General features: G+C 67.9%; 54 protein-coding genes (2 of these 54 running past the window's edge). 27 read left to right on the top strand and 27 right to left on the bottom strand.

The genetic code is table 11. The annotated features are described in order from the left end of the window. On the top strand, positions 1–102 hold the 3' portion of the coding sequence (locus ON22_RS06165; protein ID WP_231508691.1) for an NADH:flavin oxidoreductase. Its footprint begins 1077 nt before the window's first position; 102 of the gene's 1179 nt are visible here — the last part of the coding sequence; its start codon lies beyond the left edge, outside the window; its stop codon occupies positions 100–102. 48 nt (positions 103–150) lie between these two features. Further along, a complete protein-coding gene (locus ON22_RS06160; RefSeq protein ID WP_033245992.1) occupies positions 151–1323 on the top strand; it encodes an acyl-CoA dehydrogenase family protein in 1173 nt (390 codons plus the stop codon). 52 nt (positions 1324–1375) lie between these two features. On the opposite strand, the gene ctaD is transcribed toward ON22_RS06160, so the two are convergent. Continuing rightward, positions 1376–3109 carry an aa3-type cytochrome oxidase subunit I gene (ctaD, locus tag ON22_RS06155; protein WP_033245991.1) on the bottom strand — a complete coding sequence of 578 codons (1734 nt, stop codon included), beginning with the start codon at positions 3107–3109 and terminating at the stop codon, positions 1376–1378. A gap of 506 nt (positions 3110–3615) precedes the next feature. Between ctaD and ON22_RS06150 the strand changes: the two genes are divergently transcribed. The 4 genes from ON22_RS06150 to abc-f all read left to right on the top strand — a co-directional run bounded on the left by ON22_RS06150 (position 3616) and on the right by abc-f (position 7940). Then, complete coding sequence (locus tag ON22_RS06150) at positions 3616–4896, top strand: APC family permease (RefSeq protein ID WP_255218512.1); 1281 nt, start codon at positions 3616–3618, stop codon at positions 4894–4896. Between the two features lie 300 nt (positions 4897–5196). Continuing rightward, positions 5197–5355, top strand: coding sequence for a hypothetical protein (locus ON22_RS36565; protein WP_156052373.1), 159 nt, complete (start codon positions 5197–5199; stop codon positions 5353–5355). A gap of 191 nt (positions 5356–5546) precedes the next feature. After that, positions 5547–5981, top strand: a complete 435-nt coding sequence (locus tag ON22_RS06140) for a hypothetical protein (protein ID WP_033245989.1) — start codon at positions 5547–5549, stop codon at positions 5979–5981. Between the two features lie 318 nt (positions 5982–6299). Further along, positions 6300–7940: a ribosomal protection-like ABC-F family protein gene (abc-f, locus tag ON22_RS06135; RefSeq protein ID WP_033245988.1), complete on the top strand. Its 1641-nt coding sequence runs from the start codon at positions 6300–6302 to the stop codon at positions 7938–7940. A gap of 108 nt (positions 7941–8048) precedes the next feature. Here abc-f and ON22_RS06130 read toward each other — a convergent pair whose 3' ends face one another. Both ON22_RS06130 and ON22_RS06125 read right to left on the bottom strand, forming a co-directional pair. After that, positions 8049–8876 (bottom strand): Vgb family protein, encoded by an 828-nt coding sequence (locus ON22_RS06130; protein ID WP_033245987.1) that lies wholly within the window; start codon positions 8874–8876, stop codon positions 8049–8051. A gap of 385 nt (positions 8877–9261) precedes the next feature. Further along, positions 9262–9741 carry a Dps family protein gene (locus tag ON22_RS06125; protein WP_033245986.1) on the bottom strand — a complete coding sequence of 160 codons (480 nt, stop codon included), beginning with the start codon at positions 9739–9741 and terminating at the stop codon, positions 9262–9264. 215 nt (positions 9742–9956) lie between these two features. Between ON22_RS06125 and ON22_RS06120 the strand changes: the two genes are divergently transcribed. Beyond that, positions 9957–10547, top strand: coding sequence for a type 1 glutamine amidotransferase domain-containing protein (locus ON22_RS06120; protein WP_033245985.1), 591 nt, complete (start codon positions 9957–9959; stop codon positions 10545–10547). Positions 10548–10787: 240 nt separating this feature from the next. Here the strand turns inward: ON22_RS06120 and ON22_RS06115 are convergent, their stop codons facing one another. The 3 genes from ON22_RS06115 to ON22_RS06105 form a co-directional block, all read right to left on the bottom strand. Further along, a complete protein-coding gene (locus ON22_RS06115) occupies positions 10788–12254 on the bottom strand; it encodes an aldehyde dehydrogenase family protein (RefSeq protein WP_033245984.1) in 1467 nt (488 codons plus the stop codon). A gap of 106 nt (positions 12255–12360) precedes the next feature. Further along, a complete protein-coding gene (locus ON22_RS06110; RefSeq protein ID WP_033245983.1) occupies positions 12361–13542 on the bottom strand; it encodes a 4-hydroxybenzoate 3-monooxygenase in 1182 nt (393 codons plus the stop codon). Then, the gene (locus tag ON22_RS06105) at positions 13539–14774 is read right to left on the bottom strand and encodes an MFS transporter (protein ID WP_051157205.1); all 1236 of its coding nucleotides are present in this window, start codon (positions 14772–14774) and stop codon (positions 13539–13541) included. The genes ON22_RS06110 and ON22_RS06105 overlap by 4 nt, the downstream gene beginning before the upstream one ends. A gap of 122 nt (positions 14775–14896) precedes the next feature. On the opposite strand from ON22_RS06105, the gene ON22_RS06100 reads away from it, so the two are divergent. Further along, positions 14897–15802, top strand: a complete 906-nt coding sequence (locus ON22_RS06100; RefSeq protein ID WP_033245982.1) for a LysR family transcriptional regulator — start codon at positions 14897–14899, stop codon at positions 15800–15802. A gap of 9 nt (positions 15803–15811) precedes the next feature. On the opposite strand, the gene ON22_RS06095 is transcribed toward ON22_RS06100, so the two are convergent. Next, complete coding sequence (locus ON22_RS06095) at positions 15812–16468, bottom strand: CoA transferase subunit B (RefSeq protein WP_033245981.1); 657 nt, start codon at positions 16466–16468, stop codon at positions 15812–15814. After that, positions 16465–17211: a CoA transferase subunit A gene (locus tag ON22_RS06090; RefSeq protein WP_033245980.1), complete on the bottom strand. Its 747-nt coding sequence runs from the start codon at positions 17209–17211 to the stop codon at positions 16465–16467. Before ON22_RS06090 ends, ON22_RS06095 begins: the two co-directional genes overlap by 4 nt. A gap of 150 nt (positions 17212–17361) precedes the next feature. Between ON22_RS06090 and pcaH the strand changes: the two genes are divergently transcribed. The 7 genes from pcaH (at position 17362) to ON22_RS06055 (ending at position 24530) form a co-directional block, all read left to right on the top strand. Continuing rightward, entirely contained in the window at positions 17362–18084 is a 723-nt protein-coding gene (gene pcaH / locus ON22_RS06085) for a protocatechuate 3,4-dioxygenase subunit beta (protein WP_033245979.1), read from the top strand. Next, positions 18077–18703, top strand: coding sequence for a protocatechuate 3,4-dioxygenase subunit alpha (pcaG, locus tag ON22_RS06080; RefSeq protein ID WP_033245978.1), 627 nt, complete (start codon positions 18077–18079; stop codon positions 18701–18703). The genes pcaH and pcaG overlap by 8 nt, the downstream gene beginning before the upstream one ends. Positions 18704–18711: 8 nt before the next feature. Further along, on the top strand, positions 18712–20040 hold the full coding sequence (locus ON22_RS06075; protein ID WP_033245977.1) for a lyase family protein: 1329 nt from the start codon (positions 18712–18714) through the stop codon (positions 20038–20040). A gap of 612 nt (positions 20041–20652) precedes the next feature. Next, on the top strand, positions 20653–21846 hold the full coding sequence (gene pcaDC / locus ON22_RS06070; RefSeq protein WP_033246067.1) for a bifunctional 3-oxoadipate enol-lactonase/4-carboxymuconolactone decarboxylase PcaDC: 1194 nt from the start codon (positions 20653–20655) through the stop codon (positions 21844–21846). Further along, on the top strand, positions 21843–22622 hold the full coding sequence (locus ON22_RS06065) for an IclR family transcriptional regulator (protein WP_033245976.1): 780 nt from the start codon (positions 21843–21845) through the stop codon (positions 22620–22622). The genes pcaDC and ON22_RS06065 overlap by 4 nt, the downstream gene beginning before the upstream one ends. 17 nt (positions 22623–22639) lie before the next feature. Next, positions 22640–23851 carry an acetyl-CoA C-acetyltransferase gene (locus ON22_RS06060; RefSeq protein WP_033245975.1) on the top strand — a complete coding sequence of 404 codons (1212 nt, stop codon included), beginning with the start codon at positions 22640–22642 and terminating at the stop codon, positions 23849–23851. Between the two features lie 151 nt (positions 23852–24002). Next, entirely contained in the window at positions 24003–24530 is a 528-nt protein-coding gene (locus ON22_RS06055) for an HAD domain-containing protein (RefSeq protein WP_033245974.1), read from the top strand. Positions 24531–24624: 94 nt separating this feature from the next. Here ON22_RS06055 and ON22_RS06050 read toward each other — a convergent pair whose 3' ends face one another. From ON22_RS06050 to ON22_RS34420, 3 genes are read right to left on the bottom strand one after another with little or no spacing between them, the layout of a single operon-like run. Beyond that, positions 24625–25989 (bottom strand): DUF6297 family protein, encoded by a 1365-nt coding sequence (locus ON22_RS06050; protein ID WP_051157204.1) that lies wholly within the window; start codon positions 25987–25989, stop codon positions 24625–24627. Beyond that, the gene (locus tag ON22_RS06045) at positions 25980–26615 is read right to left on the bottom strand and encodes an ABC transporter ATP-binding protein (RefSeq protein ID WP_033245973.1); all 636 of its coding nucleotides are present in this window, start codon (positions 26613–26615) and stop codon (positions 25980–25982) included. The genes ON22_RS06050 and ON22_RS06045 overlap by 10 nt, the downstream gene beginning before the upstream one ends. Positions 26616–26671: 56 nt before the next feature. Further along, positions 26672–27001, bottom strand: coding sequence for a DUF6412 domain-containing protein (locus tag ON22_RS34420; RefSeq protein WP_051157203.1), 330 nt, complete (start codon positions 26999–27001; stop codon positions 26672–26674). A gap of 112 nt (positions 27002–27113) precedes the next feature. On the opposite strand from ON22_RS34420, the gene ON22_RS06035 reads away from it, so the two are divergent. Beyond that, entirely contained in the window at positions 27114–27653 is a 540-nt protein-coding gene (locus ON22_RS06035) for a hypothetical protein (RefSeq protein WP_033245972.1), read from the top strand. Between the two features lie 409 nt (positions 27654–28062). Here the strand turns inward: ON22_RS06035 and ON22_RS06030 are convergent, their stop codons facing one another. The 3 genes from ON22_RS06030 to ON22_RS06020 all read right to left on the bottom strand — a co-directional run bounded on the left by ON22_RS06030 (position 28063) and on the right by ON22_RS06020 (position 32318). After that, complete coding sequence (locus tag ON22_RS06030) at positions 28063–29277, bottom strand: SfnB family sulfur acquisition oxidoreductase (RefSeq protein ID WP_033245971.1); 1215 nt, start codon at positions 29275–29277, stop codon at positions 28063–28065. Continuing rightward, positions 29274–30392, bottom strand: a complete 1119-nt coding sequence (gene sfnG / locus ON22_RS06025) for a dimethylsulfone monooxygenase SfnG (RefSeq protein ID WP_033245970.1) — start codon at positions 30390–30392, stop codon at positions 29274–29276. The genes ON22_RS06030 and sfnG overlap by 4 nt, the downstream gene beginning before the upstream one ends. 552 nt (positions 30393–30944) lie before the next feature. Beyond that, on the bottom strand, positions 30945–32318 hold the full coding sequence (locus ON22_RS06020) for a styrene monooxygenase/indole monooxygenase family protein (protein WP_033245969.1): 1374 nt from the start codon (positions 32316–32318) through the stop codon (positions 30945–30947). A gap of 152 nt (positions 32319–32470) precedes the next feature. Here ON22_RS06020 and msrC point away from each other — a divergent pair, with 152 nt between their 5' ends. Continuing rightward, on the top strand, positions 32471–32962 hold the full coding sequence (gene msrC, locus ON22_RS06015) for a free L-methionine (R)-S-oxide reductase MsrC (RefSeq protein ID WP_033245968.1): 492 nt from the start codon (positions 32471–32473) through the stop codon (positions 32960–32962). 162 nt (positions 32963–33124) lie between these two features. On the opposite strand, the gene ON22_RS06010 is transcribed toward msrC, so the two are convergent. Continuing rightward, complete coding sequence (locus ON22_RS06010) at positions 33125–34555, bottom strand: LLM class flavin-dependent oxidoreductase (RefSeq protein WP_033245967.1); 1431 nt, start codon at positions 34553–34555, stop codon at positions 33125–33127. After that, positions 34552–35769 carry an acyl-CoA dehydrogenase family protein gene (locus ON22_RS06005; protein ID WP_033246064.1) on the bottom strand — a complete coding sequence of 406 codons (1218 nt, stop codon included), beginning with the start codon at positions 35767–35769 and terminating at the stop codon, positions 34552–34554. Before ON22_RS06005 ends, ON22_RS06010 begins: the two co-directional genes overlap by 4 nt. A gap of 222 nt (positions 35770–35991) precedes the next feature. Between ON22_RS06005 and ON22_RS06000 the strand changes: the two genes are divergently transcribed. After that, positions 35992–37137: an LLM class flavin-dependent oxidoreductase gene (locus tag ON22_RS06000; RefSeq protein ID WP_033245966.1), complete on the top strand. Its 1146-nt coding sequence runs from the start codon at positions 35992–35994 to the stop codon at positions 37135–37137. Positions 37138–37153: 16 nt separating this feature from the next. Beyond that, positions 37154–37873 (top strand): class I SAM-dependent methyltransferase, encoded by a 720-nt coding sequence (locus ON22_RS05995; RefSeq protein ID WP_081595375.1) that lies wholly within the window; start codon positions 37154–37156, stop codon positions 37871–37873. Between the two features lie 31 nt (positions 37874–37904). Here the strand turns inward: ON22_RS05995 and ON22_RS05990 are convergent, their stop codons facing one another. Beyond that, on the bottom strand, positions 37905–38270 hold the full coding sequence (locus ON22_RS05990; RefSeq protein WP_231508690.1) for a hypothetical protein: 366 nt from the start codon (positions 38268–38270) through the stop codon (positions 37905–37907). 268 nt (positions 38271–38538) lie between these two features. Between ON22_RS05990 and ON22_RS05985 the strand changes: the two genes are divergently transcribed. The 6 genes from ON22_RS05985 to ON22_RS05960 all read left to right on the top strand — a co-directional run bounded on the left by ON22_RS05985 (position 38539) and on the right by ON22_RS05960 (position 44393). Beyond that, positions 38539–39204 carry a GntR family transcriptional regulator gene (locus ON22_RS05985; protein WP_051157202.1) on the top strand — a complete coding sequence of 222 codons (666 nt, stop codon included), beginning with the start codon at positions 38539–38541 and terminating at the stop codon, positions 39202–39204. Positions 39205–39387: 183 nt separating this feature from the next. Further along, a complete protein-coding gene (locus ON22_RS05980) occupies positions 39388–40713 on the top strand; it encodes a nucleobase:cation symporter-2 family protein (RefSeq protein ID WP_033245965.1) in 1326 nt (441 codons plus the stop codon). Then, a complete protein-coding gene (gene atzD, locus ON22_RS05975; RefSeq protein ID WP_033245964.1) occupies positions 40710–41768 on the top strand; it encodes a cyanuric acid amidohydrolase in 1059 nt (352 codons plus the stop codon). Before ON22_RS05980 ends, atzD begins: the two co-directional genes overlap by 4 nt. Continuing rightward, entirely contained in the window at positions 41765–43078 is a 1314-nt protein-coding gene (locus ON22_RS05970) for a cytosine permease (protein ID WP_081595367.1), read from the top strand. The genes atzD and ON22_RS05970 overlap by 4 nt, the downstream gene beginning before the upstream one ends. Then, positions 43075–43776, top strand: a complete 702-nt coding sequence (gene biuH / locus ON22_RS05965; RefSeq protein WP_033245963.1) for a biuret amidohydrolase — start codon at positions 43075–43077, stop codon at positions 43774–43776. Before ON22_RS05970 ends, biuH begins: the two co-directional genes overlap by 4 nt. Further along, on the top strand, positions 43773–44393 hold the full coding sequence (locus ON22_RS05960) for an alpha/beta fold hydrolase (RefSeq protein ID WP_051157201.1): 621 nt from the start codon (positions 43773–43775) through the stop codon (positions 44391–44393). Before biuH ends, ON22_RS05960 begins: the two co-directional genes overlap by 4 nt. Positions 44394–44420: 27 nt before the next feature. Here ON22_RS05960 and ON22_RS05955 read toward each other — a convergent pair whose 3' ends face one another. The 6 genes from ON22_RS05955 to ON22_RS05930 all read right to left on the bottom strand — a co-directional run bounded on the left by ON22_RS05955 (position 44421) and on the right by ON22_RS05930 (position 51229). Beyond that, a complete protein-coding gene (locus tag ON22_RS05955; protein WP_033246058.1) occupies positions 44421–45965 on the bottom strand; it encodes an acyl-CoA synthetase in 1545 nt (514 codons plus the stop codon). A gap of 345 nt (positions 45966–46310) precedes the next feature. After that, positions 46311–47447, bottom strand: coding sequence for a hypothetical protein (locus ON22_RS05950; protein WP_033245962.1), 1137 nt, complete (start codon positions 47445–47447; stop codon positions 46311–46313). Between the two features lie 74 nt (positions 47448–47521). Beyond that, the gene (locus ON22_RS05945; RefSeq protein ID WP_033245961.1) at positions 47522–48376 is read right to left on the bottom strand and encodes an ABC transporter permease; all 855 of its coding nucleotides are present in this window, start codon (positions 48374–48376) and stop codon (positions 47522–47524) included. Then, a complete protein-coding gene (locus tag ON22_RS05940; RefSeq protein ID WP_081595366.1) occupies positions 48373–49179 on the bottom strand; it encodes an ABC transporter ATP-binding protein in 807 nt (268 codons plus the stop codon). Before ON22_RS05940 ends, ON22_RS05945 begins: the two co-directional genes overlap by 4 nt. 68 nt (positions 49180–49247) lie before the next feature. Continuing rightward, positions 49248–50462 carry an amidohydrolase gene (locus ON22_RS05935; protein WP_231508689.1) on the bottom strand — a complete coding sequence of 405 codons (1215 nt, stop codon included), beginning with the start codon at positions 50460–50462 and terminating at the stop codon, positions 49248–49250. Between the two features lie 23 nt (positions 50463–50485). Continuing rightward, positions 50486–51229: a sulfite exporter TauE/SafE family protein gene (locus tag ON22_RS05930; RefSeq protein ID WP_033245960.1), complete on the bottom strand. Its 744-nt coding sequence runs from the start codon at positions 51227–51229 to the stop codon at positions 50486–50488. A 176-nt stretch (positions 51230–51405) separates the two neighbouring features. Between ON22_RS05930 and ON22_RS05925 the strand changes: the two genes are divergently transcribed. Together ON22_RS05925 and ON22_RS05920 are read left to right on the top strand one after the other, a co-directional pair. Then, positions 51406–52053, top strand: coding sequence for a GntR family transcriptional regulator (locus ON22_RS05925; RefSeq protein ID WP_033246055.1), 648 nt, complete (start codon positions 51406–51408; stop codon positions 52051–52053). A gap of 84 nt (positions 52054–52137) precedes the next feature. Further along, positions 52138–53556, top strand: coding sequence for an amidohydrolase family protein (locus tag ON22_RS05920; RefSeq protein WP_081595365.1), 1419 nt, complete (start codon positions 52138–52140; stop codon positions 53554–53556). Positions 53557–53895: 339 nt separating this feature from the next. Here ON22_RS05920 and ON22_RS05915 read toward each other — a convergent pair whose 3' ends face one another. The 4 genes in view from ON22_RS05915 to ON22_RS05900 are tightly spaced (at most 25 nt apart) and all read right to left on the bottom strand, a layout consistent with a single transcriptional unit that may run on beyond the window. Next, positions 53896–54702 carry an ABC transporter ATP-binding protein gene (locus tag ON22_RS05915; RefSeq protein WP_033245959.1) on the bottom strand — a complete coding sequence of 269 codons (807 nt, stop codon included), beginning with the start codon at positions 54700–54702 and terminating at the stop codon, positions 53896–53898. Between the two features lie 25 nt (positions 54703–54727). Further along, positions 54728–55630, bottom strand: coding sequence for an ABC transporter permease (locus tag ON22_RS05910; protein WP_081595364.1), 903 nt, complete (start codon positions 55628–55630; stop codon positions 54728–54730). Then, the gene (locus ON22_RS05905; RefSeq protein ID WP_051157200.1) at positions 55630–56601 is read right to left on the bottom strand and encodes an ABC transporter substrate-binding protein; all 972 of its coding nucleotides are present in this window, start codon (positions 56599–56601) and stop codon (positions 55630–55632) included. Before ON22_RS05905 ends, ON22_RS05910 begins: the two co-directional genes overlap by 1 nt. Further along, positions 56598–56803, bottom strand: partial view of an amidase family protein gene (locus ON22_RS05900; protein ID WP_063820541.1) — the 3' end only. Its footprint extends 955 nt past the window's final position; only the last 206 of its 1161 coding nucleotides appear in the window; the start codon falls outside the window, past its right edge; the stop codon is at positions 56598–56600. Before ON22_RS05900 ends, ON22_RS05905 begins: the two co-directional genes overlap by 4 nt.

The raw sequence follows: 56803 nt of genomic DNA, 5'->3' as shown, positions 1-56803 counted from the left end.
GGACGCCTGCACCTGGCCGATCCCGCACTGGCGACAACCGTGCGTACCGGGGCACCACTGACACCGTTCGATCGCGCTGTCCACGAGGGCAGCCTGCACTGACCTGCGCCTCGCTTCGGCGAATCGACGCAATAACTGGAAGGCATCACCATGGGCCACGTACTGGACAAGATCATGCAGCACGCGGACGATATCCGCGCAGCAGCCGCCGAGGGCGAATCGCTGATGCGGCTTTCCGATACCACCGCGCAGCATCTGCGCGATTCTGGTGTCATCCGCATGCTCCAGCCGAAGGAGTACGGCGGGCTGGAGGCCCATCCCCGGGAGGCCGCCGAAACCACCATGGCCATCGCCGCGCTCGACGGCGCGGCGGGATGGGTCGCCGGGATCGTGGGCGTCCACCCGTGGGAACTCGCCTTCTTCGACACCAAGGCGCAGGAGGAGATCTGGGGCGCGGACAACGATATGTGGATGGCGTCGCCGTACGCACCGATGGGTATCGCGGTGCCGGTCGAGGGCGGCTACATTCTCAACGGGCGCTGGTCGTTCTCATCCGGCACCGATCACTGCGGCTGGATCATGATCGGTGCCGCGGTCGGCGACAAGGACGGTAAACGCACCGGCAAGGTGCTGCATGTGCTGCTGCCGCGGTCGGACTACGACATCGACCAGGACAGCTGGAACGTCATCGGCCTGCGCGGCACCGGATCGAAGGATCTGATCGTCAAGGATGCGTTCCTCCCCGAATACCGGACCCTCGACGCCGAGATCGTGATGAGCGGTAACGGCTGGCGCCATGCCGGACGCGACGAAACCCTGTACAAGTTCCCGTTCTCGTGCATCTTCCCGCTGGGTATCACCTCGGCGCTGATCGGCATGACCGAAGGCGCACTGGCCTGCTATATCGCGGCACAGAAGCAACGGGTCCAGGTCACCGGCGTCCCCATCAAAGAAGACCCCTACGTCCTGTACGCCATCAGCGAGGCGGCCGCGGAGATTTCCGCTGCCCGGGTATCGCTGCTGGAAACGGTGGACCGCTTCTGGGACAAAACCGAGCGCGGCGAGGAGGTCGGTTTCGAAGAACGCGCGATCGGCCGGCGCACCCAGATCGCGGCGGCATGGCGCGCGGTGCGCGCGATGGACGAGGTGTTCGCCCGGGCCGGCGGGGGGGCCGTGCACTTGAAGACCCCGATGCAGCGGTTCTGGCGCGACGCCCATGTCGGCCTCACCCACGCCATCCATGTGCCCGGCACGATCTACCATTCGGCAGCCCTGACCCAGCTCGGTGGTGACCCGCAGGGCCCGTTCCGCGCGATGATCTGACATCCCTCGGGTTTTCGCGTACCGGCCGCCGAGCTCTGGCGGCCGGCCGCGGTCACGTCGGGGGCTTGGACAGTTCGGCGCCGACGCCGTCTGTGCTGCGTCGGCCGACATGGGATTCGGTGCGCAGGCGTTCGGCCATATGGGGGTAGTGCAGTTCGAATGCGGGCCGTTCGGACCGGATGGGCGGCAGTTCGTAGAAGTTGTGCCGCGGCGGTGGACAGGTCGTCGCCCATTCCAGGGAGTTGCCGGCACCCCAGGGGTCGTCGACGGTGACCACCTCGCCGTAGCGGTAGCTCTTGAACGTGTTCCACACGAAGACGATCATGGACGCGCCCAGCACGAACGAACCGATGGTCGAGACGGTGTGCAGCGCGGTGAAACCGTCGTCGGGCTGATAGTCGGCGTAGCGGCGAGGCATCCCCTCGTCGCCCAGCCAGTGCTGGACGAGGAACGTGAGGTGGAACCCGATGAACGTGGTCCAGAAATGCACCCGGCCCAGGCGTTCGTCCATCAACCGGCCGGTGAGTTTCGGGAACCAGAAGTAGATACCGGCGAAGGTCGCGAACACGATGGTGCCGAACAGGACGTAGTGGAAATGCGCGACCACGAAATAGCTGTCGTGCACATGCCAGTTCAGCGGCGGACTGGCCAGGATCACTCCGGACAGGCCGCCGAACAGGAAGGTGACGAGGAAGCCGAGGGAGAACAGCATCGGTGTCTCGAAGGTCAGCTGGCCCTTCCACATCGTCCCGATCCAGTTGAAGAACTTCACCCCGGTCGGGACCGCGATCAAGAAGGTCATCAGCGAGAAGAACGGCAGCAGCACCGCACCGGTGGCGTACATATGGTGCGCCCACACCGCCATCGACAGCCCGGCGATCGATATCGTCGCGAACACCAGCGCGGTGTAGCCGAAGATCGGTTTACGGCTGAACACCGGGAAGATCTCGGAAACGATACCGAAGAACGGCAGCGCGACGATATACACCTCGGGATGCCCGAAGAACCAGAACAGATGCTGCCACAGCAGCACCCCGCCGACACCCGGATCGTAGATGTGCCCGCCGAGATGCCGATCATAGGCAAGCGCCATCAGCGCCGCGGTGAGGATCGGGAACGCCAGCAACACCAGGATGCTGGTGATGAAGACGTTCCAGGTGAAGATCGGCATCCGGAACATGGTCATTCCGGGGGCCCGCATACAGATCACCGTGGTCATCATGTTCACCGCACCGAGGATGGTGCCCAGACCCGATAACGCCAGCCCCATGATCCACAGATCCCCGCCGACACCCGGCGAGTACTGCATCGTGCTCAGTGGCGTGTACCCGGTCCACCCGAAGTCCGCGGCGCCGCCGGGAGTGATGAAACCGGCGGTCGCCATGGTCGCACCGAACAGGTAGAGCCAGTAACTCAAGGCATTGAGCCGTGGAAATGCCACATCCGGTGCGCCGATCTGCAACGGCAGGACGGCATTGGCGAAACCGAACACCACCGGCGTGGCATAGAACAGCAGCATGATCGTGCCGTGCATGGTGAACAGCTGGTTGTACTGCTCCGGTGAGAGGAACTGCAGTCCGGGACGCGCCAGCTCCCCGCGAATCAACAACGCCAGCAGACCACCGATCAGGAAGAACCCCGTCGCCGTCACCAGATACAGCACCCCGAGCACTTTCGGGTCGGTGGTGGTGACCATCTTCCACAAGTACGAACCCTTGGGCCCGACCCGAGCAGGAAAAGGCCGGACGGCAGTGAGCTCGGCCGGTGGAGATGGTGGAACTGCCATCGCACGCTCCTCTGTTCGGTCCACGCGGGGCCTCAGGGCCCGTTGCTCGCGGGCCTACCCCGGTCGTATCGCGCCAAACCCTGCCCGCTGCGCGGGGTGTACCGGGTGAGCGACACCCCTGGTCACCCAGTTTCTGCCGAAATCGCCCGCTACGGATACCTGCGGGCCGGCAGGTTTCGCCATACCGCTGACGATGCTGCTGGGCGCCACCGGGCTCGCGCTGCCGAACTCCGTCGCCTCGGTGTTGTCCCGGCACGGTTCAGCGGGGCAATCGCGATCGTCATGACCGGCACCGCAGCCCCTCGCCCTCGTCGGCTTCCTCGCCGCGCGCGGCGGCAGATCCGGCGGCCGAACGATCGGCGAACGTCCGGCGACCGGTAACGATCCCTGGGAGTGAACAAGGCGCCGCGAGGCCTGCCCGGGCGTGCTGCGCGTTCTACCATCGGCGGCGAACCGATTCGATCGCTGCGGCTCGGGCCGAGCGTGAGGGGAGCATGGTGTCCGAGATCTCCGCTGCCGGTGGACCGGGAGAACTGCGGCGCAGCCTGGGGGTGACCGATGCCGTGCTGATCGGGCTCGGTGCGATGCTCGGGGCCGGGATCTTCGCGGCCCTGGCGCCGGCGGCGCGGGCTGCGGGTTCGGGATTGCTGCTCGGGCTGGCCCTGGCGGCGGTGGTGGCCTACTGCAATGCCACATCCTCTGCCCGGCTGGCCGCGCGGTATCCGGCATCCGGCGGCACCTACGTGTACGGGCGGGAACGGCTCGGGGAGTTCTGGGGGTACCTCGCGGGCTGGTGTTTCGTCGTCGGCAAAACCGCTTCGTGCGCGGCAATGGCGCTGACCGTCGGTGCCTACGCCTGGCCCGAAAACGCGCACGCTGTTGCCACCGGTGCGGTGGTCGCGCTGACCGCGGTGAACTATCGCGGGGTCCAGAAGTCCGCGCTGCTGACGCGGGTGATCGTGGCGATCGTGCTGGCCGTGCTCGCCGCGGTGGTCGTCGCGGCGGCCCTCGGTGGCGGGGCGGGGCCGGAGCCGGGTTCCCGGACAGGATTCTCCGCCGGCGGCGTACTTCAAGCGGCTGGGTTGCTGTTCTTCGCGTTCGCCGGGTACGCGCGGATCGCCACGCTCGGTGAGGAAGTACGCGACCCCGCCCGCACCATCCCCCGCGCGATACCGCTCGCATTGGCGATCACTGTGGTCGTGTACACGCTCGTCGCCGTCGCGGCGCTGCGGACGCTGGGCGCGGACGGGCTCGCGGCGGCGACGGCTCCATTATCGGATGTGGCGGATGCGGCGGGCGCCAGTTGGCTCGCGCCGGTGGTGCGTGCGGGCGCGGTCGCCGCCGCGATGGGGTCACTGCTGGCATTGATCCTCGGGGTTTCCCGCACCACACTGGCCATGGCCCGGGACCGGCATCTCCCCCACGTCCTCGCGGCGGTGCATCCGCGTTTCGCGGTGCCGCATCGCGCCGAACTCGCAGTAGGGGCGGTGGTCGCGGTCGCCGCCGCGACCGTCGACATCACCGCGGCGATCGGTTTCTCCTCATTCGGAGTGCTGGTGTACTACGCGATCGCCAACGCTTCGGCATGGACGCTGCGGCCGTCCGAAGGGCGACCGCGACGGCTGATTCCGGTGATCGGCGTGACGGGATGTCTGGTGCTGGCCTTCAGCCTGCCCGCGCAAGCGGTTGTGACGGGCGCGCTCGTCGTCGCACTCGGAGCCCTGGTGTATGTAGTCCGCGGGCGTCCGGGTTCCCCCGCCGGTCCGGCGTCGAATACCGGACGTTAGAAGATCCGGCCAAGGGATTCATCGGCCGCAGGTCCGGTCCGTCCGGGAGGCGCCGCGATTCCAGCCCGAACCAAGCCCTCGTGACCCCGCTGCCGGAGGCGGACACCAACGCACCGGAGCCGGCTTCTCGCGGTGCGGATTACGTGACCGTGCCGAGACCTCGCACAGAGCGTGGAGCGACCCCACCGTGACTGCGGGCGCGAAAATTGATAGTTCCTTGTCTGGTATCGGGGCCCACAGCGGCGAACACTGGGTCCGTGCGCGAATGACGTCACTGTTCAGCCGATCAGAGGAAACGTTATGACAGCCAGAATCACCAAGATCTTCGCCGCGAGCACCATAGCCCTGGCTTTGGGCGTAATCGCAGCCCCCGCCGCATCTGCCCAGGTTCCCGTGATCCCGGGGTTGGGATCGGTCGAAATCTGCGTACCGGTGGGCAGCGCCGAAGTCTGTATCTGACTTCCCGGTACCCAGAACCTCCCACCGCCCGACGCACGCACGTGGTGCGAAATGAGCAGGCCGAGAATGCGCGGCCTGCTCATTCGCGTTTCGGTCCCGGGCACACAGGCATTGCCACCGCACCACAGTCATAGCTAATATCAATCGGTCCGACCGGTCGGGATCTGCCAACTCGACAGAACGGAACTCCTATGAGGCCAACAGCGCTTCTTCAGCGTGTCGGCCCCCGACTTCTCGGCGCGACCGTCGGGGCCGCCGCCCTTTTCTTCGCCGCCGCTCCCGCGGCCGCTCTCCCCGCAACCCTCGATCGGGTCCAGGCCGATAACGGCCCGAACCCGCTGGTCGAACTGCACAGCTACTGTTCTGCACCGGGACAGGTCGGGCATCTGGCCGACGGCACCACCGTCTACTGTTCACCGGTCTCGGGCAGCGACACCTTCGCATGGTCGTACTACACCGAACCGCTGCCGATGGATCCGAACGCCATCGACTACAACTGCGACAGCGCGAGTTGCACCTACCCCGACGGCTCCCAGGTCCCGGTCGAGCAGCGCTGCGGTATGCAGTGCGGTGAGCCGCCCACACCGGGTGACGTGCAGGACCACCTGAACAACTCCCGTCGCTGACGGTCCGGTTACCGACCGTCACACGTCGATCGAATGGGCCCGGCCGTGGACGATGATCCACGGCCGGGTCCCGACCCGGCGTGCGGGACTGTGCCGACGCCGTACGGATCACCCGTGCCCGTTGCGGCTGCTATCGTCGTGGAGTCATCGAGATACAGGAGACCGACCGTGGTTGGTGAACTCGACATCTCCGGAGCCACCCGGCTCTGACGGCCACCAGTTGGGCGCATACGGGCGCCGCTGTCGTGGCCATGTCGTCGTTCATTGATCACTTTCCCGGCGCAATCGCACGCCGGACGACATACGAGGTCTCCTCCCATGGCTGATGCCTTCATCGTCTGTTCGAATCTGTCGTTCTCCTGGCCGGACGACACCCCCGTGTTCACCGATCTGTCCTTCACCGTGCCCGGCGGGCGTACCGGGCTCGTGGCCCCGAACGGTGCCGGTAAGAGCACACTGCTTCGCCTGATCGCGGGCGATCTGCGCCCTGTCGCCGGAAGCGTCACCGTCGATGGAGTACTCGGGTACCTCCCGCAGACTCTGCCGCTGACCGGCAATATGACCGTCGCCGAACTCCTGGGCGTCGCCCCGGTCCTGGCGGCGCTGGAAGCGATCGAGTTGGGTGATACCGCCGAAGAACACTTCGCCACCATCGGTTCGGAGTGGGATATCGAGGAACGCACCCGCGCCCAGCTGGAGCGGCTGGGTATCGGCGAACTCGAGCTCACCCGCCGGCTGGACACTCTCAGTGGCGGTCAGGTCGTTTCGCTGGGACTGGCGGCACAACTGCTCCGGCGGCCCGACGTCCTGCTGCTCGACGAACCCACCAACAACCTCGATCGGGATGCGCGACACCGGCTCTACGATCTGCTCGGCGAATGGAACGGCTGCCTGCTGCTGGTGAGCCACGACCGGGCGCTACTGGACCGGATGGACCGCATCGCCGAACTCCATGCCGGCGAAATCGGCTATCACGGCGGTAATTTCACCGAATACGAGCAGGCGGTGCGGGCCGCGCGGGAGGTCGCGGAAAAGAACATCCGCAATGCGGAGCAGGAGGTAAAACGCGAGAAGCGGGAGTTGCAGCAGGCCCGGGAACGCGCCGCCCGCCGCGCGAGCACCGCGGCCCGCAATCTCGGCAATGCCGGTCTGCCGAAGATCTTCGCGGGCACCATGAAACGTAACGCGCAGGAATCGGCGGGACGCGCCGCCGGTACGCACAACGCCCGGGTCGATGCCGCCCGAGCCCGGCTCGACCAGGCTGAACGGACGTTGCGCGCCGACCATAAGGTCGCATTGCAACTTCCCGGTACGAATGTCCCGGCCGGGCGCACCGTGTTCCTCGGTGAAAGTATCCGCTACAGCATCGGCAACCGGCAGATATTCGCCGAACCGGGTGTCGACCTGGCGATCCGCGGCCCCGAACGGATCGCGCTGACCGGCCCGAACGGCGCCGGGAAATCCACCCTGCTGCGCCTGCTCCACGGTGATCTGTCCGCCGAGTCCGGCGAGATCACCCGCGCAGACGGCCGGGTGGCATACCTGTCGCAGCGGCTGGATCTCCTCGACCCCGACCGCACCGTGGCCCAGAACCTGGCCGCATCCGCCCCCGAACTTCCGGCAGCCCAGCGGATGAACCTGCTGGCACGCTTCCTGTTCCGGGGTTCCCGGGTGCAGCTGCGGGTAGGTGACCTCTCCGGCGGTGAACGGTTGCGGGCCACTTTGGCCTGCATTCTGTTCGCCGAACCCGCACCACAGCTCCTATTGCTCGACGAGCCGACCAACAACCTCGACCTGACAAGCGTCGGGCAACTGGAGAACGCGCTCGACGCCTACGAGGGAGCGTTCGTGGTGGTCAGCCATGACGAACGGTTCCTCGCCGAAATAGGCGTGCAGCGCTGGTTGCGGCTATCCGAAGGAACGCTGTCGGAAATTGCGGCCCCGGTGATCGAGGGCTGAATACCGAGGTCCACGCCATTCGCAGGTCGTCGTCCGGGCCGGCCACCTGGTACGCGCACGCGGCTGGGACGCGGTCCGGAATAGCCACACAGGGGCAATACCGAACGCTCACAGTGGAATACGTTCGAGGCTGCCGGATTCCATGGCAACCCACAGCGCACCGTCCGGCCCGACCGCCAACCCATGTGGTTCCGCGCCGGCCAGCTCCGTCTCGGTGATCTCGCCTGCCAGGGTGATGCGGCCGAGCCGCGAGGTCGCCCATTCGGTGAACCACAGGGCGCCGTCGGGTCCCGCGATGATGGCGTGGGGTTTGGCGGCACGTTCGGGTAGCGGGAATTCCGTGATCTCGCCGTCGATACCGATTCGGCCGATCTGGCCGGCGCCGATCTCCACGAACCACAGCGCACCGTCCGGCCCCCGGGTTATGCCGACCGGCATGGCCTGTTCGGTGGGCAACGGGTAAATGGTCGTGGTGCCCTCGAGATCGGTGCGGCCGATCGCGTTGCCATGATTGAGCGTGTACCACAGCGCATCGTCGGGTCCGGTAACAATCATCGAGGGCATCCCGGCGGCCGGGTAGCGGGTGATGGATCCGTCGCCGGCCAACCGGCCGATGCGGTCGGCCTGGAGCTCGGTGAACCACAGGGCACCATCCGGTCCGGTGGTCAGACCATACGGGGATTCGGCCGGAACCCAGGCGAGATCACCGGCCGCGGTGATCCGGCCGATACGGTTCCCGCGGAATTCACTGAACCACATGGACTCGCCGGGACCGGGCACGATCACCGTCGGCTGCCCGCCGGGTGGATCCAGCGGATAGGTCTGCACCTCACCATCGCGATATCGGCCGACCGCACCCACCTCGACCGTGGTGAACCACAGCGCATCGTCCGGACCGAGACTCACCCCGTACGGCGACCCGGAAATTCGGACCACAGACCCTCCTGCTCGTCGTGCCGGCGGACGACATGTCCGCGGCAGTCACCGAATCCACGGCGGCAGCCGCGGATCGATGACAGAGGTTCCGAGCCTGCCATATCCGAGTGGACGGCCGCGACATTGCGCGGCTGTCACCCGGATCTGCTCGCCCCTCGGGCGCCACACACAATTCCGGACGGCGCGAACGGACGGCGCGTGCGCGGGTTCCCGGACTGCTGCCGAGTACCGAGTTGGGATCGGTCAGCGCGCCGGTATTCGCTGTACCGGCGCCGGGATTCCCCGCAAGCGATCCTGCCGGCCACCGATCGCCGGGCCTGATCGGGCATAACGCCGACCGGCGGGCGGCCGGGTGCCGGCCGTCCGCCATCGCACCGCTACGGGATCAGGCGGTGGAGAGCTGCGCCTGCCACATCCAGTGCAACTGCTCGAGCCGAGCCGCGATCTCGATGAAGAGATCCTGCGTCACCGGGTCGGCCTTCTCGGTGACGTCGATACGCTCGCGGAACCGGCGGATCACGGTGGTGAGGTTGTCGACTATCGCGTTGATGACCGCGGTGTCCTGCTGCCAGCCGTCGGGGAATTCCAGCCCGGCCGCTTCCTTGGCCACGGTGGCCGCGCGTCCGTCGGGGCTGACGCCGATGGCGGTGGCCCGTTCGGCAGCGGAATCGGTGAACTCGCGGGCCGCGCTCACCAGTTCGTCGAGGGCCAGGTGCACGGAGCGGAAGTGGGTGCCGAGCACATTCCAGTGGGCCTGTTTGGCGATCAGAGACAGATCGATCAGGTCGACGACGCTGGCGCGCAGCGCGTCGCCGGTGATGCGCTGCTGTTCCGGGTCGAGTGTGCTCTTGATCGGGACGTTCATCCTCGGATGCCCTTTCTCTCGTTGCGCTCGATGCGCCGGACAGGGAGCGACTACCCGGCCGCTCAGCGCTCAATCACCGATATCGGTGTAATCGCGACCACGATCCCGTCCCTCCGTGAAACCCCGCGAGACGGGCCGGGCAACCCACGTTTCGCCGGTGCCGGCCCGGGTAGGACGCGGGCGGATCGCAACCAGGCACTCGGAAAGGAGCAGGTATGGGCCAGCAGCACAATCTGACCGGTCAACGGGTCGCGGTGCTCGCGGCGGACGGAGTGGAACAGGTCGAACTCGTCCAGCCGCGGTCGGCGGTGGAGGATGCCGGGGCAAGTACTGCCCTGCTGTCGCTGAAACCGGGCGAGATCCAGGCTATGAACCACGACGTGGAGAAGGGTGACACCTTCCGGGTGGACCGGGTGGTCGGCGAATGCAGCCCGGATGAATTCGATGCCCTGCTCCTCCCCGGCGGCACCACCAACCCCGACAAACTCCGCCAGGACCCGGACGCCGTCCGCTTCGTGCGTGATTTCTTCGCCACCGGTAAACCGGTCGGGGTGATCTGTCACGGACCGTGGACCATGGTGGAGGCAGACGTGGTGCGCGGCCGCACACTCACCTCGTACCCCAGCGTGCGGACCGATATCCGCAACGCGGGCGGGAATGTGGTGGACGACCAGGTGGTCACCGACCATGGCCTGGTGTCCAGCCGCAACCCGGACGATCTGCCCGCCTTCTGCGCGAAGATCGTCGAGGAATTCGCCGAAGGCGAACATCGCGTACATCCGGAAGGCGCGACCGCGAACCGCTGACCGGCGCCGATCTGGTGCGGCAGGGAACGACCGGCTGCCGCGGGCCGACGGGCGCCGCCCTCATGAGGCCGTGCCCAGTAAGGGCGACCGCGCCACACCGCGGCGGGCCGCGTCGAGCCGGCGATGCCGAGTAGGTCCGGCCTGGTCAGAGACGTGTAGACGCACCGAGCAGAAACCGCGCGGAGGTATGCGGGTGCCGCGCGGGTCGAAGCTGCGCGGCCCGAGTCAGAACGGCCGGAGTCAGAAGGGATAGCGCGCGATATCGGATTGCATTGTGACCCACTGTGTTTCGGTGAAGGTGTCCAGGTTCGCGGTCGGCCCGCCGAAACGCCCACCGACACCGGAGGCTTTGACCCCACCGAACGGGATCGGAGCCTCGTCGTCCACGGTCTGATCGTTGATATGGACGGCGCCGGACTCGATCCGGTCGGCGAGTTCGTAGGCCCGGTACGCGTCTGCGGTGAGGATGCCGACCGAGAGCCCGTATTCGGAGGCGTTGATGATCTCGATGGCCTCCTCGATGGTGTCGTAGGTCAGGACCGGGGCGACCGGCCCGAAGATCTCTTCGGTCCATGCCGGGTTGTCGGCGGTGAGGCCGGTGAGCACGGTCGGCCGGTAGTACAGGTCGGTGTATTCGCCGCCCGCCGCGATGGTCGCGCCCGCCTCGGCGGCGGCGGTGACCAGGGCGTGGACGCGGTCGCGCTGGCCGGCGTCGATGATCGGACCCAGCGCGTTGCCCGAATCGGCCGGGTCGCCGACCGGGATGCGGTTCGCCGTGGCGACCAGCGCCGCGGTGTATTCCTCCGCGATCGAGGTGTGCACCAGATGCCGGCCGGTGGTCATGCAGATCTGGCCCTGATGCAGGAACGAACCCCACGCACCCGCTGAGGCGGCCGCCTCGATATCGGCGTCCGGCAGTACCAGCAGGGCATTGTTGCCGCCCAGTTCCAGGTGCAGTTTCTTCAGCAGCGGCCCCGCCGAGGCGGCGATCCGGCGGCCCGCCGCGGTCGAACCGGTGAACGACAGGCACGGCACCTGCGGATGTTCCACCAGCGCCGCCCCGAGTTCACCGCCGCCCGGCAGCACGTGCAGGACTCCGGCAGGCAGGCCGGCTTCGCGGAAGAGTTCGGCCAGGGCCAGGCCACCCGCGATCGAGGTGCGGGGGTCGGGTTTGAGGATCACCGCATTGCCCAGGGCGAGCGCCGGCGCCACCGACCGCATCGACAGGATGGCCGGGAAGTTGAACGGTGAGATCACACCCACGACACCCACCGGCACCCGCCGGGCCACCGATAACCGGGGCTTTCCGGATCGCAGCATCTCCCCGTACGGGTGCGATGCGAGGGCTGCCGACTCTTGCAGTTCACTGGTCACCAGCCCGACCTCGAACGCGGCCTTGCCCTGTCCGGACCCGGCCTCGGCAACAAGCCAGGAAGCCAGCCGGTCCGGATTGTCGGCCAGCAGCTGCGCTGCGCGCAGCAGTACGGCCACGCGTTTGTCGTAGGTCAGCGCGGCCCATTCCCGTTGCGCGGCCACTGCCGAACGTACGGCGCGCTCGAGATCGTCGGTCCCGGCTTCGCCGACCGTATCGATGGCCGCTCCCGTGGCAGGCGAGATCACCGGCAGCGTCCGGGTGGCGGGGCGGAAGGCGCCGTCGAACAGCGCACCGTGCCAGGCGGTGGTGGCGGGGTCGGCGGTGGTCGTCATGGGGACTCCTGTGGTGGGGTGCGTGGGTCCGCGTGATCAGTATCGCCGCGACGCCACCGCGGGCGGCCGGGACGTACCGAATGCGCTCTCGGGCAATACTTTTGATTTATCGGGCAGGCTGCCACCCGGTGTAGGCCTCGGCCAGGTAGGCCGCGCCGTGCCGGGATCCGGTGACCAGCCCCAGCTCCCCGCGCTGCCGCTCGATATCGAAATCGGAGGCGCCGTCGACGGAGTGCAGCATAGTGGTCATCCAGTACGAGAAATGCTGGGCCTTCCAGACCCGGTCCAGCGCCCGCTCGGTGTAGTTGTCCAGTGCACGGTCCCCGGCGCCGGCAAGGAAATCGGTGATCGATTCGTGCAGGACTTTCACGTCCGCGAGAGCGAGGTTCAACCCTTTCGCGCCGGTCGGCGGGACGGTGTGCGCGGCATCGCCGGCCAGCAGCAGCCGGCCGTGCCGCATCGGGGCGGTGACGAAGGACCGGAACGGTAACACCATCTTGGCGCTGATCGGGCCCTCCCGGATTTCGAACCCGTTCCCGTTCACTCGCCGGCGCATCTCGGCCCAGACCCGGTCGTCGTCCCATTCGTCGGGGCGTTCGCCGGGTGAGCACTGGAAGTACATCCGCTGCACGGTGGGTGTGCGCTGGCTGACCAGCGCGAATCCGTGGTCGGAGTGCGCGTAGATCAGTTCCGGATGTGAGGGCGGCGCCTCGGCGAGGAAACCGAACCAGGCGAAGGGGTATTCGCGGAACCATTCGCGGCGGGTGCCTTCCGGGAAGGTTTTCCGGCAGACCGAACGCGACCCGTCGGCACCGACCACCAGCTCCGCCTCGAGGCGACAGGGCTGCCCGTCCGCGTCGGTGAAGGAGACGGTGGGCCGCTCCCCCGAGATATCCACCGCGGTATCGGCCACGCCGTAGCGCACATCACCCTGGTCGGCTTCCCGCCGGGCGGCCAGATCGACGAACACATCGTTCTGCGGATACAGCCAGACCGATTCGCCGACCAGTTCCTGGAAGTCGATGCGGTGGTTGTCGCCGCCGAACCGGAACACCACACCGTCGTGCCGGTCGCCCTCGGTGATCACGCGACCGGAGACACCGGTGTCCACCAGCGTGCGCACCGAACCCGCCTCGAGAATGCCGGCGCGGATCGTGGTGGCGATCTCTTCGCGGCCGCGGATATCGACGACCACCGAGTCGATTCCGGAGCGGTGCAGCAGATGTGACAGCAGCAGACCGGCCGGACCCGCGCCGACTATGGCTACCTGGGTGCGGGTGGATTTCATACGGCGTACTCCTTCGACTGCTCGGGTCCGGACGGTGTGGCGGGTGGGTTCGCATGCCGGGCGGCCAGTCCGGGCACTGTGGCCAGCGCGAGCAGCCCGAGCCCGGCGACCAGAGCGAAGAAGTAGAAACCCCACGGATGCGCGGAACCGGAGACGATGAGCGCTCCGGTGATACTCGGGCCGAAGATGGCGCCGAGCCGGCCGACAGCGGCCGCGAGTCCGAGCGCGGTAGCCCGCACTTCGGCCGGGTAGGCCTGGGTGACGTAGGCGTAGACGAGTACCTGGGCCGAGAACACGAAGATTCCGGTGACCAGAACCAGCGCATTGAGCAGCAGGGTGCTGGACACCTTGATGCTGAGCAGCGCGAGCAGTACGGCGGCGGCTCCGAACCAGACCAGGATCGTCGGTTTGGTCCCGCGGCGGTCGGCGAGCACGCCCGCGACGACGAGCCCGATGATCGCACCGATATTGAGCACCAGCAGCAGGGTCAGCGAGGTGGACATGTTGTATCCGGCGTCGCGCATCAGTTTCGGCAGCCAGGTGTTCAGGCCGTAGACCAGCAGCAGGCCCATGAACGAGCCGACCCATACACCGAGCGTGGTGCGCAGGTATTTCGGCTGCAGCACCACGGTGGGCTTCACGCGTTCGGCCTTGCCCTGCGCCGCGAGATAGGCATCGGATTCGGGCAGCTTGAACCACATCAGCGGCAACAGCACCAGGCCGGCAACGCCGCCGGCATAGAACAGAATCTCCCAGCTGGGGATGAGCCAGAGCGCGGCCACCGACGCCAGTACCGCGCCGAAGTGGTAGCCGGTCATGGTGAAGGTACTGGCGAACGCGCGGCGCGAGGCCGGCATATGTTCGGCCATGAAGGTGAGCGCGGTGGGCATACACGCGCCGAGCCCGAGCCCGGCCAGCAGCCGGAAAGCCCCGAAGACCTCGACCGAACCGGCCCACGGTACGGCGAACGTGAACACCGAGAACAGCAGGATCGAACCCAGTAGCACGCTGCGGCGGCCGTAGCGGTCGGCCAGCGGTCCGACCCCGGCGGCACCGATCGCCACGCCGACCAGGGAGATGGTCGCGGCGAAGGTGGCGCTAGCGGCGGTGAAACCGATGTGGTTCTCGTCGATGAGGGTCGGGATGACCGCGCCGAGCACGACCAGGTCGTACCCGTCGAGCAGCACGGTGAGCCAGCAAAGCGCAGCCGGCCACGACAGTAATTTGTTCATGATTGGGGATTCATTTCTGATCTTCGGGTCAGCGTCGACCCGGGCTGTGATGGCACTCACGCTAGGCTGGCGTCTTTCAGAAATCCAATAGATGTTTTTCTGTTCTCGGATAGAGGAGATCTATGCCCGACTTCGACCTCAACCTCGTGCGCACCTTCGTCCTGCTGTACGAGACCCGTAGCGTGACCGCCGCCGCCGATCTGCTCGGCGTCACCCAGCCGACGGTCAGCTACGGTCTCGGCAAACTGCGCCGCCGCCTCGACGACGAACTCTTCGTTCGCGGGCCGGGTGGCCTGGTCCCCACCTCGGAAGCCGAGCGCCTGTACCCGCCGCTGCGTCGCGCACTCGCCGATGTCACCGAAACCCTCGGCACCACCGCGGAGTTCGATCCCGGCCGGCCGACACAATTCACCCTGGGACTCTCCGACCTGGGCGAAGTGACCGTCCTGCCGCTCGTCCTGGCCGAACTCGCGGCGCAGGCCCCGCAGGCCCGGTTACGGGTGGCGGCATTCGACGTGGAAACGGCAACCGACCGGCTGACCCGCGGTGAGATGGACGCGATCGTTGCCAGCCCGGTCCTGGATTCGCCGCGGCTGCGCCGGACCGTGCTGTTCACCGAGGGCTACGCCGGAATGGTCGCCGCCGACCACCCGCGGCTGAGGTCGGCAAACCCGGCCCAGGCCGAACTCGAACGGGAACGCCATGTCGTGGTCGACGGCGCGACCGGGCATACCGGCCCGCGAAAGGCATTGGTCGAACACCGGCTGGAGAACCGGATCGCGGTGCGGGTGACCCGATTCGCCACCCTCCCCTACGTGGTGCAGGACAGCGAACTCGTCGCGATCGTCCCGGAGCGGGTCGCCCGGGCATTGGCGCGGACGCATGCGGTTCGTATCTTCGCCCTGCCGTGGCCGATCGAACCGGTCGAGGTGGCCGCCTATACGCGCCATGCGCCGGAACGCGGAGGACCGCAACAGTGGTTTCTGGAGGTCATCCGGACGGCGATGACGCGTATGCCGGCGTTGTGAGCCGCGCCGTCAGCCCACCCGCGCCGACAGTTCCGCGGCGATTTCGATCTCCGCACCGGTGGCCGCGCGCACCTCGGCGACGGTGACGCCCGGCGCGGTTTCCACCAGTACCAGCCCGTTCTCGGTGACGTCGAGGACCGCGATATCGGTGATGATCCGATCCACGCAGCCGAGTCCGGTGAGGGGCAGGGTGCACTCGTCGACGATCTTCGGTTCCCCCGAACGCGAGACGTGTTCCATCATCACGATCACCCGGCGCGCACCGTGCACCAGATCCATCGCCCCGCCCATCCCCTTGACCATCTTGCCCGGAATCATCCAGTTGGCGAGGTCACCACGGGCGCTGACCTGCATCGCGCCGAGAACGGCCACATCGACCTGCCCGCCGCGGATCATGCCGAACGATGCCGCCGAATCGAAGAACGAGGCGCCGGGCAGCACGGTGATGGTTTCCTTGCCCGCGTTGATCAGTTCGGGATCGAGTTCTTCTTCGGTCGGGTACGGCCCGACACCGAGGACACCGTTCTCCGAATGCAGCACGACGGTGATGTCGTCGGGCAGATAGTTGGGCACCAGGGTCGGCATGCCGATACCGAGGTTGACGTACTGTCCGTCGGCGAGTTCGGCGGCGACTCGGGCCGCCATCTGTTCGCGGGTCAGTTTCATGCGCGCACCGTCCTGTTCTCGATTCCTACGTCGACCTTGCCGACCGGTACGACCCGCTGGACCTGGATACCGGGCGTGTGCACCTGGTCGGGGTCGAGTTCGCCGGGTTCCACCAGATGTTCGACCTGGGCGATGGTGATCCGGCCCGCTGCGGCCGCGGGCGGGTTGAAGTTGCGGGCGCTGGCGCGGTACACGAGGTTGCCGTGCCGGTCGCCTTTCCAGGCGTGAACGAGGGCGTAATCGGTGACGATTCCGCGTTCCATGACATAGGTGACCCCGTCGAATTCGCGGGTTTCCTTCGGCGGACCGGCCACCGCGACCCCGCCCGCACCGTCGTAGCGCAAGGGCAGACCACCGTCGGCGACCTGGGTGCCCACACCCGCAGGGGTGAAGAATGCCGGTATCCCCGCACCACCGGCGCGCATCCGCTCGGCGAGAGTGCCCTGCGGCGTCAGCTCCACCTCGAGCTCACCGGACAGGTACTGGCGGGCGAACTCCTCGTTGGCGCCGACATAGGAGCTGATCGTGCGGCGGATCCGGTGGGCCGCCAGCAGGACGCCGAGGCCGAACCCGTTGGTGCCGCAGTTGTTGCTGACGACCTCCAGGTCCGTGGCGCCCTGGTCGAGCAGGGCGTTGATCAGCGCTTCGGGGATGCCGACCAGCCCGAATCCGCCGACGGCCAGTGATGAACCGTCGGGGATATCGGCGACCGCTTCGGCGGCTGAGGCAAAGACTTTGTCCATCACGCGCTCCACACTAACCGCATTTGTACGTATTGTGAACTCATGTGCGTATAGTGAACGCACCGGACAGTGATTGCCCCGGCCGCCGCCGAGTCCTATGCTGTTCGCATCCCGTAGCAGTGTCCACATCCCGAACGCGAGGTCGCGCGCATGCTCCAACTGCCACCGCGGTACCGCGGTATCGACAAGAACGAGGAAGCTCCGCTCGACTTCGCCGAATACCGCTCCACCACCCTCCGCCACCCCAAACAACCGCTGATCCTGCTCCCGCAGCGGCTGGGTGAACTCACCGGCCCGGTACTCGGCGAAGGCCGCGCCACCGAGGCCGACGCCGATCTGACCCTGGCCCGCGGCGGCGAAGCACAGGGCCAGCGCATCATCGTCCACGGCCGCGTCCTCGACAGCGACCACAAACCGGTACCCCACACCCTCGTCGAAATCTGGCAGGCCAACGCCGGCGGCCGCTACCGCCACCAGGGCGACCAGTGGCCCGCACCGCTGGACCCGCATTTCGACGGCGTCGGCCGCGTCCTCACCGACAGCGACGGCCACTACTCGTTCACCACGATCAAGCCGGGCGCCTACCCCTGGGGCAACCACCACAACGCCTGGCGGCCCGCCCATATCCATTTCTCCCTGTTCGGGCGCGCCTTCACCCAGCGCCTGGTCACCCAGATGTACTTTCCGGACGACCCGATGTTCTTCCAGGACCCGATCTACAACTCGGTTCCCGACGGCGCCCGCCAGCGCATGGTCAGTGTGTTCGACTACAGCGCCACCAAAGACAACTGGGCCCTGGGTTTCCGGTTCGACATCGTGTTGCGCGGTCGCGACGCGACCCCCTTCGAAGAGGAGGACGATCACGATGAGTGATACCGAATTCGCGCCCCGCTATCCCGTGACCCCCGGGGATTTCACCACGGTCGAATTCGGGCCGACCCCGTCGCAGACCGTGGGCCCCTACCTCCATATCGGACTTCCGTGGCCCGATGGACCCGATGTGGTCGCACCGGGAACCGACGGATCGACAACCGTCACAGTGACAGTGGTCGATGGGGGACGCAATCCCGTTCCCGACGGCCTCGTCGAAATCTGGCAGGCCAACCGCGACGGCGTTTTCGAGCATCCGGACGATCCGCGCCCGCAAACCGATCCGGCATTCCGCGGTTTCGGGCGATGCCCCGTCGATACCAACGGCACCGCCCGGTTCACCACCGTCAAACCCGGTGCGGTCGCGGTCGGCGACGGATCCGATCAGGCACCACATCTGAACGTCTCGGTTTTCGCCCGGGGCATGCTCGACCGGTCGATCACCCGCCTCTACTTCCCCGACGAGCAGGCCGCCAACGCTACCGACCCGGTACTAACCGCACTCCCGGAAAATCAGCGGCACAAGCTGATCGCCGCCGCCACCCCCGAGGGCTACCACCTCGATATCGTGCTGCAGGACGCCGACCCGGACGGTGCCGAGACGCCGTTCTTCTACCTGTAGGAGTACGTGTGCCGCGTGGAGAGCTGTTCGACCCGCTGTTCGGAGCCGCCGAACTCGGTGCTGTCCTGTCCGACCGCGCCTGGATCGCCGCCCTGATCGAAGTGGAATGCGCACTCGCCCGCGCCCAGGCGGTGGCCGGCGTACTCGATGAGGGGTACGCCGAAGCCATCGCCGTCACCGGTCCGGAGCTGACCGCCACACTCGATCCGGCGGAACTCGGCGCGGCTGCGGTGGCCGGCGGCAACCCGGTGATCCCGCTGGTACGCAGGCTGCGCGAGGCCTGCGCACCGGCCGGGGTCCCCGGGTCCGCCGTCCACAAGGGCGCGACAAGTCAGGACATTCTCGACAACGCTCTGCTACTGCTCGCACAACGCGCCGGGGCGATGATCGTCGACGAACTCCGCACCGCCGCCGACGCCGCGGCGGGCCTGGCCCGCACCCACCGCGACACCCCCATGGCCGCCCGGACCCTCGGCCAGCAGGCCCTGCCCACCACCTTCGGTGTGCTCGCCGCCGGCTGGTGCAAATCCCTGGACCGGGCCGCCGGGTCGGTTACCGCCGCACTGGCCGATCTGCCGGTCCAATTCGGCGGTGCCGCAGGCACACTCGCGGCGCTGTACCCACACGGCCCGGCCGTGGCCGACGCGCTGGCCGCGGAACTCGGGCTGGCGCCCCAGGGCATCCCGTGGCATACCGATCGCACGCCGATCGCCGAACTCACCACCGCACTGGGCGTGGCCGCGGGCGCGGTCGCCAAAATCGCCACGGATATCGTGGCGCTCGCCGCCACCGAAATCGGTGAGGTCAGTGAGGACTCCCCCGGCGGCTCCTCCGCGATGCCGCACAAACGCAACCCGGTCGCCGCCATCACCGCCCGCGCGGCCGCCCGCCGGGTCCCCGGCCTGGTCGCCGGCTCCCTCGGGTCGATGGACCACGAGTTCCAGCGTGCCGCCGGCGCCTGGCATGCCGAATGGGAGACCGTCACCGACCTGCTGCGGCTCAGCGGCGGCGCCGCGCACCGGCTGGCGCAGAGCCTGACAGGCCTGCACGTCCACCCGGAGGCGATGGCCCGCAATCTCGCGGTTACCGGCGGACTGCTGCTCGCCGAGCGGGTCACCGCGGCGCTGTCCGAACACACCGATCGCGCCCGCGATATCGTCACCGCCGCCGCGACCTCCGAGCCGCCCACCCTGGACACCGACCCCACCATCGTCGAATACCTTGGGGCGCACAGGGTTCGTGAACTCCTGGATCCGGCCGGATACCTGGGCCATGCGGCCGATCTGGTGACGCGGGTACTCACCGAACGCGACGGCACGCGCCCGGAACCCCGGTGACAGCAGTGCTCTCCGAACACGAGACTCCCCGGCGAAACCCGCGCCGACCTGGACCTGCCGCACAAGAGGAGCGGCTTCGCATGTTCGCGGCGGTCCGTGCACAGAACCCGACGAGTTATCCGGAACCGTTCGCACCTGCGGCGTCGAGCACCTGCACCGCACCGGACAGGGTCCGAGCCGAGCTGCGCCCCGCAGGGCGGCCCACCCCACACGGTCCGATCAGACGAACCAGGTACAGCACGCCCGTTGAGCCCGCTCCACACTCGGGAAACCGCGCCGCCCACCGGTGCCGAGGACATCTCACGACTACGACTACATACCCGGGTGCTCGCCGACGCGGTCGCCGCGACCCGCCGCACGGCCGGACATATTCCAACCGGCTGCTACACCGGCTCCACGTCCTCGGCAATCCCCGGCTACCACCGGCGTATCAGCAATGCGGCCGGGACAAGGCCGGTTGCACACTCGCGGAGACCGGTCCCCGACCTAACACTGGGGCCCGGATCGGGCCCGGTAGCCGGAAACTCGCGCCGCGTCCGAGAACTCGTGCCGCGGCACAATCGTCGCAACCCGAACGGAGCAAGTGAAATGGGCACAATGGCAGCGGATTCGGTGGCCATCGAGCTCTCCTACCGAGCAGCCGGACCCGAGTCCGCGGCCTCCACCGTCGTACTTCTCGGCTCGCTCGGCTCGAATCGCTCGATGTGGGACCCGCAGGTCGCGGGACTGTCGGCCGATCACGAAGTGCTCGCCGTCGACCTGCGCGGTCACGGCGAATCCCCCACCGGCACCGGCGACTACACCGTCGCGGGACTGGCCGCCGATGTCCTGGCGTTGCTGGACCGCCTCGGCCGCGACCGAGTCCATCTGGTCGGGCTCTCCTTGGGCGGTGCAGTCGCCCAGTGGATCGCGGCGTATCGCCCAGCCCGGGTCGAGACTTTGACGCTGATGTGCACCGCCGCGAAGTTCGGCACCCCACAGAGCTGGCTCGACCGAGCCGCCGCGGTCCGCGCCGACGGTACGGCGTCCATCGCCGAAGCCGTGGTGGGCCGGTGGTTCACCGCCGGGCTCGCCGACCGCGACCCCGATCTGATCGCCCGCAGCCGCACCATGGTCGAAACGACTACCGACGCGGGCTACGCCGCCTGCTGTATCGCGCTCGCGCAGTTCGACGGCCGGGCCGACCTCGCCCGGATCACCGCCCCCACCCTGGTGATCGCGGGCGCCCAGGACCCGGCCACCACACCCGGCGATATGCGCGCACTCGCCGACGGGATCGCGAATTCGACCCTGCACGTGCTGGATCCGGCCGCGCATCTGGCCAGTGTCGAACAGGCCGGACCGGTGACCTCGCTCATCACCGCCCATATCGGTGGCCTCCGCGAACGCAACCACAACTTCGATCAGGGTACGCGGGTGCGCCGGGCGATACTGGGCGACGCCCACGTGGACCGGGCCGTCGCCGGCACCACCGAATTCACCGCGCCGTTCCAGGATTTCATCACCCGCACCGCCTGGGGTGATATCTGGAGCAGGCCCGGCCTCGATCACCACACGCGGCGTCTACTCACCCTCGCGATCCTGACCGCTGTCGGGAACTCCCACGAACTGGATATGCATATCCGCGCCGCGCTGCGGGCCGGGATCGACCCGGACGAACTCGCCGAGGTCTTCCTGCACACCGCGGTCTATGCCGGGGTGCCGAACAGTAACCTCGCCTTCGGACTCGGTAAGGCGGCGCTCGCCGAGGGCATCGGGCCCGATCCGATCGAGTCCTCCAGCGCAGAGGAAGCAGATCGACCATGACCGAACCCTCCCCGGATTACGTGCAATCGCTGGGCCGCGGCCTGGCCGTGATCCGTTCCTTCGACGCCGGCCACCCCCGGCGCACCCTGAGCGAGGTCGCCAAGGCCACCGATCTGACCCGCGCGACGGCCCGCCGGTTCCTGCTGACCCTGGTGGAACTCGGCTATGTGCGCACCGACGGCTCCCAGTTCTGGCTCACCCCGCGCGTGCTCGAACTCGGCTACAGCTATCTGTCCAGCCTGAGCCTGCCCGAGGTCGCGGGCCCGCATCTGGAATCGCTGGCAAATCAGGTGCACGAATCGACCTCGGTATCCATCCTCGACGGCGAGGACATCGTCTATGTCGCCCGCGTACCGGTGAGCCGGATCATGACCGTATCGATCACCATCGGCACCCGCTTCCCCGCCTTCAGCACCTCCATGGGCCGGGTTCTGCTGGCCGGGCTGCCGGAGCAGGCGTTCGAGGAATACCTGGCGAAGGTCACCTTCACCCCGCTCACCGACCGCACCGTCCTCAGCGCCGACCAGCTCCGCGAGCAAGTACGCAATACCCGGGAGGCCGGTTACTGCCTGGTCGACCAGGAGCTCGAGCAGGGGTTGCGTTCGATGGCCGCCCCGATCCGCGACCACACCGGTACGGTCTGCGCCGCCGTGAACATCTCGACCCACGCCGCCCGCTACACCGCCGACAGCGTGCGCACCGACCTGCTGCCACCGCTGCTGGCCACGGCCTCGGCCATCAGCGCCGACCTGGCCCGCGTCCAGAGCCACGCCTGACATCACGAAGGAATCCCATGATCGACGCTGTCATCTGCGAACCGCTGCGCACCCCGGTCGGCCGGTTCGGCGGAGTGTTCAAAGACCTCGCGCCGGAAACCCTGGCCGCGACCCTGATCACGGAATTGGTCGCCCGCACCGGTCTGCCCGCCGACCAGATCGACGACGTCATCCTGGGCCAGGCCTCCCCCAACGGTGAGGCTCCGGCGATCGGCCGGGTCGCCGCCCTCGATGCCGGTCTCGGCGTCGACGTCCCCGGATTGCAGGTGGACCGCCGCTGCGGTTCCGGACTACAGGCCGTTCTCCAAGCGTGCATGCAGGTATCCACCGGCGGCAGCGATCTGATCCTGGCCGGCGGCACCGAATCCATGAGTCAGGCCGAGTTCTACGCCACCGGTATGCGCTGGGGCGTGAAAGGCGAGGGCATCTCCCTCGACGATCGACTGGCCCGTGCCCGCGTCACCGCCGGTGGCAAGAATTTCCCGGTCCCCGGCGGCATGATCGAAACCGCCGAGAACCTGCGCGCCGAATTCTCGATCAGCCGCGCCGACCAGGACGCCCTTGCGGTGCAGTCGCATCAGCGCGCGGTCGCCGCCCAGCAGTCCGGCCGCTTCGCCGAGGAAATCGTCGGAGTTTCGGTGCCGCAACGTAAATCGGATCCTCTGCTCGTCGACACCGACGAACATCCCCGCGCCGACAGCACCGTCGAAACCCTCGCGAAACTGCGCCCGATCCGCGGCAAAGTCGATCCGGACGCCACGGTCACCGCCGGTAACGCCAGCGGCCAGAACGACGGCGCCGCCCTCTGCATCGTCACCACCCCCGAAAAGGCCCGTGCCCTCGGCCTGCACCCCCTGGCCCGCCTCGCCTCCTGGGCAGTAGCCGGGGTCCCGCCCCGCACCATGGGCATCGGCCCGGTCCCTGCCACCGAAAAAGCCCTCGGCCGTCTGGGTTCGACACTCGATGATATGTCCGTCATCGAACTCAACGAAGCCTTCGCCGCCCAGACCCTGGCCGTCCTGCGCACCTGGAAACTCGACCCCGGCGACGACCGCCTCAACCCCAACGGTTCCGGTATCTCCCTCGGCCACCCCGTCGGCGCCACCGGCGCCCGCATCCTCGCCACCCTCCTCCGCGAACTCGACCGCCGTGAGGGCCGCTACGCCCTGGAAACCATGTGCATCGGCGGCGGCCAAGGCCTGGCAGCCGTCTTCGAACGCGTGACCTGAACCGCACGCCCAATCCCGCGTCAGGTGGGCGCCCAGTGCCCGCAACCGATCCGCTACGGCGCGGCGGGTCTCGGGCATCACCACCGAATCCGACTGGCGCTGAGAGCCCGTACCGTGTTGAGTCGCGGGCTTTTCCGGTTAACCTGCACAAGTGAGGGACCCCGCCGACCGCCCATTACTGTTTCTCGACGTCGACGGGCCACTGATCCCGTTCGGCGCGCCGGCCGGGTATCCGGAACAACTGACTTCCGGGTCGGAAGGAACGAACCCACTGCTGGCCCGGCTCGACCCCGCACTGGGCCCGCTACTCTCGCTCCTTCCCTGCGAGCTGATCTGGGCAACGACCTGGATGCAGGAGGCCAACCGAACGATCGGCCCGGCCCTCGGTCTGCCTCCGTTGGTAGTACTGGATCGACCGGATCCGGCCGTCGATCCCATCGACACTTGGTTCGGCCTGCACTGGAAGACCCGCGCTCTGGTGGATCGTGCTGCGGGCAAGCCGTTCATCTGGGTCGATGACGAGATCGGCGCCGGCGACCGGGAATGGGTGGGGGCGAACCACACCGGCCGCGCACTCCTCCACCGGGTGGACGCACGAACCGGGTTGAACCCGAACGATTTCGCCGTATTCGCCGACTGGTTGGAAACCCTGTCGGCGGACAATTCCGGGAAACAGTGATCGAGGGCGACACCGGGTCCCGACACCCACTCCGGCATCCACCAAACCGGAGGTCGAGCTGCACAGGCAGCATGCGGTTCAACGGCATGTCCGGTCAGATCGTCCATACGAGCAGTACCCCTGCGACCGCGAGAATCGGTAGCCCGCGGATCAATTGGCGGATCAGGTCGACTGGTAGCGGTCCGGTAGTTGTGATCAGCAGCAGGCCCTCGTAGGAGAGTGCCGAACGGGTTCGGATGCGGTATGCCGCCAGGGCCGCCGCGGCCGTGCTTATAGCCGCCGCGACCGGGCCGGTGGCCAGGACGGTCAGAGCAGCGGTGAGACCGAGCGCGGCGGCGGGGACGATGAGCATCGGCCGGCGGAGCACGCGGTCACCGGCACCGAGAAGCACGCGCAGCGCCGGGTCGCCGCAGATATCGCGCAGGCCCGCGCTGAACAGCATTGCTATCCAGAACGAGCCGCCGAGTGCGGTCAACGCGACGAGCAGTGGGGTGCCGACGGCGGTCGCGAACCATACGGCCGCCACCACTGCCACGGTGACCGGGTAGGCCGAGGGCCGGCGACGGTGTCGCAGCAGATCGGCCCGCAGCAGCGCGGCGGTACGCCCGGCCGGCAGCCGCCGGGAGACCGACCGGCCGACCCGCCGCCACGCCCGTTCCTCCAGAATCCCGGCGAGCACCGACGGGTCCAAGCTGGTCAGCGAGGCCTGCGCCCCGGAGGTGAGATCGCTTCCGGACGCGAGATCCGCGCGGCTGAGATACCGGCAACTCGCCGCCGCCCATACCGCGAGAGCCGCCACCGGTGCCGCCGCGGCGAACACCACCGGCCAGGTGGTGAGCACCGGAACCGCCCACTGAACCATCGCCGCCGCGGTCAACCCGAGGCCGGCCAGGGCGAAGCTCCATCGAAGCAGCGGAAGTACCGGCCCGGGAAGCCTGCGTGACTGGACGAGTACCGCGACCGCGACGACAACCACCCCGGTCAGCGATCCCAGTACCGTCAGTGGCCCCCACAGGTTCGCCCCTGCGATATAGGCGGTGAGTCGGCCGGCGGCAGTCCCGGCAGCCGCGCCGACGGCGAGGGCCGCACCGACCCGGGCGCGTAGCAGTGCACGGCGATCCACCGGCGTGGACAGCAGCCAGAGCGCATCCGCGGCGTTCGCGCCGACCGGCCCGAACGCCCGCGCGAGCAACAGTCCACCGGTGACGGCCAGCGCGAACAGCGCCCACGCGGCAGTGGCGGCCCACCCCGGTCCCACGGCGAACAAGGCCGAACCCACGGCGGCGGGCCGGGTCGCCGCCCACCAGATGACGCCGGCGATGACATAGCCGCCCAGGATCAGCTGCACCACGGTCCCCGTCCGGTTCTCCCGCACGGTGTGAGTCCGCGCGAATCCGCGCCGCACCGACAGTATTTCGCGGGCGCCCGGAACGACCGGCGCGGTTTCTGTCAGCGCCACAGGTCACCGTCCACGACATCGTCGGCGACCGCGGCCACCAGGTCCGGGTCGTGCGAGACCAGCAGGATCGCCGTATCCGCTTGCTTCTCCGCGTCGAGGGCGCGGGCCAGCCAGGCGCGACCGTCCCGGTCCAGATGCTGCTCGGGTTCGTCGAGTACCAGCAACCGTCGTGGCCGCACGAACGCCGAGGCAAGCGCCAGCCTGCGGCGCTGACCGCTGGACAGGGTGACGGGCAATTGGTCGGCCGCGTCGGTCAATCCCACATCTACCAGCGCCCGGCTCGCCACCTGTTGGGGCTCGGCGGTGCCGTGCGCGATCGCGACGAGTTGCAGATGTTCGTGCACCGTGAGGTGGGCGAAGGCGGCATCCTCTCCGCTCACTGCGGCCACGGTGCTCCGGAAATGCGGATGCGCTTCGTCGACATCGCGGCCGTCGACGGTGATCCGTCCGGCATCGAGCCGGTCCCGGCCGAGGATGCAGCGCAAAAGAGTCGATTTGCCGGCACCGTTGGCGCCGACGATCGCGCAGCAGCGGCCGGCGGCGACGGCGAAGCCGACATCGCGGAAGACGGTCAGGTCACCGAAGCGGCGTTCGGCCGCCCGGACTTGCAGAATGGGTTCGGACACAGGGGTACTCCCGTTTTTCCTCGTGAGAAATGATCAGGCGAGGAAGCGGGGACCGCTCAGAGAATGGCAGCCGGCACGGTCCCCGCAGGGGAACCGGGAGCTCTGGGCCGCGGCCGGCCGGCCGCATCGGGATGGCTGTGCCGGCGGAACGCGCCACGCAGCCGCTGTTCTTCGACGGTCGGCCCGCGCACGGTCCGGCACTGGCCGAACAGCAGATCCTCCGCCCGGCACACCACGAGGTAGGCCGCGGCGATGGTGACGACAACGACCAAACCGGCCAGCAACAGGCTGCGGGTATCGGGCGCAGTGAGCACCGATCCGAACGCGGCGCCCCAGACCAGCAGAAACGCCACCACCGAATTGACGAGGTAGCGGCTGCTGAACATACCGCCAGACTAATCGATCCGATCCGAAGTTCGCGCCGCACGGGCCCGAATACCACGCTGACCAGCCTTTTTCTGCTAGCTTTGGGCGCACCTGACCGAAGAGGAGAGATCCATGGTGCGGTCCAGCTTCTTCCGTATCGGCATCGGCGCCGCCGTCGCCGCCTTCGTGCTGGCTGTTCTCGCCGCGATCTTCCCGGCCGCGGCCGCCGCCCAGGACGCCCACCCGGCGGTCACCCTCTCCGCGACGGTCTCGGGCACCACCATCGATTACACCGTCGCCGGCGTCCCGAACCGGCGCGACACCTTCCCCGTCATCCCCGGAGAATGCACGACCGTCCTGGTGAACACCGCCGTTGCCGCGCCCATCCTCGCCCCCGCCGCCGTCGATACCCTCAGCGGCCGCGAACCCGACGCCTTCGCCCTGTTGCAGCGCCTGATCGCCGAGGGCGCCGTCACTGCCGGACCGCGTGTCCAGTTCGCCGCCGCGGGACAGGTCACCGGATCGTTCACCGATATCCCGCGCGGGGTCTACCTGGTGGCCACGGTCTGCAATCTGAGCCCGATCAGCGGCGAGTTCCGGCCGGAACTGCTCGATATCGCGCCCGTGGTCGTCACCGATCTGCGCGCCGGCTCCGCGGCACCGGCGCAGTAACCCGGGTTCGGAGCGCGAAACACATTCGCACCACGGCTCTTTTCCCGAATGGTCTGCGGAAATTCGGCTGACCCGGCTGCCGCACCGACGCTCAGGCCACGAGGCTGCCGACGGCACCGCGAGCGCAGCCGGTACCCGGGATCAATCACCGATCGCGAGGCCCGAGCGGGTCGGTGCAGGTTCGATCCGACCGTGGTGATTCATATATCGATCTCGGGGCCTTCTAGTGCGAAAGATCGATATATCGATCATCTCGGCTTTAATTCTGCCGCCCGGCGCCGAACAAGTGTCGAACAAGCTCGAAACCCTCTGGCTGCGGCGCCAGTGGACTGTGTCATAACGCAGAGACTCTTCGAGATCCGACGAGGCCGCCCGTAGGCGCGGACCACATCCGTCGTCGGCGAACGGCTCAGAGCACGCCGTGCAAGGGTGGCGGTGTTCCATGGAGCAGGGTGCGGCCGATGTGCTGGTATTTCCAGCGCACCGGGTCGTGCAGAGTATGGGTGCGGGCGTTGCGCCAGAAATGGCTCAGGTTGAGTTCTGCTGCTGCACTGCGTGTTCCGCTCACCTCGAACAGGGCGGCGGACACCTCGTTGGCGGCGCGGTCGGCGAGGATCTTCGCGGTGGCGACGGCGATCGAGGCGGCCGCGACCCGGTCCGGCGCGTCGATCGCCGCGTCCACCGCGAGACCGGCGGTGCGCAGTACGGATTCGGCGGCGACGACGGTGACGGCGAGTTCCCCGAACCGCTGGATCAGCAGCGGGTCGTCGACTGCCCGTTCCACCTGTGCTTCGAACCAGGGGCGGCTCTTGTCCCGGACGAATTCGGTGGCGGCAGTGAGCGCACCCCGGGCGATGCCGGTGTCGATGGCGGCGTGCAGGAGTTGTGCGGAGGCGCCGTAGGCGGTGGGGGCGTCTACGGCCGCGCTGCGGGGCACGAGTTGGTCGCGTTCCACCGCGACACCTTCGAAAAGCACTGTCCCGCTGCCGGTTGTCCGCTGCCCCAACCCGTTCCAGTCGTCGACTATTCGCACGCCCGGTGAATCGGCCGGCAGGAAGGCCACGTACTGGCCGGGCGGTAGACCGGTCCGGCCGTCGGGGTCGTCGAGCCTGGTGAGCACGGCCAGGATATCCGCGAACAGCGATCCGGTGCAGTAGTACTTGGTGCCGTCGATCCGGAACCGCTGCCCGGCCTCGATCGGCGTCACCGTGGTCGCGATCTCCGCCACCGTGGCCCCGCCGCGTTCGGATTGCGCGTTCGCGATACGGGCCCCGTTCAGGACTGCCGTCAGATACCGGCGCTGCTGCTCTCCGGTCCCGGCCAGTTTCAGCAGATTCACGTAGACGAAATGGCTGTGCGGGATCTGCGCGATATTCGGGTCGGCGGTCGCGAGCAATCGCATGTGTTCGGCGACCTCGCTCGGCGGCAGGTCCGCACCACCGAGCGCGGCCGGGACCGTCACCGCCGGCAGTCCGCTCGCGGCCAGCTTGTCCACCTCGGCGAAGGGCAGCTCACGGGTTGCGTCACGCTGCGCCGCACCGGCCGCGAATTCGGCGGCCAACTGCCTGGCGACCGCACGGCCCTGTTCCGCGGTGGCTATCCGCGCGGCCCCGACGGTGGTCATCGGCTCACCGCGGCAGCGGGGCGCCGCGCGGCCTCCAGTTCCCGCACCAGCGGCAGAACCTTCGCCCCGAAGTATTCGATTTCCTCCTGGAAGTGCAGGAACCCGCCGAGAATGAGGTCGACGCCCAGGTCGCGGTAGGCGACGATTCGTTCGGCGATCTGTTCCGGGGTGCCGATCAGCCGGGTGCGGAACCCGTCGTTGTATTGGACCAGATCCTCGAATGTCGAATCGGCCCACATCCCCTTCTTGTCCCGTGTCGACGCGCCCGCCTGCTGGACGGCGTCGCGGAAACCTTCGACGGCGGGTTTGTTCGCCTTCGCGATGATCTCGCGCAAGGTATCTTTCGCCTCTTTCTCGGTATCGCGGGCGATGATGAAACCGTTCAGCCCGAACTTCACTTCCCGATCGTGGTCGCGGGCAACGGCGCGCAGATCGTCGAGCTGTTCGGTGACCCCGTCGAAATCCTTGCCGTTGGAGAAATACCAGTCGGCGAAGCGACCACCGTTGCGACGGGCCGCGGCGGAGTTACCACCTTGGAACAGTTCCGGATTCGGCCGTTCGGGGGTGTTCAATGGTTTCGGTTTCAGGGTGAAATCGCGAATGCGGTAGAAATCGCCGCCGTAGTTCACATCGTCCTCGGTCCAGATCTTGCGGATCACTTCGAGGAATTCCGCACTGCGCCGGTACCGCTCGTCGTGTTCGAGCCACGGCTCGCCCAGGGCGGTGAACTCCCCCGCGAACCAGCCCGACACCACATTGATCGCGAACCGGCCGCCGGACAGGTGGTCGGCGGTGGCACCGAATTTGGCGAGTACCGCCGGATGCCACAACCCGGGGTGCACGGCCGCGATCACCTTCAGCCGTTCGGTGGCACCCAGCAGCGCCAGACTGAACGACGTGGATTCGTGCTGGTACTCGGCACCGTAAGAAGCGGTGTAGCGAACCTGGGACAGCGCGTATTCGAACCCGTTGCGTTCGGCGGTCTGCGCGAGTTTCTTGTTGTATTCGAAATCCCAGCCGGTGCGCTGTTCGATATCACTGGTCACCAGTCCGCCACTGACATTGGGCACCCAGTAGGCGAACCGGATCTGATCGGTGGTCTTCTCGGTGGACATCGCTGCTCCCGCTGGTGGGCTGGTCTGGACGCCGGGGTGTAGTGCCCCGGCGCGTCCCCAGTTCACCAGCGCGGTGCGGGGGTTACGAGGGTTTGAATCTGCCGGATCACATCCCGCGCAGACCCGCGTTGCGCCTCGGTCGCTTCCCGATCCAGTACGGCCCGCGTGACACCACAACTCTTTGCTACCCGCGACCCCTTGCACCCCTCCTGACAGGCGGCTGCAGTCCCCCGGCCTACCGCGGCCTCGGAGCCGCCTCAGCCACTCCGCGTCGCCCCGCACCTGTCCCATTCACGCGACCTCGGGGAGCTCATCCTGTCCCACAGTCGTGCCCGGCGCGGCCCACACGCGGCACGGCCGGTCGCACCCAGCTCCCGTCCGGCTGGATCCCTCATTTGCGACCGGCCGCGACCGCGCGCCACACCAGGGCTCCGAGCGGCCCCGGTGCCTCCGGGCAGCGGCGGCGAACGGCTGCCCGGAGGACGGTCCGTCACCCACCGGCGGACATCCACACCGGTGCCTCCGAACAGTGGTCCACGCGGCGATCCGCGGTCAGGCGGTAGTCGCGGCCGTGCTGTACTGCGATCGGCTGAACCGTCCCGCGGGCCGGAACCGGCCCAGCACGGTCGCCGCATCCTCGCCGGTAACCGCGGCGATGAGTTCGTGGGCGTCCGCCACCGAGTTCACCGAGTGCGCCGCTTGTGGACGGTGCAGTGTGCTCACAAGCGCGGAGGCGAAGCGCGGATCGGCGGCGGCCGCAGCGAAGAACTGGTTGCCGATTTCGGCGAACTCCGGGTCGCTGAGGAACAGCCGGGTCACTTTCGCGGCGTCCTCGGCGCGGAACTCCAGGAATGCCTCGTACTGCGCGGTGATCCACGCGGTATCGAACGGCCCCTCATGCGCTGCGGCCGCGGTGACCAGGCGTTGTGCCTGGATGAGGCCGCTCTGCGCGCCCTGGCCGGCGATCGGGTCGTAGGCGACGGCAGTATCTCCGAGCGCGGCGACCGGATGCCCGCCCGCGGTATGGCCGGCACCGCGCCGGAACACCGGCCGGACAGCGCCTTTCAGCCAGGAGTGCGGGTCCTCGGCGATCACCTCGGTGGCGAGTACCTCGGGCAGGTCCCAGTCGAGGTAGTCGCGGTAGAGGTCGGTGACGATGCGGTGCGCCGATTCCGCCGAGTCGGCGGCGGCGAACCGCTTCTCCCAGTCGCTACCCGGCCGCGCCCAGCCGAGGAACGCCCAGCTCGGCCCGGCGTCCTTGTGCAGGTATGGCCCCCACCAGCCTTCGCCCTGTTCGGCCACGATGGAGAAACCGCTGCGGCCGCCGCCCGCCGGGCTGCGGTGCGCGAACACCGATTCGTCGTACCCGAGCCCGGTGACGGTGACCGTCAGCAGGCTGCGCTGCGGGGCGTCGTAGACGGTGCGGGTTTCGTCGATCTCGAACAGGCCGGAAAGTCCACCGCGACCGGTCGCGACGAGGGTGAGGTCGTTATCGGCCGCGATGGGGTCGAGGCGCTCCGGTGTGACCGTGTCGACGACGAAGCGGCCACCTCGTTCGAGAAACGTGGTGAGTCGCTCATCGGCCTTCAACCGGGTGTCGACGGCGAGCCCGTGGAATCCGTCGAAGGCACCGTCGAAATCGATGAGTTCTTCGCCGCCGCCGGCGACCCGGACGGTCAGGCCGCTGTGCAACGGTGCGCGATCGAGGTAGGTGGGTAGTCCGAGCGCTTCCTCGGCGGCCTGGGCCTCACCGAAGATCAATGCGGTTCCGGTGGCGGGTACGGAGTCGCGGAGTGCGCGCTGATCGCGCTCGCTGTAGACGGTGACGACGAAACCGGCGTCGAGCAGGCCCAGCGCTGCGGTGATACCGGCCTGACCGGCACCGATCACGGCGGCTTTGCGGGTGGACGTATTCGAGGTAGTCATGGGCGCAATGGTCGCGAGCCGGGCGCCGCGGAGGCAGGGTTACGCTCAGCGCGAGTGAATGACAGAAACCGTTGATATGCAGACGTTTACGCGACACACGTACGCGCCGGGCACGGCAGTTCGGCGTCTGGGGCCGTCTATCATCGCCGACCATGACCTTCGACCTCGCCCCGCTGACAGGCGACCGCACGGAACGCTACCGGCAGCTCTCCGCGCAGGCCGCCGCACTGGTCGCCGGTGAATCCGACCGTATCGCCAACGCCGCCAATCTCAGCGCCCTGCTCTACCACTCGCTACCGGAGGTGAACTGGGCCGGTTTCTACTTCTACGACGGTCGCGAACTGGTGGTCGGGCCGTTCCAGGGCAAACCGGCATGCGTCCGAATCGCCCTGGGCAAGGGTGTCTGCGGCACCGCCGCGCAGACCCGCAGCACCCAACTGGTTCCCGATGTGCACGCATTCCCCGGCCATATCGCCTGCGACGGCGACACCCGCTCGGAGATCGTGATCCCCCTGGTGCACGCCGGAGAGCTGATCGGCGTCCTCGATCTGGACAGCCCGCAACCCGCACGCTTCGACGAAACCGACCGCCAGGGCCTGGAAGCTGTCGCCGAAATCTTCGTGCACTCGCTCACGGCCCGATGACCGGTGCCGAGCCTGCAGAGCCTCCGCCGGGTCGTTGCGAAGTGCGAATAGCGCGCAGTTGCCCTGGCGGCGAACTGGACCGTGACCGCCGGGCTCGGAGCCGATATCCGAGACCGCGTGGGTGAGCCCTGCCTGCCGGAGCGACCGTGATCGCCTGCCCGGTCAGGAGCCCAACTCCTCGTTCACCCGTCGCGAGACCACGTCGGGCAGCACCGTGGAGCCGGGCCCGCCGAGCCGGTACCGGGCGCCACGGTGCTCATCGGGTAACCGGTCGCCGCGACCGAACAACGCGTTGCGAAGGGTCCCCGGACCATATTCGCCCGGATATGCGCCGCGCTCGGTGAGCACCGGAATTACATGCTGTACAACATCTTCGAATGTTCCGGGGGTGATCGCGTAGGCGAGGTTGAAGCCGTCCACATCGGTTTCCGCCGCCCATTCCTGCAGCCGGTCGGCCACCGTCTCACCGGAGCCGACGAATACCGGGCCGATCCCGCCGATACCCGCCCAGCGGCCGATATCGCGGACCGTCCACTCGCGGCCGTCGTCATCGAATTCCTGGAACGCCGACACCGCCGAACGGATGGCGTTGCTCTGCACCTCGCCGATCGGATCGTCGAGGTCGTAGCGGGACAGGTCGATTCCCATCCAGCCCGACATGAACACCAGCCCGCCCTCCACGCTGGCGTAGGCCAGGTACTCCTCGTGTTTGGCACGGGCCTCGGCATCGGTGGCATCGGTGACGATGGTGGCGAGCGCGTAGACCCGGGCAGCGTCGCGGGCACGGCCGGCCGCCTCGAGTGCGTCACGGATACTCGCCACCGTCTGCGCCAGCACCCGTTTCGACGGTGCGGCGACGAAGATCGCCTCCGCGTTCTCGGCCGCGAAACGCACCCCGCGCGGCGAAGCACCTGCCTGGTAGATCACCGGTGTCCGCTGCGGCGAGGGCTCCGACAGGTGCACGCCGGGCACGGTGAAGTGTGTGCCCGTATGCCCGATGTGGTGCACCTTCGCCGGGTCCACATAGATATTGCGCACCGGGTCACGGACCACCGCGTCCTCTTCCCAGGACCCTTCCCACAGCTTGTAGAGGACCTCCAGGTACTCGTCGGCGTAGTCGTAGCGGGCGTCGTGGTCGAGCTGGTCGTCGGCGCCGAAATTACGTGCGGCGGAAGGCAGATATCCGGTGACGACGTTCCAGCCGACCCGCCCGCCGGTCAGGTGATCGAGTGTGGACAGCCGCCGCGCGAACGGATACGGGTGCTCGAACCCGGTCCCGGTGGTGACGCCGAATCCGAGATGACGGGTTACCGCTGCCATGGCCGATACCAGCAGCAGCGGGTCCGCCACCGGTATCTGCGCACCCTGCCGCAGTGCCGCCCGATCGTCACCGCCGTACACGTCGTAGGTGCCGAGTACATCGGCGATGAACAGGCCGTCGAACCGCCCACGCTCCAGCAAGGCCGCCAACTCGGTCCAGTAACCCAGCTCCTTGTATCGGTGCGATCGATCGTCGGGATGCCGCCACAGTCCGGGCGACTGATGCGCGACGCAGTTCATATCGAAGGCGTTGAACCGGATACGGCGGGTCATCGGGCCGTTCCTTCCGTGCGCTCGCCCGCGCTCCACGCGAAGGGGAGCCGGGTCCCGTTGAGCAGGTGGTCGCCGATGGCGCGGGCTTTCTGGATGGCCGGGTTGTGCACCGAAACGGTGCGGGCGTTGCGCCAGTGCCGGTCCAGGCGCAGCCCCTCCGAGACGATGGACGCGCCGCCCACTTCGAACAGCTGGGTGGTGGCGGCCAGCACGGTGTCTATCACGCCGAGCTGCGCGTGGGCCGCGGCCAGTTCGACCTCGATCAGCTCACTTTCCTCCCGCGCCCCGGCGGCGAGTACCGCGTCGAGGACATCGGCGACCGCCAGCACACTGGCACGGGCGCTGAACGCGGCGGCCGACAGCCGGCCGATCACCTGCTGCACCAGCGGATCGTGGCGGGGCAGATCCGCAGCGGAATGGGTGTAGCCGCGGCGGCGTCCGGCGACCCATTCGCGAGTGTCCTGTTCGGCGCGCTGCGCGATCCCGGCCAGCACCGCGAGCTGCACCAGCTGCAGGTAGGCGGTCGAATAGGTGGGTCCCGCGACGCCGTAGCCCGGACCCAGCACCCGATCGGCCGGGACCGCGACATCGGTGAACTCGGTGGTACCGCTGGCCGTGAGCCGCTGCCCGAATCCGTCCCAGTCGTCGTGCTGTCGCACGCCCTCGGCGTCGGCGTCGACGAGCACTCCCACCCGCTCCCCGGCTCTGTCGGCGGCCACCAGGATATGGTCGGCATACAGCGAACCGGTGCTATAGTACTTGGTGCCGTTGAGTAGCCAGCCCTTGCCCGCCGGCGTCAGCCGAGTGCGGTAGCGGTCCACCGCGCCGGTGCCGGGTTCGGTGATCGCATTCCCCACCAGCGCCCCCTGTGCCGCCGCCCGCAGCCAATGCTCGCGCCCGGCACCGGGCTCGGCCAGCAGCTGGTCCTCGACGAACGCGAAATGCACCCGCAATGCCTGCGGGAGGTTGGAATCGGCGGCCGCGAGTTCGATCAGCTGCCGGAACAATTGCCGGACACTCGCGCCGAACCCGCCGTATTCGACCGGTACCCGCAGGGCACCGAACCGCGCGGCGCGTAACCGGCGTACTTCGTCGTGGGCGAGCCTGCGGTCGGTCTCGCGCGCGACCGCGCCCGCCGCGATCTCGGCGTGAACCGGCGCGAACACGGCGTCCAGATCGGCATCGGAAGCGGCTTTCGCCGCGGTGGAGGTCATGGGCTCACGATCACCCGGCAGCAAGGTGAACTCACCGGTTTCGCGCACCGGGATCGAAACACCTCCGGCTAAAAATCCGGTCGATCCGAACCGGTGACAGCCCGCTACCGACCGGCCAGGATCGACGATCGGCCCGATCCTCGCCCTGGCGCCCGGCACCCGCCCATGGGGCAAGGGGATCGGCCGTGTACCCGACCGCCCGCGCCTACCGAGGATTTCCCCATGAGCTTGTCGTTCCACTGGTTCCTGCCCACCTACGGGGATTCGCGCGGGTTGGTCGCCGGGGGGCATGGCACAGCCATGTCCGGTGACCGGCCCGCTTCACTGCGCTACCTGAACCAGGTCGCGGGCGCGGCCGAGGAGAACGGGTTCGAGGCGGTGCTCACCCCCACCGGAGCCTGGTGCGAGGACGCCTGGCTCGCCACGGCCATGCTGGTGGAAACCACGGAAACTCTGAAATTCCTGGTCGCGTTCCGGCCCGGGCTGGTGAGCCCGACGCTCGCCGCCCAGATGGCCGGCACCTTCCAGCGGCATTCCCGCGGCCGGTTACTACTCAACGTGGTGACCGGCGGCGAACCACACGAACAGCGCGCCTTCGGCGATTTCCTCGACAAGGAGCAGCGTTACGAACGCACCGGGGAATTCCTGCACATCGTGCGCGAACTGTGGGAGTCGCGCGAACCGTTCAGCTTCGACGGTAAACATCTGCAGGTGCAGGACGCTCTGCTGAACAACCACCCCGATCCGGTGCCGCCGGTGTTCTTCGGCGGTTCCTCCGGCCCGGCGGGCCCGGTCGCCGCTCGCTACGCCGACACCTATCTGACCTGGGGTGAACCGCTCATCGCGGTCGGCCAGAAACTGGACTGGATCCGCGGCCTGGCCGCCGAGCGCGGCCGGGAACTCGATTACGGTATCCGCCTGCACGTGATCACCCGCGACACCTCCGAAGAGGCCTGGGCCGAAGCCGACCGCCTGCTGCAGGGCATCGACCCCGCCGATATCGAACGCGTGCAGAACAACCTGGCGCGCAGCGAATCCGAAGGCCAGCGCCGCATGCTCGACCTCCACGGCGGCAGCACCGACCGGCTGGAGATCGCCCCGAATCTGTGGGCGGGGGTCGGCCTGGTCCGTGGCGGCGCGGGCACCGCGCTCGTCGGCTCGCACGAGGAGGTGGCCGAACGGCTCATCGAATACTCCCGGCTCGGGATCACACAGTTCATCCTGTCCGGGTATCCGCACGTCGAAGAGGCGTACTGGTTCGGCGAAGGAGTGCTGCCGATCCTGGAGAAGCGCGGCCTGTGGCGCCGGTCGGCCGACCGCGCCACCGGCCCCGTCGGCACCCCGTTCGCGGCCGCCTCCACCAGCTGAAACGCCCTGCCGCCCCATCCGCTGGACGAGACTGGTTGCCGCGATCGACTACGACTTCGCAAAATTCCGCGGCCCGTCGCCGGCGGGGTCGGTCCTGCGCGCGTCGATCTTCGACGGATACGTCCGCAGTTACCTGGCCGAACACCCCGATGCCACCGTGGTAGACCTCGGCTGCGGCCTGTCCACCCGCTTCGACCGTCTCGACAACGGCCGCCTGCACTGGTTCGACCTCGACCTCCCCGACACCATGGCCCTGCGGCGCAGATTCTTCACCGACAGCGACCGGTACACGATGATCGAGGGCTCGATTCTCGACGACGGCTGGTTCGAGCAGGTCCGCGAACCCGGCGGACCGGTGTTCCTGCTGAGCGAAGCGGTGCTGCTGTACTTCCCGGCCGAAACCGTGCACACCACCCTGCGACAGATCGCCGAAGGTTTCCCGGGGAGCCGCTCGGTCCTGGACACCGGCGGCAAGGCGATGATGGGCACCCAGGATCGCAACCCGGTCTTCACGCAGGTATCCGCCCGCATGGAATGGATCTGCGACGATCCCGCCGCCCTCGAACCATCCGGCGTGCACCTGCTCGAATCCCGGACCTTCGCCTCTCCCCAACCGGCTGTCGCCCGCACCTGGCCCCTGCGCTACCGCTTGGGCATGAAAATGATGCGGGCGATCTTCCCGCCGCCGGTCACCACCTACAAACTGAATCTCTTCGAAACCACGCCACCCAGGTGAACCTTGCACACGGCGTGGTCGCCGTGACGGCTCAGTCCCGATAGATCGTGACGTAGGCGTTCGTCGCGGTCCCGACACTCATCGGTCCCAGGCACGAGGCCGTGCCGTGGCCGGACGGTCCGAAAGAACCACCCCAGGAACCCTGGTACGGGCCGATGGCCATGAGCGGAAAGGCGTTCGGCACGGGGTGCAAGCCGAAACATTCGACGATCAGCGTGTACTCCCGGCCGGCGGGGCCGTCGTCGTGGCATGTCGCCGACGCGCCGACCAGGTCCCGCGTGACAGTACAGTCCTGCGGTGCGGCCTGAGCCGCCCCGGCACCGAGCACGGTGGCAAATCCCGAAACCGCAACGGCGGTGACGAGAGTACGTGCGGCGACCATTGTCGTCCTCTTCATATGAAATCCCATCTCCCGCGCTGCTCAACTGTCGCTTGACCATCGACTTTCTACCGTGGGTCGTTACGAATAGGGGGCGACACGTCGCGCCGCCCATTCCCAGTTGTGGGCCCCGAGAAGCGCCGCTCACCTATCGGTGTTTCGCGCCGCTGCCGGAAATCACCGCCCTGGCCGGCCTTTGCGGGGAGGCCGACGTACCGGCGTCCGCTCGCGCGCTGTACCGGCGCCGCAACGAAGGTGCCGCCACGAAGACCAATAGGCTCGTCCTGTGACCGGATCGCAGGACAGCAACCAGGCCTCGCCGCGTGCGACAGTGGCGGACGCGCTGCGGGCGGATATCCTCGCCGGCCGGCTCGCTCCCGGCGACCGTCTGCGCGAGGTGGACCTCGCCGAACGTTTCGGGGTGTCCCGGATACCGGTGCGTGAGGCCCTGTCGCAGTTGCAGAGCGAAGGTTTCGTCACGCTCGTCCGCTATCGGGGGGCGACCGTATCCGCGCCGTCGGGTTCGGCGGCCCGGGAGCTGGTGCAGATCCGGCGGGGGCTGGAAGTGCTCGCCGCGCAACTGGCCGCGCGGAACCGGGGCGGCGCTGCGGCCGGTGAGCTGGCGCGGGCGGTGGAGCTCGGGCGGGCGGCGGATATTCAGCATGCCCACGACGAACTGCCGGCGTTGACCCTGCGTTTCCACAGACTGGTGGCCGAGGCGTCGGGTAATCAGCAGTTGCAGGTCATGTTGGAGCAGATACTCGAGCGGGTCTCATGGATCTTCGGCCAGCGGCTGGACACCCGGACCCACACCTCGTGGAGTGATCACGCCGCGATCGCGCAAGCGATTCTCAACGGCTCTCCGGCGCAGGCGGGCTATCTGATGGACGAGCACATCGCCCGGGACGAAGACCTGCTCACGGATCTGGATACGGACAGCACCCCGAAATAACCCACGATCGGCAGCGCGGCCCACTCCCAGCGGATCGGACGCCGGTTCTTGTATACAAATTCTCAGCGCCCGGGAATGTCAACTGGAGTGTTCACCGCAATGGAACGCTGAGCAACATCAACGAAACGTTGTTTGTATACAAATTCGGGTGTTGCTTGTTTCTTCTGCCTGAGGCCAGGTCCTATGTCCACCGACGCCGCTCCGACCCACTCGCCGCCACTTCCCCCTGCTCCCCCGCTCCCCTTCTGGCGCACAGCGCTTTTCGGTGTCCAGCATGTGCTCGTCATGTACACCGGCTGCGTCGCGGTGCCGCTCGTATTCGGTGCCGCGCTGGGCCTGGACACCTCCACCATCGCGACCCTGGTGAATGCCGACCTGCTGGTCGCCGGTGTCATCACACTCGTACAGGCCCTCGGTATCGGGAAACTGTTGGGAGCGCGGATGCCGGTGGTGGCGGGGGCCTCGTTCACCGCGGTGACGCCGATGATCCTGATCGGTGAGGAGTACGGGCTGTCCGCCGTGTACGGCGCGATGATCGCGGCCGGGATCTTCGGGATGCTGGTCGCGGTGCCGTTCTCCAAACTGGTGCGGTTCTTCCCGCCGATGGTGCGCGGGGCCGCAGTCACGATGATCGGGCTGTCGCTGATCGGCAAGGCCGTATCCATGACCTTCGGCGACGAACCGGCGGGCGGGGCGCCGCTGGCGCTGGCGGCGGGCGTGGTGCTGACGATCATCGCCCTGATGAAATACGGTCGCGGGCTCATTGCGCAGTCGGCGGTACTCATCGCGCTGGTGCTGGGCACGCTCGCCGCCGCCGCGCTCTCACTCACCGATTTCAGTGCCGTGGGCAGTGCCGACTGGTTCGGCCTGCCGAACCCGTTCCTGTTCGGCACCCCGACCTTCCCCATCGCCGGAATCATCTCGATGTGCCTGGTGATGCTGGTGATCTTCACCGAATCCACCGCCTACCTGATGGCCACCGCCGATAACCTCGGGCGGCCGCTGGACCAGAAGCAACTGGCCCGCGGGTTGAGCGCCGACGGCGCCTCCGCGGTGCTGGCCGGGTTCCTGACCTCGTTCCCGGACACGATCTTCGCCCAGAACGTGAGTCTGGTGCGGATGACCGGGGTGGCGAGCCGGGGTGCGGTCGCCGTGGCCGGTGGTCTGCTGGTCGCGCTGGGTCTGGTGCCGAAGATGGGCGAGGTGGTGGCCAACCTGCCGGGTCCGGTGATCGGCTCGGTGAGCCTGGTCATGTTCGCCACGGTCGCGGGCGTCGGGATCGCCACGCTCGCACGGGTGGACTACTCCCGCAACGACAACCTGCTCGTGGTCTCGCTGGCGATGGGTGTCGGGATGATCCCGGTGGTCGCGCCGGAAGTGTACGACGGGCTGCCGTCGTCGGTGCGGATCATCGCCGGGGGCGCGATCACCAGCACGGTCATCGTGGCGTTCGTCCTGAATCTGCTGTTCAACCACCTACTCCGGACCTCCGAGGAGACCGCCGCATGACCGGTATCGCCCTGCTGACCGTGCCCACCGCCGATCCCGGCGACACCGAACCCTTTCGAGCGCTGGCCGAATCCGGCTACCGGACAACTGATCTCGTATCGGTGATCGGCAAGACGGAAGGCAACGGCTGCGTCAACGATTTCAGCCGCGGCCTCGCCGCCGCGGTCTGGGAGCCGCGGATCCCGGAGTCCGCCGTCACCGTGTTCTCCGGCGGAACCGAGGGCGTGCTGAGCCCGCATGTGAACCTGTTCGTCCGCGACGAGACGCACCATCCCGGTTTCGATCGCGGTCTGGTCGCGGCGGCCCGGCGCAGCCGCGCGCTCGAACCGGCAGAGATCGGACGCGCGGCGCAGGTGGATACCGTCGCCGATACGGTCGGGAAACTGCTGGCCGAACTCGGCGTCACACCCGCCGACGTCCACCTGGTGCTGGTGAAATGCCCGCTGCTGACCTCGGACACCATTGCCGCGCTGCACACCGCCGGGCAATCCCCGGTCGCGACCGACACCTACGCGTCGATGGGCTTCTCCCGGGCGGCGAGCGCGCTCGGAATCGCAGTGGCGCTGGGCGAATGCGATCGGGAAACCGCGCTCGGCGCGCTCGCCGGAGAGGCCGGCATATGGTCGGCCCGCGCCTCGGCCAGCGCGGGCGCCGAACTCGACGACTGCCATATCCTGGTCGTCGCCGAAAGTCCCACCGCGGCGAACCCGTTGCGCGCGGTACACGGTCATATGGCCGACGCCATCGACCTCGCCTCGGTGCAGCAACTACTGGACCGGGTCGCGGCCGCGGGGGGCACGGTGCGCCAGATCTTCGCCAAGGCCGAAGCCGACCCCACCGGTTCCGTGCGCGGGCTACGCCACACCATGCTCACCGATTCCGATATCAACGCCACCCGCCACGCCCGCGCCGCGGTCGGTGGCCTGCTGGCCGCCCTCAAAGGCGACGGCGCCGTGTACGTCTCCGGCGGCGCCGAACACCAAGGCCCGCCGGGCGGCGGCAGCATCACCGTGATCTACGAACTCCCCACTCCCGATCGGAACGACGCGTTATGAGCACCACAACTATCAGCGATACCGAGAATGCCTGGGAGATAGAGGAGTACGAAGATCGCCCGGTCCCCGCCGACCGCCGGCGCGGACTAGGCTCGGTATCCGCGGTCTGGTTCGGTTTCCCGATGGTGCTGACCTGCGCCATCTTCGGCGGACTGATCGTGTATTCGCTCGGCTTCTGGCTCGGCATGCTCGCCATCGCTGCCGGCAATATCTGCATGATGCTGTATGTCGGCGCGCTCAGCGTGATCGCCGGACGCAGCGGTAAGAACTTCGCACTCACCGCCGCGGAAAGCTTCGGTAAGGCCGGGGCTTTCCTGCCGTCGGCGTTCCTGGCGACCATCGTCATCGGCTGGTTCGCCTTCCAGACCGGGATGGCCGGGGCGATCCTGCACGACACCCTCGGCTGGCACGAACAGTTCACCGCGCTCGCCGCCGGTATCGCGTTCATCGGGGTAACGCTGCTGGGGATCCGGGCACTGTCGGCAATCGGCCTGGTCGCGGCGCCGGTCTACGTGATACTCGGGCTGGTCGCGATCGGGCTGGCCGTCGCCGACGGCGGCGGTTCGCCCACCTCCTATCAGGGCAGCGCGGGCGCAGCGGCCATGAGCTTCGGTGCCGCGGTAACGCTGGTGATCGCCTCGTTCATCGACTCCGGCACCATGACCGCCGATTTCACCCGCTGGTCCCGTAACGGCCGGGAGGCCTTCCTTGCCGCGGCGTCGGCGTTCCCGGTCGGTAATTCGATCGCACTGGTGATCGGCGGCCTGGTGGTCGCGCTCGGCGGTAGCGCCGATCCGGCGGCGGACGGCGGTAACTTCCTCGGCCTGCTGGTCGGCCACGGTGGCCTGCTGGTTCCGCTGGCGGTGGCGTTCGTGTTCATCAATCTGGGCTCGGTTTGCGCGCACTGCCTCTACAACGGCGCCGTGGGCTGGAGCCAGCTCTCCGGCGGCACGATGCGGCGGCTCACCCTGATCCTCGGCGCCGTCGGTGTGGTGCTCGCGGTGGCCGGGATCTGGTCGTATTTCGAGCAGTGGCTCAACCTGCTGGGAGTGATCGTGCCGCCGATCGGCGCGGTGGTCATCCTCGACCAGCTGATCCTGCCCCGCTTCGGCCTCGGTGCCGCGAACCGTGAAACCCGCTGGCACTGGCCGGCATTCACCGCGTGGGCCGGTGGGGCCGTCGCCGCCCTGATCACCCACGCGTTCGCGCCCTGGCTGTCCGATGCGGTTATCGGTTTCGTGGCCGCCGCCCTGATCCTCACCCTCTGCGCGACTCGCACCGCGCGAAGCAACAAGGAGATTCCCGCATGACCATCACCACCGTGGACGCTACCCCCTACACCTGGCCCTTCGACGGCCCGATCGAGCCGGCGCGCACCGCACTGCTGCTGATCGACTGGCAGACCGATTTCTGCGGCCCCGGCGGCTATGTCGACCAGATGGGGTACGACCTGGCGCTCACCCGAGCGGGTCTGGAACCCACCGCACGCGTTCTCGCGGCCGCCCGCGAACTAGGCCTCACCATCATCCACACCCGTGAAGGGCACCGGCCCGACCTGTCCGACCTGCCCGCGAACAAGCGCTGGCGATCCGCGCAGGTCGGCGCCGAAATCGGCAGCGCCGGCCCGTGCGGGCGCATCCTGGTTCGCGGCGAACCGGGCTGGGAGATCGTGCCCGAGGTCGCCCCGATCCCCGGCGAACCGATCGTCGACAAACCGGGCAAGGGCGCCTTCTACGCCACCGACCTCGACCTGCTGCTGCGCGGTGCCGGTATCACCCACATCATCTTGACCGGCATCACCACCGATGTCTGCGTGCACACCACCATGCGCGAAGCCAACGACCGCGGTTACGAATGCCTGGTGCTCTCCGATTGCACCGGTGCTACCGAGAGAAAGCACCACGAGGCGGCGCTGAGCATGGTGACTATGCAGGGCGGGATCTTCGGAGCGGTCGCCACCTCCGACCAGTTGCTCACCGCGCTCGGTAAGCAGACCGTCACCGCATGAGGGTCGTGCTGATCCACGGGGTGGCCACGGACAGCCGGGTGTGGGCGGGGGCGGTCGCCGCGCTCGGTACGTCCGTGGAAGTCCACCGCCCCGACCGGCCGCAATCCGGGGATATGGACACCGAGATCGCCGCCCTCACACCGCTGTGCGAGGGGGCGTTCGTGATCGGAGTCAGCGGTGGGGCCACCCTGGGTTTGGAGTTGGCGGCGCGGGGTGTCGAGTTCACCGGTGCGCTGCTGCACGAACCGGCTGCCGGCTCACTGGCGCCCGGATTACTCGACGAGGTCGCGGCCGCGTTCCGGCGTGACGGTGTGCCCGGTTTCGGGCGTGCTCTCTACGGGTCGGCCTGGACACCGGACCTCACCACCGCATCACCGGAAATCGTCGCCGGCGAACTGGCGATGTTCCGCGCTTTCGAACCCAGACCGGTCGGCCCACTGGCGCATCGGATCACGTTGACCGTCGGCGAACGATCCTCCCCGGCACGCCACAGCTCCGTCCGCACCCTCGCCGCCACGCTCGGAACCGGATGGCGTGTGTTGCCGGGCGTGAGCCACGCGGTGCATCTGCAAGCCCCACACCAGCTGACCCGAGGACTCGAAATCCCGGTTCGCTGAACGGCGCCCGGACCCGACTTCGCCGGATCAGATGATCAGGTTCTCGTGATCCTTCCAGTACGACTCACGGAGGCGCCGCTTGTAGAGCTTGCCGCTCGGGTCGCGGGGCAGTTCGTCGGTGAAGTCGATCGAGCGGGGGCATTTGTAGGCCGCCAGTTCGGTACGGCAGAAAACCATGAGGTCGGCGGCCAGGGCATCGCTCGCGGTGGCCGGGTCGGCCGGTTGGATCACCGCCTTCACCGCCTCCCCCATCTCCTCGTCCGGCACACCGATCACCGCCACATCCGCGACCGCGGGATGGGCGGCGAGGAGGTTCTCGGCTTCCTGGGGATAGATGTTGACTCCCCCGGAGATGATCATGTGGGCTTGCCGGTCGGTGAGGTACAGGTAACCGTCGGCGTCCAGATAACCCATATCGCCGAGGGTGCGCCAGCCGTTCGGGTGCGCGGCCGCGGCGGTTTTCGCGGGATCGTGATGGTATTCGAACGGGCGGCCACCGGCGAAGTACACGACTCCGATTTCTCCCGGCGGGAGTTCCGCGCCGTCTTCGCCGACGATATGGCATTCCTGGGCCGGCCGGCCCACCGAACCCGGATGGTCCAGCCATTCCCGGGCAGTGATGTAGGTGTTGCCGACGTCCTCGGTGCCCGAGTAGTACTCGGAGATGATCGGACCCCACCAGTCCAGCATCTGCTGTTTGATCCCGACGGGACACGGTGCCGCGGAATGCACGACATCCACCAGGCTGGAGGCGTCGTAGCGGTCCCGTTCGGCGGGCGGCAGCCGTAGCATGCGCACGAACATCGTCGGCACCATCTGGGTGTGGGTGATGCGGTGGCGTTCGATCAGTTCCAGGCACTGCCGGGCATCGAAGCGTTCCATGACGACGACGGTGGCGCCGAGCCGGTGCCACGACATCGAGAACACCAGCGGAGCACCGTGATACAGCGGCGCGGGCGAGAGGTAGACCGCGTCCTGCGTCGCTCCGCTCACCAGCAGACCCCGGGCGATCTGCACCGGCGCGGCGGACGGATCGCCCAGCGGAGTGGCCGGTAGCGGTTTGCGGATTCCCTTCGGCCGCCCGGTCGTGCCCGAGGAGTAGAGCATTTCGCGGCCCTCGCACTCATCGGCACCGAGCGGGTCGGCGGATTCGGCTGCCAGTACTTCGTCGTATCGTTCGAAGCCGCGCAGCTCGCCCGTCCCCGCTATCCGCACCGGGATTCGCGACAGATCCAGGTCCGCGACCACATCCGCCATGGCCCCGCCGGCGATCAGCGCGGTGGCGCCGCAGTCGTCCAGGATGTACTGCACTTCGCCGGCGGTGAGGTGCCAGTTGACCGCCGTGTAGTAAAGCCCCGACCGCTGTGCTGCCCAGGCAGTTTCGAGGAACTGACGGTTGTTCTCCATCAGGATCGCGATATGGTCACCGGCAGTCAGGCCCCGGGCGCGCAGGGCCCGGGCGCCGCGGATCGACCGTTTCTCCAGTTCCCGGTAGGTGACGGTCTCCCCGCTCGATGCCATGATGATCGCCGGGCGATCCGGTGCACGCTCTGCATGCCACCCGGGAGTCATCTCCGCCGAACCCGCGGACTCGACCGAATGCTGTTCGTTCGTCATACGCCCGTCCTCACCCCGGCGATACCGCCTTATTCGGTTGTACTCCACTGGAGGGGTGCGGCGCGGTGATTCGGCTACGTTCCCAGCCGTCGGGTCTGCGCGGACTCCGGCGGACCGACCGGGGCAAGACTTCGGGACGTCCGCGAATCACGAGGGCCCGGCCGCGGGCGGCACGACCACACTGCCGCCACGTGCTCGCGCAGCACAATACGCAGGAGACGTCCCCGATAGCCGTGGTGCGAGTGGCCATCAGGGACGAGCTGCCGGTCGCGACAGCAACAGCAGTACGCGCCCGCGATATCAGGGCTTCGGGACCGCAGGCAGGGCGATCGACGGGTCGATGAACTCGTTGGTGACCAGGTCCGCTGCCTTCATTCCGTCGGCAATACTGTCGCCGCGGTTGCGCAGAATCGGGGTGAGGGCCTCGATCACCCGGTCCACTCGGGCGGTGTCGAAATTGCCGAGGGTGTTGTCGGGTCCGTTGCCGACGATCTGCTCCGCGACCTGAACCTTCACCGAATCCGTGTTACCGGCGGCGGTAATCGGCGGGCCGTCGGGGATGGTTTCGGCGATCCGGAGCAGGGCGGCGTTCACGGGTTCGGGATCGGCGATGTAATCGATCTGGGCTTGTTGCAGCATCGGGACCAGTTTCGTCAGGCAGGGTCGCAATGCGTCGAGTTCACCGGCGCGGACCGACCAGGCGTGCGGATAGATCTCGTAGCCGGATTCGTGGATCAGCAGGTGATCGGTGGGTTTACGCCAGCCCTCCACATCGTGTGCCCAGCGGTAGGGCTCGTTGGATACGTAGCCCTGCTGCATCACCCGGCCGCGTTCGGCGACGAAACGGCTCGGGGTGCCGTCGAACGAGGCGTCCGCCTGTTCTTTGCTCACGTGGCCGTTGGCGACGAGGTAGTCCATGAAGATCTTGCCCTCGCTGTACACCACGGGTGCGTTGGTTCCGGGTATGTCTTTCCAGGATTCGACCTGGTAGGTCGCCGGGTCCCACATGATGATCTGCGGATTCACGTCGAGCGAGGCGAAAACGCCGGTGACGGGGAATTCCTCCTGTGCACGGACGGCGTCGTCGGTGGGTACGAAACCGAGGGTGATCGAGGTGTCCTGGTACATCTGCGCGGGTACCGGCTGGCCGCCGAGGAAAGGACCGCCGAGCCGGACCTCCACATTGATACCGGTAGCGCCGAGCGGACCCACGTAGGAGCCCTTGTTCACATCGACGGTGCCGTCGGGACCGACGAGTTGGAACGCGGCGGCCCGTTCCGGTGTGGCGTACCAGTCGGTTTGGATGACCACGGTTCCCGGGCAGATCCCGGCCAGCGGTCCTTCGCCGGTGGGTTCCGGGACGGATGTGGCGCCGCCACATGCCACGAGCAGAGCGGTGCCGGCGAGGGCGGTCAGGACGGAGAGCGATCTCTTCATGGTGGTCTTCCTGGAGTGAGCAGCGAATGGGGCGAAACGTGCAGAGGCGGCGGCCGGGGGTCGCGCTGCGACGGTCAGCGGCGGCGGGCGCGTTCGACGCGACCGGCCAGGAAGTCGAAGACCCAGAACAGGATCAGTCCGGCCAGTGACGACAGCAGCAGGGCGGTGAGCAGTTCTTCGGTGGCCAGGCGCTGGCGGTAGACGTCGATCATCCGGCCGATACCGGGCTCGCCCTGCCGGAAGAAGAAGTCCGCCACGATGGAGCCGATGATGGCCATCCCGCCGGAAATCTTGAAGCCGGAGATCATAGCGGGAAGCGCCGTGGGCAGTTGGAGCTTCAGCAGGCGTTGCAGGCGGGTGGCACCGTGCAGGGTGAACAGGTCGTGTTCGGCGGGTGCCACGGATTTCAAGCCGAACAGGGTATTGGTGACCACCGGAAACAGCGACACCATGACACAGACGATCACCCGGCTGCCGAATTCGTAGCCGAACCAGAAGCCGAACAGCGGGACCACGGCGAGGATCGGGATGGTCTGCAGGATCACCGCGTACGGATACAGCGAGTACTCGGCCCAGCGCGCCTGGCTCATCACCACCGCGAAACCGACGCCCAGCACCATGGCGATGACGAGTCCGCTCAACGCGACCAGCACCGTGGAGCCCAGCGCGGACAAGATTTCGGCGCGGACCGCGGAATCCAGCAGGCCCTCGGTGATCACTTCGTCGGGTCCGGGCAGCAGGAACCGGGATTCCGCGGCGATCAGGTAGTGGCTCGCGAAGTACCACCCCGCCATGACGAGGACGAACACCACCACCGGGGCGATGATCCGCACCGGCGCGGGCCGGCGGCGATTCGCGGCTTTCCCGGATTTCGGTTCGGTGCGTGCGGTCACCGTGGCGGCGACGGTATCCGCCGCAACCGTGGTCATGCCGCGACCGCCTGCTCGGCGGTGTGCAGCGTGTCCGATACCGCACCGGCGATCTCGGCGAATTCTGCGGTGTAGCGCAGGCCGGGTTCGCGCGGGAAATCGAGCGGCACCGTGATATCGGCGGCGACACGTCCCGGCCGGCCGGTGAGTACTACGACCCGGGTGGACATGAACACCGCCTCGGGCACCGAATGGGTGACGAACACGCCGGCGAACGCATCGCGGCGGAACAGGCCGCCCACTTCCTCGTTGAGCCGCTGCCGGGTGATCTCGTCGAGAGCGCCGAAGGGTTCGTCGAACAGGAACACCTCCGGTCGCAGGGTGAGCGCGCGGGCGATGGAGGCACGCATCCGCATACCGCCGGACAGTTGCGCGGGTTTGTGTTTCTCGAAGCCGGCCAGCCCCACCCGCTCGATTGCGTCGAGGGCGGCTGCCCGGCGTTCGCCGCGGGGTATACCGGCCAGCTCCGCGGGTAGTTCCACATTGCTCAGTACCGAGCGCCACGGCAGCAGGGTGGCTTCCTGGAAGACGTAACCGAGATGCCCGGTACCGACGTCGACGCTGCCGGAACTGGCTTGTTCGAAGCCGGCCGCCAGGCGCAGCAGCGTGGATTTCCCGCAGCCCGACGGGCCGACCAACGATACGAATTCCCCTGCGCGCACGGTGATATCGATATCGCTCAGCGCGGCGGTCCCGTTCTCGAAGACCATCGACACATTCCGGAATTCGAGGGCCGGTTCGGGATCGGTCGTATACGTTGCCTCCCGCGGAGAGGCCGGCGCCGGGATTGCCTCTGTACTCATGGAACAGTTTTAGCGGGCGCTGATTGCCGATCGCGGTCCACCGGATTACGCCACTGTTTCGTATACGATCAATCGACGAGTTGGCCGTTACGGGCAACCACGCGACCGGCTTTCACCACCAGGCCGCGCACCGGAACACCGACCACGGCGGCTGCGGGTGCGGGCGCCTGCACGGTGAGCAGATCCGCGCGAGCACCGGGACGCAGGCCGTAATCGGGCAGACCCAATACTCGAGCACCACCGTAGGTTCCGGCGAGGAGCGCGAGTTCGATTTCCTCGTCGGCCAGTAGCCGGTCGCGGAAAGCGACGGTGCCGATCCGGCGCAGCATGTCACCGTCGCCGTACGGGGTCCACAGATCACGGATACCGTCGTTGCCCAGCGCGAGAGTCGCACCGGCCGCCTGCATGACCCGCAGCGGGACCACCGGTGCGTCGCCGACCGCGCAGGTCACCATGGCCACACCTGCCTCCGCCAGACTTTCGGCGATCCGCTGCTGCTCGGCGGGCGGCAGGGCACCCATGGCGTAGGCATGGCTGATGGTCACCCGGCCGGCCAGCCCCGTGGCCCGGGTGCGTTCGATGATCAGATCGAATTCCCAGGCACCGAGTACGCCCGGATCGTGAAGATGGATATCGATCTTCGTGCCGAAGCGTTCGGCCAACCCGAAGATCACATCGAGCTGACCGGTGGGGTCGCCGTCGAAACCGGCGGGGTCGATACCGCCCACCACCTCCACACCGTCGGCGAGCGCCGCGGCCAGCAGATCCGCCACGCCGGGGCGGCACATCAGACCTCCCTGCGGGAAGGCGACGAGTTCGACGTCGACGCGGTCGCGGTGACGGGCGGCGGCGGCCCGGACCGCTTCGACCCCGGCCAGGCCCACTTCGGGGTCGATATCGATATGGCTGCGGACATACGCGGTACCACCGGCGACCATGGTTGCGAGCAGATCCGCCGAGTAATCGGGATTGGGGATACCGAGTTCGCGACGCCGGCCTTCGCCGTTGCCGATTCGGCCTGCCAGTGAACGGCCGCCGGTATTGGGCACCCATGGACCGCCCCACAGGGTCTTGTCCAGGTGACAGTGGGCGTCGACGAAACCGGGCAGGATCAGCGCACCGTCCACGTCGACGGTTTCGACGCCGGGTGCGGACAGGCCTGCGGCGATACTTTCGATCCGGCCGCCGCGGATCAGGATATCGGCCGATTCGACCGGTTTGCCGGGTACCCACGGGCGGCCGTTGCGGAGCAGGAGGTCGTTGCCGGGCAGGAAATCGGTCACTGCGGTTCCTTCTTTCGACAGGTTCAGGTGAACAACATGGCGGTGCCGGCACCGGCACCGAAGACGATCACCACGGCGCGGAACACGCCGGGACGTAAGCGGTCGGCAATCTTCGCGCCGACGGTCCCGCCGGCCAGGCACGCGGGTGCCAGCACGGCCACCGACCACCATTCGACGGGCCCGAACAGCGCGACGGCCACGGTCGCGGTGGTCGAAACGGCCAGGGTGAGCGCACTCTTGAGTCCGTTGAGCAGGTTGATGGAGGCGTCGATGCCGAGCGCCAGGGCCGTCAGCAACACGATGCCCATACCGCCGTTGAAGTACGCACCGTAAACGCCGCCGAGAAAAACTCCGGCGAACAGGGTGAACCGGGAATCGCGACCCTTTGCGGTGAGCCGCCGCGAGATCATCGGCTGGGCCGCGAACAGGGCCGTGGCCGCCAGCACGAGATAGGGCACCAGCGCGGCGAATACCTCGGGTGGCGCGGCCAGCAGCGCGATCACACCACCGACAGCGCCGGCCGAGCCGGTGAGGACCAGCCGCGGAAGCAGGCTGCGATGTTCGGTGAGCCGAGAGCGCAGGGCGGCCGCGCCGCCCAGGTATCCGGGCCACACCGCGACGGCGTTGGTCACCGTCGCGGTGACGGGCGGCAGCCCGGTGGCCAGTAGCGCGGGAAACGAAAGCAGGCTGCCGCCGCCGGCGATGGCGTTGCAGATACCGGCGCCGAAACCGGCGACCAGTAGCAGAACCGCGTACGCGGGATCCATGGTGTCCCCTCCGATCCGAAGTGAGACTGGATCGTATACGAAAAACGGCCATCCTGGCCCTCCACCGGCATCCCGGGCACATACCTGGTATCCAGTTGGAAGAACCGGGCGGTGGATCGTATGCGACCACGCCCCCGACCGAAGCCGAGGACTATGTGACCGGCAGTAAGCCGCGAATGACCAAGCAGCAGGTGTGCCGCGCCATCCGCGAGGACATCGTCAATGGCGTCTTCACACCCGGTCAGCGGCTGACCGAGGACACCATCGCCGAGGGTTACGGGGTGTCCCGCGTACCCGTGCGGGAGGCGTTGCGCACCCTGGAAGCCGAGGGTTTCGCCTACTCGCGACCTTATGCCGGGACGTTCGTCGCCGAACTCACCGAGGACGAGGCGGCCGACCTGCTCGAGATCCGTGCGCTGCTGGAACCGTTGTGCGCCGGCCGGGCCGCGCTACGACGCACCCCGGAACAACTCGGCCGCCTCAAGGAGCTCACCACCCTCGGCCAAGACGCCGTGCGCACCGGCAGGCTCGACGACCTGACCAGGCTGAACAGCCGATTCCACGAGGTACTGGCCGAAGCGTCGGGCAGCACCCTGCTGGCCCAGCTCATCACCCAACTCGGCTGGAAGATCGCCTGGGTCTATGCGGTGGAACTACCGCGCCGGGCCGGCGATTCCTGGGCCGAGCACGAGCAGATCTGCGCCGCCCTGGAAGCGCAGGACGCGGAGCTCGCCCAGCGGCTGGTCACCGAACATATCTCCCATGCGACCACCGCCTACCGGCTCCGGGACCGCCGTTCCGCGGCGGCCGCACCGAGTTCGTAACGCCCGCGAAGCATTCCGCCGCATCGCCGGAAACAGAGGGGTCGTATACAAAACGGGACCATCTTTGCCGGCCTGGAGGTACCGATGCCGAATCCGCTGCCGCAGAACGACCCGGTGTTCACCACTGTGAGGAACCAGTTGCCGCGTACCCTGGGAGAAGCTGCGCACCGCAGCGCCGGAGATTCCGGCCCGAACAGCGCAGCGCGACCCCTGCCCAGCGGCCGGGCAGACCCGGTGGATAACACTCGGGCCGACCTACTGCTGCGCAACGCGCATATCGACGATGCGGCTCCGCTCGTGGATATCGCCGTCGCCGGCGGCGTGATCACCGCCATCGGCCCGGATCTTGCGTATACCGCCGATCAAGAGATCGACTGCGCGGCCCGCGTGGTGATACCCGGGCTGGTCGAGTCACATGTTCACCTCGACAAGGCGCTACTCGACCGCGAACGCAGCGGGGACGGGACTCTCGCCCAGGCGATCGCCATCACCGCGGAACTGAAGCGCGACTTCACCGCCACCTCGATCCGCGAGCGCGCCCGCCGGGTGCTCGAACAGGCAATTGCCCATGGCACCACAATGATTCGCGCGCACCCGGACGTCGACCCGATCGTCGGCCTACTGGGCGTCAACATCCTGCTCGAGCTGCGCGAGGAGTTCCGGGGCCGGATCGACCTGCAGATCGTCGCGTTCCCGCAGGAGGGGATCCTCCGTGCTCCCGGCACCCTCGGCCTGCTCCGGGAGGCGCTGAACGCAGGCGCCGATGTGGTCGGCGGCTGCACCTACAACGAGGACACCGTGGCGCAGTGCCGCCGGCATATCGATCTGGTCTTCGAGCTGGCCGCCGAGTTCGGTGCCCCGGTCGACCTGCACGCCGATTTCGCCGACGACATCACCGACCCCCGTTTCGCCCTCGCCGATTACATCGCCGATAGCACCGAACGCACCGGAATGGGCGGCCGGGTCACTATCGGGCACGCCACCTCCCTGGCCGCACGTCCACCCATGGACCGGCAGCGGGTGCTGCGCCGTCTCGCCGAATCAGGGGTGGCCGTGGTTCCGCTCCCGGCCACCGATATGTTCCTGGGCGGACGTAACGACACAGCGAACACCCGCCGCGGTATCGCGCCCGTCCGCGAACTATGGGCTGCAGGCGTACGAACCGCCTACTCGTCCAACAATATCCGCAACGCCTTCACCCCCTACGGCAATGCGGACCTGCTGGATATCGGCCTGTTCCTGGCTCAGACCTCGCATCTGGCAGGCCCCGAAGACCTCACCCGCGTGCTCGGCATGGCGACCTACGAAGCCGCCGCCGTTATCGGTATCGCCGACCACTACGGCCTGCACCCGGGCGCCGCCGCCGACCTGGTGGTGCTGTCCACATACCGGGTCGCCGACGCCCTGCTGGATCGTCCGGACCGCTGCCATGTGATCAAGGCGGGGCGGGTCGTCGCGCAAACCATCCGCACCCAACACCTGCTAGCGGCTGCGCACGTCTGAACAGCCCAGGTGACTTTCGGCCGGCCGGACCAGAAAACCGCGTCGGCTCCGGATACCGCAGCGCCCCGTCTGCAGTTTCAGGCGCCACCGCGGAAGCACTCGCCGTCGAGGTCCGCGCCTCGCCGAGGACAGTGCCAGTAACGTTGCCGTCGAGTTCGGCGGCTCGGACACCGTCGCCACCGACCACGGACCGATCGGTATCGGCACCGTCGTCGACTGCGCCGGAAGGATCGCCGGTCGAATCCTCGCCCCGTGCGGCGATCTCACTGTCGGTGATGGTGCCTACCCGGCTGCGGGACCACCGATTCTGATCGTGGGTGGTCCCGCACGCCGAAGTCCTCAGGCGGCCGAGCGGCTGCCCTGGTGGATGAGGGCGTCGATTCGGCGCTGGTAGTCGTTGAACTCCGGTGCCGTCACCTCTCGGTCGCGGGGCAGGTCGATCTCGATGATCTCGCGGATATGACCGGCCGTGCCGTGGGCGGTACCGCCGGCCATGACCACGACCCGATCCGACAGGTACACCGCTTCCTCGACACTGTGGGTGACGAAGACGACCGTGACTCCGGACTCCTGATGGATCCGGCCCAGTTCGGCCTGCATCTCGCTGCGGGTGAGCGCATCCAGCGCGCCGAACGGTTCGTCCATGAGCATGACAGCGGGCCGGTTGGCCAGGACGCGCGCGATGGCGACGCGCTGCTGCATACCGCCGGAGAGCTGGTGCGGGAAGGAATCACGTACGCGGGAGAGGCCGACGGTTTCGAGGCAGCGGGCGGTGGTTTCGCGAATATCGTCACGGGTCATCCGGGCCTGTTTCGGACCGTAGGCGACGTTCTCGGCAACGGTGAGCCACGGGAACAACCCGTAGTCCTGGAAGACTACGCTGCGGTCGGGGCCGGGGCCGGTCACCGGTTCACCACCGACGGTTACCGATCCCTGTGTGGTGGTTTCGAAACCGGCGAGAATCCGCAGCAGGGTCGATTTCCCGCAACCGCTGGCCCCGACAACGCAGACGAATTCACCGCCGGGGATATCGACCGTGATGCCCTCGACCGCGGGCCCGGCGGTACCGGGATACCTCTTGCCGAGCCCGTCGAGCACGATCCGGGCCGGCCGGTGCGGGCGGCGGCGGGTGGAATAGATCTTCATACGGTCACCTGTTCCGCGGGGAGGGTCATGGGAGCAGCGGGCGGCGGCCGACGAGCAGGCGTACGGCCAGCATCATGATCCGGTCGGCAAGGAATCCCGCCAGTCCGATCACGATCATCACGGCGACGATGAGATCGGTACGCGACTGTTCGCGGGCCTGGGTGATCAACGCACCCAATCCCACTCGGATCCCCACGGTTTCGCCGACCACCAGGATCACCCAGGACAGTCCGAGCGCGATCCGGAGCCCGGACACGATCGTGGGTATCGCGGCCGGCAGCACCACCTTGTACAGGGTTTGCGCGGGCGGGGTGCCGAGCATGGCGGCGGCCTCGAACAGCCGGTTCGGCACCGACCGCACCCCGGCGACGGTGTTGATGAGGATGGAGAACACGGCGGCCAGGAACACCAGGAAAATGGTGGCGCGGTCACCGAACCCGATGATGAGCAGCGACAGCGGTGCCCACGCGGTGACCGGGATCGGCCGCACCAGGCCGAGAGTCGGTTCGAGCATTCGGTGCACGGTCCGCGAACGGCCCATCAGGATGCCGAGCGGCACCGCGACGGCCGCCGCGATCGCGAAACCCTGCACCACCCGAAGGGTGCTGGCATACAGGTGCAACCAGAGGGTGCCGCTGTAGCTGTCCTCGACTATCCCGCCCACTGCGAGGTCGGCGAGACGGCGCGCTACGTCGTAGGGGGTCGGCAGGAATTGCATCTGGATACCGAACGGGAGAGTCCAGCCGCCGCCGACGCCGCGATCCCACAGCAGCAGTACCAGTAGCGGCACCGGAAGCGCCCAGAGCACCGCGGCGATGCGCGCACCGTAGCGGGTCCGCCATATCGGCCGGTCGGTGTGCTCGCCCGCCGCGGGTTCGGGCTCGCGCGGCCGGATCGCCGGCTCGGTCCGGGTGTCCACCGTGGCCATCACCGGCTCGCCGGGGTATCGAGGAATTCGGTCCGGAAGACCTTCGTCATATCGGGGGCGGTGGGCAGTTGGTCGAACTCCACCATCTGCCGTGCCAGTTCCGTGACCCGCTGCCGGAATTCGTCGTCGAGTTCCCAGCGCAGCATGACGTTCTGGATGGCGATATCGGTGACCGCGCGTTCCATACCGAAGGTTTCGACGAGGCCGGTCGCCCACGCGTCGTGATCGCCTTTCATGAACTCGATGGCACGGACGAAGCTCTGGACCGTCTCGCCCGCCCGATCGGGGTGTTCGTCGAGGAACCGGCCGTTACCGCCGAGGACGATATTGGTGGCGCCGATGGGCGTCTCGTACGGCGAGAGGATCTGGTGTGCACCGGCCTGCCGGGCGATGGATACTCCCATTTCGGCGCTGAGGAAGGCGTCGACGCGGTCCGCGGTGTAGGCGCCGGCCATATCCGAGTACGCCAGGTTCACCAGTTCTACGTCGGTTTCCGGATCGAGGCCGTGGGCGCGCAGGGTGAGTTTCAGGGCGATCTCCTGCGAAGATCCGGCCGGGAAGCCGATCCGTTTACCACGCAAGTCCTGCGGGGTGCGGATATCCGGCCGGCCGACGAACCCGGAACCGCCGTCGGCGGCCGAGGCGATGATCGCGACCTCCTGGTTCGCCGCGATACCGGCGAGCATCGCGGGCGCGCCCAGTACCCCGAGATCCACGGCACCGGAGGCCAGTGCGTTCTTGATATCGGGCGAATTCTCGAAAAGGACGATTTCGTAAGTGGTATCCGGGGGCGCGAACTGCTGCATGAAATACGGCGCGTACAGGTGGGGTTGGCCGCGCAGGGTCCCGATCCGGACGGCACCGGGTTCGCCGCCGACGCTGTCCGGTGTGGCGATACAGCCGGTCAGTCCCGTTACTGCCAGCAACAGGATGCCGATAATCGACAGGAGATGGCGGAGTGAACGTTTCATACTGGGTCCTCACTGTGCGGCAAACCCTCGGCCGGAACAGCGGCATTGCTGACTGCGAGGCGGATCAGGGAACGGTCGGTGCCCGGCGCACCCACCAGGCACACTCCGCTGGGGCCGCCCTCATCGCGCTCCAGCGGCAGGGTCACCGCGGGCAGGCCCGCGATCGACGCGAGACAGGTCAGGCGCACGGTGCGCGCACGAG

The sequence above is a fragment of the Nocardia carnea NBRC 14403 genome (assembly GCF_000308515.1).
Lineage (GTDB): Bacteria > Actinomycetota > Actinomycetes > Mycobacteriales > Mycobacteriaceae > Nocardia > Nocardia carnea.
The sequence above is the reverse complement of the archived record's forward strand: the minus strand, read 5'-3'. Positions and strand labels throughout refer to the sequence as shown.

What these genes read in the sequence shown, in the direction of transcription:
- ON22_RS06160 (WP_033245992.1), top strand. Translation starts at nt 151, where the DNA reads ATGGGCCACGTACTGGACAAGATCATGCAGCACGCGGACGATATCCGC.
- ctaD (WP_033245991.1), bottom strand. Translation starts at nt 3,109, where the DNA reads ATGGCAGTTCCACCATCTCCACCGGCCGAGCTCACTGCCGTCCGGCCT.
- ON22_RS36565 (WP_156052373.1), top strand. Translation starts at nt 5,197, where the DNA reads ATGACAGCCAGAATCACCAAGATCTTCGCCGCGAGCACCATAGCCCTG.
- ON22_RS06140 (WP_033245989.1), top strand. Translation starts at nt 5,547, where the DNA reads ATGAGGCCAACAGCGCTTCTTCAGCGTGTCGGCCCCCGACTTCTCGGC.
- abc-f (WP_033245988.1), top strand. Translation starts at nt 6,300, where the DNA reads ATGGCTGATGCCTTCATCGTCTGTTCGAATCTGTCGTTCTCCTGGCCG.
- ON22_RS06125 (WP_033245986.1), bottom strand. Translation starts at nt 9,741, where the DNA reads ATGAACGTCCCGATCAAGAGCACACTCGACCCGGAACAGCAGCGCATC.
- ON22_RS06120 (WP_033245985.1), top strand. Translation starts at nt 9,957, where the DNA reads ATGGGCCAGCAGCACAATCTGACCGGTCAACGGGTCGCGGTGCTCGCG.
- ON22_RS06115 (WP_033245984.1), bottom strand. Translation starts at nt 12,254, where the DNA reads ATGACGACCACCGCCGACCCCGCCACCACCGCCTGGCACGGTGCGCTG.
- ON22_RS06110 (WP_033245983.1), bottom strand. Translation starts at nt 13,542, where the DNA reads ATGAAATCCACCCGCACCCAGGTAGCCATAGTCGGCGCGGGTCCGGCC.
- ON22_RS06105 (WP_051157205.1), bottom strand. Translation starts at nt 14,774, where the DNA reads ATGAACAAATTACTGTCGTGGCCGGCTGCGCTTTGCTGGCTCACCGTG.
- ON22_RS06100 (WP_033245982.1), top strand. Translation starts at nt 14,897, where the DNA reads ATGCCCGACTTCGACCTCAACCTCGTGCGCACCTTCGTCCTGCTGTAC.
- ON22_RS06095 (WP_033245981.1), bottom strand. Translation starts at nt 16,468, where the DNA reads ATGAAACTGACCCGCGAACAGATGGCGGCCCGAGTCGCCGCCGAACTC.
- ON22_RS06090 (WP_033245980.1), bottom strand. Translation starts at nt 17,211, where the DNA reads ATGGACAAAGTCTTTGCCTCAGCCGCCGAAGCGGTCGCCGATATCCCC.
- pcaH (WP_033245979.1), top strand. Translation starts at nt 17,362, where the DNA reads ATGCTCCAACTGCCACCGCGGTACCGCGGTATCGACAAGAACGAGGAA.
- pcaG (WP_033245978.1), top strand. Translation starts at nt 18,077, where the DNA reads ATGAGTGATACCGAATTCGCGCCCCGCTATCCCGTGACCCCCGGGGAT.
- ON22_RS06065 (WP_033245976.1), top strand. Translation starts at nt 21,843, where the DNA reads ATGACCGAACCCTCCCCGGATTACGTGCAATCGCTGGGCCGCGGCCTG.
- ON22_RS06060 (WP_033245975.1), top strand. Translation starts at nt 22,640, where the DNA reads ATGATCGACGCTGTCATCTGCGAACCGCTGCGCACCCCGGTCGGCCGG.
- ON22_RS34420 (WP_051157203.1), bottom strand. Translation starts at nt 27,001, where the DNA reads ATGTTCAGCAGCCGCTACCTCGTCAATTCGGTGGTGGCGTTTCTGCTG.
- ON22_RS06035 (WP_033245972.1), top strand. Translation starts at nt 27,114, where the DNA reads ATGGTGCGGTCCAGCTTCTTCCGTATCGGCATCGGCGCCGCCGTCGCC.
- ON22_RS06030 (WP_033245971.1), bottom strand. Translation starts at nt 29,277, where the DNA reads ATGACCACCGTCGGGGCCGCGCGGATAGCCACCGCGGAACAGGGCCGT.
- sfnG (WP_033245970.1), bottom strand. Translation starts at nt 30,392, where the DNA reads ATGTCCACCGAGAAGACCACCGATCAGATCCGGTTCGCCTACTGGGTG.
- ON22_RS06020 (WP_033245969.1), bottom strand. Translation starts at nt 32,318, where the DNA reads ATGACTACCTCGAATACGTCCACCCGCAAAGCCGCCGTGATCGGTGCC.
- msrC (WP_033245968.1), top strand. Translation starts at nt 32,471, where the DNA reads ATGACCTTCGACCTCGCCCCGCTGACAGGCGACCGCACGGAACGCTAC.
- ON22_RS06010 (WP_033245967.1), bottom strand. Translation starts at nt 34,555, where the DNA reads ATGACCCGCCGTATCCGGTTCAACGCCTTCGATATGAACTGCGTCGCG.
- ON22_RS06005 (WP_033246064.1), bottom strand. Translation starts at nt 35,769, where the DNA reads ATGACCTCCACCGCGGCGAAAGCCGCTTCCGATGCCGATCTGGACGCC.
- ON22_RS06000 (WP_033245966.1), top strand. Translation starts at nt 35,992, where the DNA reads ATGAGCTTGTCGTTCCACTGGTTCCTGCCCACCTACGGGGATTCGCGC.
- ON22_RS05990 (WP_231508690.1), bottom strand. Translation starts at nt 38,270, where the DNA reads ATGAAGAGGACGACAATGGTCGCCGCACGTACTCTCGTCACCGCCGTT.
- ON22_RS05980 (WP_033245965.1), top strand. Translation starts at nt 39,388, where the DNA reads ATGTCCACCGACGCCGCTCCGACCCACTCGCCGCCACTTCCCCCTGCT.
- atzD (WP_033245964.1), top strand. Translation starts at nt 40,710, where the DNA reads ATGACCGGTATCGCCCTGCTGACCGTGCCCACCGCCGATCCCGGCGAC.
- ON22_RS05970 (WP_081595367.1), top strand. Translation starts at nt 41,765, where the DNA reads ATGAGCACCACAACTATCAGCGATACCGAGAATGCCTGGGAGATAGAG.
- biuH (WP_033245963.1), top strand. Translation starts at nt 43,075, where the DNA reads ATGACCATCACCACCGTGGACGCTACCCCCTACACCTGGCCCTTCGAC.
- ON22_RS05960 (WP_051157201.1), top strand. Translation starts at nt 43,773, where the DNA reads ATGAGGGTCGTGCTGATCCACGGGGTGGCCACGGACAGCCGGGTGTGG.
- ON22_RS05955 (WP_033246058.1), bottom strand. Translation starts at nt 45,965, where the DNA reads ATGACTCCCGGGTGGCATGCAGAGCGTGCACCGGATCGCCCGGCGATC.
- ON22_RS05950 (WP_033245962.1), bottom strand. Translation starts at nt 47,447, where the DNA reads ATGAAGAGATCGCTCTCCGTCCTGACCGCCCTCGCCGGCACCGCTCTG.
- ON22_RS05945 (WP_033245961.1), bottom strand. Translation starts at nt 48,376, where the DNA reads ATGACCACGGTTGCGGCGGATACCGTCGCCGCCACGGTGACCGCACGC.
- ON22_RS05940 (WP_081595366.1), bottom strand. Translation starts at nt 49,179, where the DNA reads ATGAGTACAGAGGCAATCCCGGCGCCGGCCTCTCCGCGGGAGGCAACG.
- ON22_RS05930 (WP_033245960.1), bottom strand. Translation starts at nt 51,229, where the DNA reads ATGGATCCCGCGTACGCGGTTCTGCTACTGGTCGCCGGTTTCGGCGCC.
- ON22_RS05925 (WP_033246055.1), top strand. Translation starts at nt 51,406, where the DNA reads ATGACCAAGCAGCAGGTGTGCCGCGCCATCCGCGAGGACATCGTCAAT.
- ON22_RS05920 (WP_081595365.1), top strand. Translation starts at nt 52,138, where the DNA reads ATGCCGAATCCGCTGCCGCAGAACGACCCGGTGTTCACCACTGTGAGG.
- ON22_RS05915 (WP_033245959.1), bottom strand. Translation starts at nt 54,702, where the DNA reads ATGAAGATCTATTCCACCCGCCGCCGCCCGCACCGGCCGGCCCGGATC.
- ON22_RS05910 (WP_081595364.1), bottom strand. Translation starts at nt 55,630, where the DNA reads ATGGCCACGGTGGACACCCGGACCGAGCCGGCGATCCGGCCGCGCGAG.
- ON22_RS05905 (WP_051157200.1), bottom strand. Translation starts at nt 56,601, where the DNA reads ATGAAACGTTCACTCCGCCATCTCCTGTCGATTATCGGCATCCTGTTG.